Origin of the sequence: Hamadaea tsunoensis DSM 44101 (assembly GCF_000428945.1) — a bacterium.
In the GTDB taxonomy this organism is placed as follows: domain Bacteria; phylum Actinomycetota; class Actinomycetes; order Mycobacteriales; family Micromonosporaceae; genus Hamadaea; species Hamadaea tsunoensis.
Genome location: NZ_AUAX01000039.1, coordinates 1 through 57,671, shown reverse-complemented (window position 1 = coordinate 57,671; position 57,671 = coordinate 1). Strand labels below are relative to the sequence as shown.

The window sequence follows — 57,671 nt, the reverse complement described above, 5'->3', positions numbered from 1 at the left end:
GCGGCCGACGCCGCCGCCGGCGCTTTCCGGGACCCGGGCGTGTTCCCGGTCGGGCCGGACCTGGTCGAGGCGTTGGTGAGAACGGGAAGGCTGGACGACGCCCGAGAAGCCTTGCAGCGCTTGGACGAGACGGCCGACGCGCTGGAGCACCCGTGGGCGCGCGCGGGCGTGGCCCGGGCCCGGGGCATCCTTCTGTCCGCGTCCGGGATCGCCGCCGCCTCCGGCACCGCGAAGGCTCCCCCGGCCGGCGCCGACGACGCGGCAGAGAGTGCGCTGACCGATGCACTCACCCGCTACCGCGATCTGGGCCTGCCGTTCGACGAGGCCAGGACGATCGCCGCGCTCGGCACGGTACGCCGACGGCAGCGCCGCTTCCGGGAAGCGCGAACACTGCTGCAGGATGCGGCCGAACGGTTCGAGAGCCTCGGCGCGCTCGGGCTGGCCCGCACGACCCGGGCCGACGTCACCCGCGTCGGCGGACGTACCGCCGCGGACCCCGCGGGCGGCACCGGGCTCACCGCCACCGAGCAGCAGGTGGTCGACCTGGTGATGGCCGGGTGCACGAACCGGCAGGCGGCCGACCGGCTGTTCATCAGCATCAGCGCTGTCGAGGCGCACCTCACCCGCATCTATGCCAAGCTCGGCGTCACCTCGCGTACGCAGTTGGTGCGCAACCTTTCCCTGCCGAACTGATTCTCGGCGGCCGGTTGCCGGCGATCCCGAACGGCTTCCGGGGCAGCGGCTTCCCAGCGGCGTAACTTTCCCGGCTCGCGGGTCCGCGGAGTGCTCGCCGAGATCCGCCGGAGGCTTGCCGAAAGGCGAAGGACCGCCGGCGGGCAAGGGGCGACCGCAGCCCGGGCCGGTGATTCATCAATTGACATGAACATACGGCGCTGGCACTATTCCCACAGTCTGGGAGCGCTCCCAGCATTCTTGCAGGAAGGACCGCCCCATGCCTCATGCCTTCCGGCGGATCGGCGGTGCCGTAGGCGCCGCCCTCCTCGCCATGGCTTCGGCCGCGACCTCGGCGGTGCCCGCGTACGCGGCGCCGGTCGAGCACATCACGAACGGCACCTTCGACAGCGGCACCGACCCGTGGTGGGCGACCGCCAACACCGCCCTCACCGTCGACTCCGGACGATTGTGCGCGAACGTCCCGGCCGGCAGCACGAACCCGTGGGACGTGAGCATCGGCGACAACGGCATCCCGCTGATCGACGGCGCCGCCTACACGTTGCGATTCTCCGCCTCGGCCAGCGTCGCGACCACCGTGAAGGCCAACGTCCAGCTGAACGAGGCGCCCTACACCGCGGCCCTGTCCCGCGACGTCGCGCTCACGCCCGCGGCGCAGACGTTCACCTACACGTTCACCGCCGGGCTCGACTCGGCGAACGGTACGCTGACCTTCCAGCTCGGCGCCCCGACGGCGTACGCGTTCTGCCTGGACGACGTCTCGTTGTCCAGTGTGGACTCCGGTACGGGCGGCGGACCCGAGCAGGTCAAGAACGGCGGATTCACCGACGGAACCTCCGGCTGGTACACCTATGGCACCACCGGGACCGGAGTCGTCGACGGCCGCTTGTGCACGACCGTACCGGGTGGGCTGGCCAATCCGTGGGACGCCGGGGTGGGCCAGAACGACGTGACGCTGCTGGCCGGGCACGAGTACGCGTTCTCCTTCGACGCCGCCGCCGATCCCGCTGCCACCGTGCGGGTCGCCGTCCAGCTCGGCGCGGCGCCGTACACCTCCTATTTCGTCCGCGACATACCGATGACGGCCGCGGGCGGGCACTACGCGTACACGTTCACCGCCACCGAGGACACCACGGCCGCGCAGGTCGCGTTCCAGGTGGGCGGCAACGCTTCGGCGTACACGCTGTGCCTCGACAACGTCTCGCTGCTCGGCGGCGAGGAGAAGCCGCCCTACGTGCCGGACACCGGCCCCCGCGTACGGGTCAACCAGGTCGGCTACCTGCCGACCGGGCCCAAGAACGCCACGCTGGTCACCACCGCGACCACCGCGCTGCCGTGGGAACTGCGCAACGCCGCGGGCTCCGTCGTCGCCTCCGGCCAGACGGCCCCGCGCGGCCTCGACGCCGCCTCCGGGCAGAACGTCCACACGATCGATTTCAGCGCGTACGCGACCACGGGCACCGGCTACACGCTGAGGGCCGACGGCGAGACGAGCCACCCGTTCGACATCGGTGCCGTGTACCAGCAGCTGCGCTCGGATTCCCTGCAGTTCTTCTACATCCAGCGCAGCGGCATCGCCATCGACGGTTCCCTCGTCGGTGCCCAGTACGCCCGCCCGGCCGGACACCTCGGCGTGGCCCCCAACCAGGGTGACACGAGCGTGCCGTGCCAGGCCGGCGGCTGCGACTACCGCCTCGACGTCCGGGGCGGCTGGTACGACGCCGGCGACCACGGCAAGTACGTCGTCAACGGCGGCATCGCGACCGCCCAGCTCCTCAGCTCGTACGAGCGCACGAAGACCGCGCCGACCGGCCGGTTCGGTGCCGGGCTCGGCGACTCCACGCTGCGCGTACCCGAAAGGGGCAACAGCGTGCCGGACGTGCTCGACGAGGCGCGCTGGGAGCTGGAGTTCATGCTGCGCATGCAGGTCCCGGACGGCCAGGCACTGGCCGGAATGGTGCATCACAAGGTGCACGACCGCAACTGGACCGGCCTGCCGCTGCAACCGCAGGACGACCCGCAGCCGCGCGAGCTGCACCCGCCGTCCACGGCCGCCACCCTCAACCTCGCGGCCGTCGCCGCGCAGGGCGCGCGCCTGTTCGCACCGTACGACAAGGCGTTCGCCGACCGGGCGCTGGCGGCGGCGAAGAAGGCGTACGCGGCGGCGAAGGCCCACCCGGCCGTCTACGCGGACCCGAACGACGGCACCGGCGGCGGCACCTACAGCGACAACGACGTCAGCGACGAGTTCTACTGGGCGGCGGCGGAGCTGTACCTGACGACGGGCGCGGCCTCCTACCTCGCCGACGTCACCGGCTCCGCCTACAACACGGGTGACGTGTTCAGCCCGACCGGGTTCGGCTGGGGCAGCACCGCGGCCCTCGGCCGGCTCGACCTGGCCACCGTCCCGAGTGGACTGCCGGCGGCCGACAGGACCCGCATCCGCCAGTCGGTCCTCACCGCCGCGAACGCGTACCTCACGACCCAGGCCGGTCAGGCGTACGGGCTGCCGATGCCGGGCAACGCCGGATCCTACTTCTGGGGCGGCAACAGCAACATCATCAACAACGCGATCGTCCTGGCGACGGCGTACGACCTGTCCGGCGTCGGCGCGTACCGGGACGGCGCGGTGCAGTCGATGGACTACATCCTCGGCCGCAACGCCCTCAACCAGTCCTACGTGACCGGTTGGGGCGAGCACGCGTCGGAGAACCAGCACACCCGCATCTACAGCCACGAACTCGACGCCACCCTGCCGCACCCGCCGCCCGGCTCCCTCGCCGGCGGCGCGAACGCCGGGCTCGACGACCCGTTCGCCCAGCAGCTGCTGGCCGGCTGCAAGCCGATGTTCTGCTACGTCGACGACATCCAGTCGTACGCGACCAACGAGGTGGCCGTCAACTGGAACTCCTCGCTGGCGTGGCTGTCGTCCTTCCTCGCCGATCAGGGCAGCGCCCAGCCGCCCGCCGCGCCGTCCTGCCGGGTGACCTACGACGACTACGGCGCCTGGGCCGACGGCTCCGGCTTCACCGCGCAGCTGGCGGTCACCAACACCGGCGGCAGCACCGTCGACGGCTGGACCGTCCGCTTCGCGTTCACCGGCGACCAGAAGATCCGCGAGGCGTGGATGGGGCGCGTCACCCAGGCGGGCGCCGTCGTCTCGGCCGCCAACGAGTCCTACAACGCCAAGCTCCAGCCGGGCGCCACGGCGTACATCGGGTTCAACGCCACCATGAGCGGCGCGTACGCCCGGCCGAAGCCGTCCCTGGTGACCCTCAACGGAACACCCTGCACCGGTCCCTGACCGTGCGGCCCGGTCGTCGCCTGGACGGGCGGCGACCGGGCACCCGATCCACTGGCAACCGCGCGACTCCTAAGGCACAACCCTGGTGGCACGGTCCGGGTACTTCCCGATGTCGGCCCGGCCGAGGTTGGAGAATGCTGGCGGGGTGGCCTTGGACCTGAGTCGAGCAGCAGCCCCGTGGCGAGCGGCACGCGCCGGCAACGCGGCACGTTACCTGCGCGCGTTCGTGCTCGCCGGGATCGGCACCGTCCTGCTGATCCGCGCCTACCTGGGCATGACCGGCTATCCGCGGCTGGGCGTCGGCGGCCTGCACGTCGCGCACGTACTGTGGGGCGGCCTGCTGATGGGCGCGGCGATCGGGGCGGCCACCATCCTCTATGGACGACCAGCCCGATTCGCCGCGGCGGTCGTGGGCGGGGTGGGCTTCGGGCTCTTCCTCGACGAGGTCGGCAAGTTCCTCACGCAGAACAACGACTACTTCTACCGGCCGGCAGCGAGCATCATCTACCTGGTTTTCGCGCTCCTGCTCCTGCTGGGCCGCCGGTTGCGCAACCGGACCGCGCCGACCCGCAGCCAGCGACGCGCGGACGCGCTGGACATGGCGCTGGGCGGGATCGTCTTCGGGGTGACCGCACACCAGCGGGCGGACGCGATCCGGTCGATCGGCGTACCGGAGAACGAACTGGACCGTGCGGTGCTCCACCTGCTGGAAGCGCTGCCCCCAGGTGAGGAGACCGCCGGCCGACCGTGGCGCCGCGTCGCGGACTGGGCCCGCACCACGCGCGACCGGCTCGCCCGGCGGCGCTGGCCCATCCGCGCGGCGGCCGGCTGGATCATCGCCCAGCCCGTGCTGTTCCTGGTCATCGGCGCCATCGTCGATGGCGGACGCCGCCGCGAGACCGGTCCGGCCATCGTGGCGGTCCTGGTGGCGGTCGTGATGACCGCGCTGGGGATCGCGGGCAGCATCCGGCTTCGCCGCGACCGCGCGGCCGCGCTGCGGTGGTTCGGCATCGCTCTGAGCATCGACCTGATCGTGGGCCAGGTCTTCAAGTTCACGCTGAGCCAGTTCGGCGCCGTGCCGGCCCTCGCGGCCGATCTCCTGCTGCTGTCGATCGTCAACGCCGCACAGGCCGCGGCCCTCCCGACCGCATCATCCACTTCGGATCAGGCTCGGTAGGTCGGGGCGCTCGCCGGCGCGAGCATCCCGCCTTCGCCTCCTTGCGCGGAATCAGTGGTTCAGGACCGCGTACCCGCCGCTGAGCACGACGTCTCCCACCTGGCACAGCGCCTTGGACGTGTTGGCCACCGGCGACTGTGACACTCCGACGGTTGCGGCGGCGACGACGGCACCGACGGCTGCCACGCGCATGGCATTTCCGACGACGGGCACCCGCACGGGTTGACGCGCCTCACGGATCGGTTCATATTGATGGCTACTTCTCATGACAACGTTGTCTGACGCTCCCCCTCCGGAGGACACGATGCCCCTACGAAGGTCCCTCATCCCCGCGCTCGCCCTGGTCGCCGGCGGCCTGGTCGGGCTGCCCGCCCCCGCGTACGCCGCGGTCGCCAATCCGGCCGGCCTGGTCAATACGCTGGTCGGCACCTCGAACCACGGCGAGACCCTGCCCGGCGCCGTCGTCCCGTTCGGGATGGTGCAGTTCAGCCCCGAGAACACGGGCGGCAACCAGACGCGTACGCCTGAGCCGGGCGGATACTCCTACAACGTCACCCGTATCCGCGGCTTCAGCCTGACCCACCTGTCGGGCACCGGTTGCGCGGGCGCCTCGGGTGACATCCCGTTCCTGCCCTATCTCGGCACGGTGAACTCCTCGCCCAGCGCGGACACGACCGACGCCACGTACGCCAGTTCGTTCTCGCACGCCAACGAGACCGCCACGGCCGGCTACTACCGCGTACTGCTCGGATCCGGTGTGGACAGCGAGTTGACGGCGACGACGCGTACCGGGGCGGGGCGGTTCACCTATCCGGCCGGGACGGCGAGCATGCTCGTGCGTACGTCGAACTCGGAGGTCGGGTCGAGTGCGGCCAACGTGACGGTCGACGCCGCCAACCAGACCATCAGCGGCTCGGTGACCAGCGGCAACTTCTGCGGCTACATCAACACCGTCGACCGGCGCAGTTACTACACGCTCTACTTCACGGCCGTGTTCGACAAGCCGTTCGCCTCCACGGGCACCTGGCAGGACGGTACGCTGCGCGCCGGCACGACGTCGGCGAGCGGCGCGACCACCTACGGGACCGACGGCTGGCCGGTCGCCGGCAAGGGATCGGGCGCCTACGTGTCGTTCGACCTGTCCTCCGGGCGGACCGTGGGCCTGCGCGTCGGCGTCTCGTATGTCAGTGCCGCGAACGCCACCGCGAACCTCAACGGCGAGAACCCGGCCGGCACGACGTTCGACAGCGTACGGACGGCGGCGACGAACGCGTGGAACACGGAACTCGGCCGGGCGGAGATCACCGGCGGTACGGCGGCCCAGCAGAGCACGTTCTACACCGCGGTCTACCACAGCCTGCTGCACCCGAACGTCTTCAGCGACCGCAACGGCCAGTACGTCGGCATGGACCAGCAGGTGCACACCGTCGCATCCGGACAGACGGCGCAGTACGCGAACTTCTCCGGCTGGGATGTCTATCGTGGACAGTTGCAGCTGGTGACGCTGCTGCGACCCGACATCGGGGCGGACATCGCGCAGTCGCTGTACAACCAGGCCAACCAGAACGGCGGGGTGTGGGACCGCTGGACCCACAACCAGGGCGGTACGCACGTGATGACCGGCGATCCCGCGCACGCGGCCGTGCCGAGCATCTACGCTTTCGGCGGCACGGGTTTCGACGCGGCCGGGGCGCTGGCGTCCATGACGTCGGCCGCGACCACGGTGACCAGCGCCGACCTGTCGAACCAGGGCTGGAACGTGATGGTCGTCGGTGAGCGGCCGTCACTCGACAAGTGGCTGGGCGTGCACTACATCCCCGAGAGCAGCAACGCCTGGGGCGGCGCGGGCGAGTCGCTGGAGGACTCGGTGGCCGACTTCGGCATCTCGCAGCTGGCCGGGCGGCTCGGGCAGACCACGACCGCGCAGACCTTCCTGGCCCGGTCGCAGTACTGGAAGAACGTGTTCAACCCGGGCACCGGCTACATCCAGAACCGGCGCGAGGACGGTACCTGGCCGGCTCTGACCCCGGGCAACGACGACGGCTTCGCCGAGGGCAGCGCCGCGCAGTACACGTGGATGGTGCCGCACAACGTCCGCGGCCTGGCCGACAAGATGGGCGGCAACGCCACCACCAACAGCCGCCTGGACACCTTCTTCCACAACACCGACGGCAGCTGGGCGCTCAGCGGGGCCGGCGGCACCAAGTCCGACCTGTCCAACGAGCCGTCGATCGGCGCGCCGTGGCTGTACGACTTCACGGGCCAGCCGTACAAGGCCCAGCAGACCGTGCGGCAGGTCCTCAACACGTTGTGGTCCAACACCCCGGGCGGCATCCCCGGCCAGGACGACCTGGGCGCCATGTCGGCCTGGTACGCGTGGTCGGCGATGGGCCTGCAACCGCTCGCGCCCGGCCGCGCCGAACTGCTCCTCGCCGCGCCGCTCTTCCCGCAGGTCGTGATCCACCGCAGCAACGGGATCACGCTGACCGTGAACGCGCCCAACGCGTCGGCGTCCACTTTCTACATCCAGTCCGCCGCCGTCAACGGGACGACGTCCACCAAGCCGTGGCTCGCCGAGTCGATGGTCGCCGGCGGCGGCACGGTCGACCTCACGCTCGCCACCACGGCCAGCACGACCTGGGGTGCGGCCGCCGCCGACGCCCCGCCGTCGTGGGACACGACCGTGAGCGGCCCGCCGAACGTCGCCCTCAACAAGCCCGCCACCGGCTCGGCCGCCTGCAACACCAACGAGGGCCCGGCCAAGGCGGTCAACGGATCGGTGACCGGCGGCACGAGCGACAAGTTCTGCTCCGCGGCCACCGGGGCCTACCTGCAGGTCGACCTCGGGCAGTCCTACGCGATCTCGTCGTTCACCGTCCGCCACGCGGGCGCCGGCGGCGAGTCGGCCTCGTGGAACACCAAGGACTTCGACATCCAGACGTCCGCCGACGGGAGCACCTGGACGACCGTGGTCCAGGCCCGCGCCAACACGGCCAACGTCAGCACGCACGCCGTGACGGCGACCGGCCGGTACGTGCGGATGAACGTCCTGAACGGCACGCAGACCAGCGCGACACCGACCCGGATCTACGAGTTCGAGGTCTACGGCACGCCCGGTTCGGGCTCGGTGACGAACGTGGCGCTGAACAAGACAGCCACCGGCTCGGCGGCGTGCAACACCAACGAAGCCCCGGCCAAGGCCGTCAACGGCTCGGTCTCCGGGGGCAGCAGCGACAAGTTCTGCTCCACGGCGGCCACCAAGTTCCTTCAGGTCGACCTCGGGCAGGCGTACACGTTGAGCTCCTTCACCGTGCGCCACGCCGGGGCCGGCGGCGAGTCGACGTCCCTCAACACCCAGGACTTCGACATCCAGACGTCCGCCGACGGAACCACCTGGACCACCGCGGTGCAGGTCCGCGGGAACACCGCCAGCGTCACCACGCACCCGGTGTCGGTCACGGCCCGCTACATCAAGCTCGCCGTCATCAACGGCGAGCAGGGTGGCAATGCCGCCACCCGCATCTACGAATTCGAGGCGTACGCCTGACGGGTACGCCGGGACGTCGGGCGGTTCCCTACTGGGGCCGCCCGACGTGCTTTTCAGCTGTCGCGCAGCCGATGAACGTCACGTACGCGACATCCTCGTTGCCGACTCTTGCGGCCACGTGTAAGAATCTTCTTACACGTGACGAGCGGGGCTGAAATCAGTGGCGGCAATGGATGTGGACGGGCTGGTGGAACGGCTGGCGGCGATCGCGAATCCGCACCGGCTGCGCATCCTGTCGGCGCTGGCCGAGCAGCCGACGCACGTCAGCGAGCTGGCGCGCCGGCTCGGCCTGTCCCGGCCGCTGCTCTACATGCACCTGCGGCGGCTGGAGGAGGCCGGTTTCCTGACCGGGCACCTGGAACTGTCGGCCGACGGCAAGGCGCTGAAGTACTTCGACGTCGTCGACTTCAGCCTGACGATCGACGTGGCCGCCATCGTGGACGCGGTGGCGCGCAGCCCGTTGAAGGAGAGCGACCCGAGCGGCGGCGAGGCCGCCGGCAGCAGCGGGCCCGGCACCGCCGGACAGCCCCTCACCTGAAGGAAGGAATGTTCGAGAACATGGACGGTTGGGTCATCATCGGCAGCGTCGGCATCATCGCCTGGGCGGTGGTCATGGTCGGCTGGGCCGTCACGGGCCGTACCCGCAAAGAGGACGCGGGGCAGCTGCGGGCCGCCCTCGAAGCCAGCACCGCGGCCAACCAGCAGTTGGCGGACAAGCTGGCCGCCGTGGACCAGCGACTCGCGGCGGTGGAGCGGACGCTCACCGACATCGGCTGACGATCGCGGCGCCGGGCGTCCGCCCGGCCAACCGCTGTGAACTGTGGTGATGCGGAATCCCGCAGCACCACATCACAGTTCGGTCACGCCCTGGACCTTGATTGCCCTGGATGATGGTATTCCCCCGGACGACAAGGGGGGCCTTCGATGGGCAAAGGCAGATCCGACGAGCTGGTGACCGCCGTGGCCACGCCGTCACTCACCCGGTGGGGCGTCGGCGCACTGGCCGATCTGATGTTCCGGGCCCTGCGCACGACGCAGGGCCGCACGGCCGAGGCGCTCGCCGCCGACCTGGGCGTACCCATCCGGCAGGTACGCGTCGCCCTCGCCGAACTCTGCGGCCTGCACGCGTTGAGCCGGACCCCCGACGGCCTCTGGTACGCCGACGATCCCGCGCCCCTCGTACGCCGGCTGGACGAGGCGTACCGCAACCGGCGACGGGGTTCGTTCGATCCCGCGGGCGCGCCCGATCTGCGGGGACTGGCCGACATGCTGGGACCCGGCATCCGCCATCTGCGTACGCGTGAGGCCACCCGGGACCGTCTCGGCCGGCTGGTCACCGTGGCCAGTGCCGAGCATCTGGTGATCAATCCGGAGGTCTCGTTCGAGTCGTCGTCGGCCCAGGCCGCGGCGCCGATGGATCAGACGCTGCTCGACCGCGGCATCACCGTACGCGAGATCGGGGTGAGCGGCTGCGTGGATCCGGCGGAACTCGTCGGGCAGCCCCAACAGGCGCTCTACCGCGAAGCGGACCGGCTCTCGATGAAGCTGATCATCGTGGACCAGGTCGTCGCCCTCTTCCCCGTCGACCAGCACGACTACGACCGGGGATACCTCGAAGTCGCCGACATCGAGATTGTTCGCGGTCTCGTCGGGCTGTTCGAGAAGTCCTGGGACGAAGCTCACGAACTCAAGGAGACCACCATGCCGATGATCGAGCTCTCCGGTCGCGAAAGCCAGCTCATCAACCTCCTCGCCCATGGGCACTCCGACGCCGCGGCGGCCCGGGCGCTGCGTATCAGCGAGCGGACGGTCTCCACCATCCTGCGCGGCCTCATGGACAAGGCCGGCGTGGAAAACCGATTCCAGCTGGGCATCGCGCTCGGCGCCGCGCGCGCCGTCTCGCTGTCGGCCGAGCCTCACAAGGAGAACCCCTCATGAAACGGATCCTTCTCGCCGCCGCGTTCGCCGTCGTCGCCGTGCTCGGTTCCGGCGTACCCGCCCACGCCACGATCGGCGTACCGCTGCATCCGTGGGAGTGGCGGCGCGGCTTCGCGGGCACCTGCGCGATCGGGGCGGTGACATCCGCACCGCCCACCGTGGACGGCTCCACCACGATCTCCGGCTGGTTGCAGGAATGCCCCGGTGTGGACACGCCGTCCTCGAGCGTCTACTGGGCCGTCGTCAGCTACACCACGGTCGACGCCCACGCCAGCTCGCTCGCCTCGTTCCCCAACCGGTTCCAGTTCTCGATCACCAAGACCCTGACCGGTGCCGGGGGCTCCTGGGCCAACCTCACCGCGTTCTGCGTCAACGGCACCCCCGGCAACCGGGTCGCCTGTTTCGCCGTGACGCCCGTGGGCGACCACGACGCGTCGTTCGCGCCGATCGCGACCGACGACCCGCGCGTCCTCGTCCCCTACACGCCGCCCACCACCATCGGCACGGGTGGCGGCGGCATCCCGAACGACCCGCGCTGCTTCACCTGCGTCTAGGGCCGCCGCGACAGGAAACGGGTGGAGGACCGAGTCCATCGGGGGCGGTCCTCCACCCTGACATGAGCTGTTATCGTGCGGTTTCCGGCCAGGTGAACGGGAGGCACGGCGTGCGGTCCACAGACGCGATCCTCCGGACCGGCGCGTACCTGCTGATGCTGACTTCGGTGCCGCTGATCGCCGGCACTCCCGCGGCCGCCTCCTCGCCCTCGCCGAGCGCGGCGCCGCCCGCGGCCTCGCCGAGCCCTTCTCCCTTGCCGGCGCCCTGCGGTGACGATGACATCACCGGGCCGACGGCACCGGCCGGTCAGGCCGCCCGGCAACCGAATCAGGCAGTCCACAATGGAACGACCATTCTCAACACGACGGCCGTGAGCCTCACCGATCTGACCATCGAGTTTCAGATCATCCCGCCGGCGCGGGAGACCGCGTCGCCGTCCCCGCAGCCCTCGGCGACGATGTCGCCGACACCCGGGGACTCGCCGGATCCCGGGCACGCGGCGGAGGATTTCCCGCCGTCCGTCTACTGGAACCTCGACGGGTCGGCGTGGCGGCAGGCGGACCTGACGTGGGTGGCCCGGGCCGAACCCTACTGGGCCACGGCGGCCGAGTCGCTGCCCGCGCTGGCGCCGGGCTCGCACCACTCCGTCAACGTGTGGATGTCGTTCCCGCCGGGCGCCCCCGAAGGCGACTACGCGGCGTACGCGTCCTTCCGCTCGCCGAGGTGCGCGGCCGCGCTGGGGCAGGTCGGGCAGATCTCGTTCGCGTACGCGCCCGCGCCGTACGCCGGCCAGGGACACCGTTCCGGTGGGACGAGGCCGGCCGGAACGGTACCGACGGCTACCCCGTCGCCGGCGGCCGGACTGGTCACGACCGCCGCTCCGGCACCATCGCCTTCATCGTCCACTCCGGACCTCGCCGCCGGATCAGGGCGGTCCGGACTGTCCACTCTGCTCGCGGCGTGCGTGGTCGTGGGCATCGCCCTGGCCGCCGCCGGTGCCCTGGTACGCGTCGTCCGTGTGAACCGGGCCGTCCGCGATCAGCAGGACGGCTCGGCCCAGGAGACGCCGAGTACGCCGTGACCCCGGTTCGCGAAGTAGCGGTTCAGGCCGTCCTGGCTGCCGGTGCCGGCCAGCTCCGGGATCGGGTTCGGCAGTACGGCCGGAAGTGATCCCGCCCCGGAGACGGTGACCTCCAGCGCGCTGTAGCAGGTGCCGTCCGGCCGGGCGGGTGCCGGCAGCGTGGCCGTCGGATGGGCGGCCGACAGTACGCGTGTCACCGTCCGGTAGCGGCTGAGGTTCTCGGGGGCCTGGTCGGTGCCGCCGACGTAGACGGCCCTGGTCAGCTGGATCGAGATGGACGGGCAGGCACTGACGACCTTGGCCGGCAGCGCGTACGTGTCGGGGTCGGTGCTCTGCAGCAGCAGCGCTCCCGCCGTCCCCGCGTACGCGATGGAGCAGGGCGGCCGGTCGTCCTGCGGGGACCGTGACGCTGACGGCGAGGGTGCGGCCGACGGGGACGCGCTCACGACCGCGGGGCTCGGCGAGACAGCGGGCGGCGTGCTCGGCGTCGCCGGGATCGCGCCTTCCCCGCCCGGCGGCAGCCAGATCGCCAGGGCCAGGCCGATCGCGGTGAGCGCCAGGACGCCGGCCCGGGTGAGCTGGCGGCGGACGATCGTGCGGCGGGCCGCGGCGACGCCGGGCGGGCGGGTACGCGCCATCGAGGCGGTGCGGAACGACTCGAACCGCTCGTGCAGCGGGTCAGACATCGGGCACCTCCTCGTCCTCGGCCGCGAGCAGGCCGGCGAGCGTACGCCGGGCCCGGTGCAGCCACGCCTTGATCGTTCCCTCGGGTGATCCGGTGAACTCGGCGATCTCCGCGACCGACATGTCCGCCAGGTAGTGCAGGACCACGACCTGGCGGTGCTGGGCCGGCAGTTCGCCGAGCGCCCGGGTCAGGTCGACCTCGCCGGCGGTCGGCGGCTCCACGTCGGGCGGCACCAGCTCGCGGTGGCGCAGCCGGAGCCGGCGGGCCCGCCGCCAGCGCGAGATCGCCAGGTTCCAGGCGACCTTGCGGACCCACGAGAAGGGATCGTCGTACGTGGACACCGTCGGCCACTTGGTGAGCGCCCGGCAGAACGCCTCCTGCACGAGGTCCTGCGCCTCCGCGTGGTCGCCCACGAAGGCGTGCAACTGCGAGGTGAGCGGGGCGAACGCCGCGGTGTAGAACTCCGCGAAGTCGCGCCGGCCGCTCACTCGACCTCCTCGGTCGTCGGGCCGCCGAGTATGTCAGACCTCCCCGTGCGCACAGGGCGGAGGGTTTGCCGACCCCCCGCCCTCCCCCGTTGACGCATTCGGTGCTGCAGAACACGCCGTCGACGCATTCAGTGCCGACAAGACACGCACGGGCGGCCACCGAGGTTGCGGCTACGGACGTGACCCCGATCACACTGGCTGTGGCACATGATTGGGGTAGTCGACAGGGGATGGTCACCGGCCGATCATCTTCGGTTCGCCTGCCGGCGCTTGGTTGCGGACATGCGTCTCAACCCCCGTCTCAACCCCATGGCCCGCAAGCGGGCAGCAGTCATCGGCGGCACCGTGGCCGTCGTCGTGGCGGCGTCGGTCGCCACCGCGTGGGCCGACCCGTTCGGATGGTGGGCCGCGCAGTCCCACCCCTTCGCGGTGAACGCCGACTACGCCGTGGCCCGTGGCGGCACCGTCACGGGCAACGTCCTCGCGAACGACTTCGGCGCGACCGCCGTCGTGCGTACGGGCGGGCTGGACGATCCGGCCGCCGGCAGCCTGACGGTGCGCGCGGACGGCTCCTACACGTTCACCCCGGCGGTGGCGGGCAGCCACGGCACGGTGCGCTTCACCTACACCGCGACCGACGCGGTCACCGTCTACCAGGACGCCGTACAGGGCGCGGACAAGATCCCGCCGCTGGGCGAGCTCGAAGGCCCGGACGGTGCGGCCGCGCTGATCTCGGGCGGCGGCTTCGGCTCGTCGTTCGTGGCGGCGCCCGGCCGGCCGGGCTGGTTCTACGGGGTCACCGACCGGGGCCCGAACGCCGACGACCTCGGCCCGGCCAACCAGAAGGTGTTCCTGCAGCCGACGTTCAACCCGCAGATCGGGCTGTTCCAGCTCGTCGGCGGCAAGGCCGTGCTGCGCCGGACGATCGCTCTGTCCGCACCGGACGGATCGGCGTACAACGGGCTGGCGAATCCGGTCACGAAGATCGCGGCGAGCGCGGAGAAGACCGAGGACATCTACGGGACGTACATCGACCCCGCCCGGGCGTACGCGGTTCCCGGCACCTCCACCACGCTGGACCCGGACAACGGGTACGACTCGGAGGGCCTGGTCGCGCTGGCCGACGGCACATTCTGGGTCTCCGACGAGTACGGGCCGTTCATCACGCACTTCGACCGGAACGGCCAGGAGATCGAGCGGCTGTCGCCGTGGGGCGCCGACACCGGCGGCGGGCTCGGCAACGGGCACGCCGTCGACACCCGGCACCCGCTGCCGATCGAGCTGAAGCTGCGTACCAAGAACAAGGGCATGGAGGGGCTGACGGTCACGCCGGACGGCCGCACGCTCGTCGGCATCATGCAGTCCGCGCTGACCGTGCCGGACTACGGCACCGACGCCAAGGGCAAGACCATCAAGCCGGCCGCCGTGGCGCCGGTCCGCATCGTGACCGTCGACCTGCGGACGAAGGCGACCCACGAGTACCTGTACCTGCTCACCAACCCGGGTACGACGGCCGGCGCGGTCAGCGAGATCACCGCCCTGTCGAGCACGAAGTTCCTGGTCGACGAGCGGGACGGCACCCAGGGCGGGGCCGGCACGGCCACGTTCAAGAACCTGTACGAGATCGACCTGACCGGCGCGACCGACGTGCTGGGCGACGGCGTGAACCCGCTCGGCTACACGGTCGCGACCCCGGCCGGGCCGAAGTCGATCGACGCGTACGTGGGTGACGCGAACACCGCCAAGGCCGGGCTGCTGCTGTCCCAGGCCGGCATCACGCCGGTGGGCAAGACCCCGTACCTGGAGATCGGCACCGTGCTGAACCAGCTCGACCCCACCGGGCGGTTCTTCGGCCACGACAAGATCGAGGGCGTCGCCACCGCCGACGGCGGCCGGACGCTGTTCATCGCCAACGACAGCGACTTCGGCGTGGACCACCTGCTGGGCCAGAACGAGGCCGCCTGCGAGGCGTCGGGCCTGTCCGACACCACGGCCTGCGCGCCGGTGAAGTCGGCGTCGGGCGCGTACCTCGTGCACCAGAAGACCCTGGACGCGAGCGGCGCGGTGGACGACGGCGAGCTGCTCAAGGTCGACGTCACGAAGCTGCCGGCGGTGCTCGGCACGGCCACCGTCACGATCCGGTACTGATCCGCGGAACGCGGCCGGGCCCGGTGTGGGCCCGGCCGCTGTGTCGGCTCGTCACTTGGCCAGCGAGCGGCGCAGGATCAACCCGGTGACTCCCATGATCGCCAGGCCGCCCAGCGCGTGCAGGCCGAACACGAGCGCGCCGGCGGTACCGTCCAGGCCCTTCGCGATCTCCGCGATCACGACCTGCAGCGACACCAGGCCCGCGATCACCAGCGGGAGCCAGATCATCCGCCCGGCCAGCCGCCCGAGCGCCGCCACCGCGGTCAGCAGCACCGGCACGCTGAAGATCACATAGCCGAGGGCGTGGTGCGGATCGTAGGAGTGGCTGTCCTTCGCCGCGCCGAACGCCCCGCTCGCCGCGAAGAAGAACTGCGCCACCACCAGCACCGTGAGCAGAACCGCCAGTCCCGCGTACGCCTTGCGCATCATGATGTATTCCTCCTGGATGACGACGGCTCGTCGGCCGGTAATCTTGATCATGTTTGTGGCCTCACAGGTCCGACGAGACTGTGGGCGGATGTGTGAGGCGAGGCGACCCAGCTCACATTTCGGCGGCTCTGCCGGTCAGGGAGGTCAGCCGGGGCGTCGGCCGGTGCGAAGGAAGGAGACCGCCGTGGGGGATCTGGACGCGGTCATGGCCGAGCGCCGGCAGCTGCTCGGGATGGCGTACCGGCTGTTGGGGTCGGTGGCAGACGCGGAGGACGTGGTGCAGGAGACCTACGCCCGCTGGTACGCCCAGACGCCCGAGCACCGGGCCGCCATCGAATCCCCCGGCGCGTGGCTGACGAAGGTGGCCGGCCGCGTCTGCCTGGACCAGCTCGGCTCGGCCCGCGTACGCCGGGAGCGCTACGTCGGCGAATGGGTGCCCGAACCCGTGCCCGCGTCGACCGACTGGATCACCCGGCCCGGTCCCGCCGACCCGGCCGACCGCGTGACGCTCGACGAGTCGATCAACATGGCGTTCCTCGTCGTGCTCGACGCGATGACGCCCGCCGAGCGGGTCGCGTTCATCCTGCACGACGTCTTCGGCTACCCCTTCACCGACATCGCCGACATCACCGGGCGTACGCCGGCCGCGTGCCGCAAGCTCGCCTCGTCGGCCCGGCACCGGATCCGGGCCGGGCAGCCGGCCCCGACGCCGCCGGCCGAGCGGGCCGGGATCGTGCGCGGTTTCAAGGAAGCCTGGGCGGCCAAGGACATCGCCGCCCTCGTCGGCCTGCTCGACCCGGACGCGATCGCGGTCGCCGACGGCGGCGGCCTGGTCAACACGCTGCCGCGCCCGATCGTGGGCCGCGACCAGATCGCCCGGTACGCCGTCGAGATCCTGAAGTTCGCGCCGGCCATGACGATCATGGAGGCGACGGTCAACGGGCAGCCCGGACTCGTCGCGCAGGTGGACGGCGTGACCGCGACGGTCATGGCGTTCGAGGTCGCCGACGGTCTCATCAGTCGCATGTGGGCGGTCCGCAACCCGGAGAAGCTCCGCCTCTGGACGGCGGGACCGGTCAGCTGACGGGCTCGACGGCGTCGCCGGGCGGGCGCTGCCCCGGCGGCCGGCTCGGCGACACCGCGACCGGATCGCCTTCCTCGCTGACGGCCCGCAGCGCGGTACGCCACCGCAGCGCGTAGAAGTCGAGCTCCGTGAGCGCTTCCTCGGCCTTCGGCAGCTCGAACCGCGTCCGGCTGCCGTGGATGGTCGCCCAGTACGCCCGCCGCGTCCACTCGTACGCCCACCAGGCGTAGCGGTGCATGGGAGTGTCGACGCCCCAGACGTCCTGCAGCCGGGTCAGCGTCTCCTCCGCCTGGCGCAGCTCGTGGCGGGTCTCGGCCAGCCGTGTCGACTCCGGCAGGCGTACGCCGCGCCGGGCCGGTTCCGGTGTCGCCGCGACGAACTCCTGCACGGCCCGCAGCCGGCCGATCAGCAGTTCGGGCGTTGCGAGGCCCGGCGACTCCGCCACGGATCCGGCCTTCCACCGGGCCCAGCCGAAGACCGAGCGCGCGATCGGGAACACCGCGAGCAGCACGACGACCACCAGCGCCAGCAGCACGACCGTCCCCGCCACCGGCCCGGGTACGCCGGCCGGCGCCCGCCAGCCCAGCACCGCCGGAATGTCCGGGCCGGGAATGATGTCGGCGGTGTTCCACACGGCGGACTCGAAGCACCGCCACGCGTCCACGGGCGCGGCCACGGCCGCCGGGGCGTACAGGCCGGCGGGTCCGGGACCCTGGACGGCGACGAGCGCACCGGCGGCCGCGATGAGGATCTGCGTACCGGCGCAGGCGTAGTCGAGCAGGCGGCGGACCAGCCAGCCCCGCTCGTACCTGGTGCCGGGGCCGCCCGCCTGCCCGGCCAGCACCGGCATCCGCCCGACCAGCCCGGCCACGTACGCGAGCGCGTACCAGACCGCGGCCGTCGCGAAGCCCGGCCCGAGGGCGAAGCCGCCCGGCGTACCCCGGACGTGGTCGAGCAGCCAGAGCCGGCCCGGCGCGGTGCCGCCCGCGAACAGCAGCAGCAGGCCGGCGGCGATGGCCGTCGTGGCGAGGCCGGGCACTATCCACACGCGACCGAGCACGGTGTAGAGCGCCGACCAGGCCAGCCCGAACACCGCCAGCCGTACGCCGAACCCGCCGCCCGCGAGGAACGGCAGCCAACGCGTACCCAGGGAATGGGAGGGGAAGACGAAGAGCGCGGCGAGGACGGCGGCCAGGCGCGGCGGGCCGAGGAGGAAGATCGCGAAGACCTCCAGCGTGCCGAGGAACGCGCCCCAGTAGGCGCGGGTGGCCAGGGCGCCGAAGACCATGAGCACGACGAGGCTCAGCGGGCCGGCCGGGCCGATCGGCACCGCCTGGCGCCACAGCGGGGTGCCGGGGCCGAAGGCGCCCCACAGGAAGCCGGCGGCGACGGCGGAGGAGGAAAGGACCCCCGCGTCCTCGATCTGCAGCGCCCCCAGCCGCCACGTACGCGTCCGCGACCGCGGCTCGCCGCGCTGCGCCTCGGCCAGTTCGTACAGGGCGACGACCAGGCGCAGCAACGGCACGATGACGATGATTTTGAACGCCAGCAGGGTGAGCCGCCAGCCGAACCCGTTCGGCAGCGGCGGTTCGGTCCAGCCGACCCGGCCCGGAATCCCGAGCAGCGGAACGGCGTCCGCGAGCTGCCACAGGAACCCGCGCTCGGCCGGCCAGAGCGGCTGCGACCGCACGGCCGCGGTCGCTGCCGCGAACGCGCCGACGCTCGTGAGCAGGGCGGACACCGCCGCGAGCGAGGCGATGAGCAGGTAGCGCCGGCGGCTGGGCTCGGCGATCGAGATCAGCACGTTGCGGATGACGACGACCTGCAGCCCCAGCGCCACGACCGCGAACAGCCCGGCCCCGGCCGCCCGCGCCACCGGGCCGCCCGTGAACAGCGCCGCCACCATGAGATGCAGGACCACGACGAGCAGCACCGCGGCCGCGACCGTCGCGGCCATCGGGCGCACCCATTCGCGTACGGAACCGGCGGCCGTGCGGTCCAGCCGCTCCTCGGTCCGCTCCAGCCAGCGGCCGACCGGCGCGTACCGGTCCGCGACCCAGTCGCTCACGCGCATCAGGTCGGTGTCGGCCACCCGCCCATCATCCGGCATGTCGGCAAGCGCTCATCCTCGATATAGATTTCCTTCACCGTCACGGCGTACCGTCCGGGGTTTGTGAGAACCCTCGCCGCCGCGCTCGCCGCGGCCCTGCTGCTGGCCGCCCCCACCCCCGCGGCCGCCGCCCTGCCGGGCGACGACCTGCCGTTCGCCTCGGCCGTCTTCCGCGCCACCCACAACAGCTACTCCGGCAACGTCGACGGCGCCAAAGGTTCCATCACCTACCAGCTCGACAACGGCGTACGCTTCCTCGAATTCGACATACACGACAACGGGTACGCGTCCACACTGGACTACGCCGTCGGCCACGACGCGCCGGGCGACAAGGTCGACCACACCGGCAACCCGTCGACGAACAACCTCCGGGCCTGGCTGCAGACGGTGGCCGCCTGGTCGGCCGGGCACCCCGACCACGCACCCCTGCTCGTGATGCTGGACCTCAAAGACGACCTCACCGACAACACCTCGTACGCCGCCGGCAACCTGGCCGCCGTCAACCAGGAACTGTCGGACGCCTTCGGCGCGCAGCTCCTGCTGGCCAAGGACGTCCCGGGCACCCTCGGCACGATCGGGTCGCTGCGCGGCCGCGTCCTGACCCTGCTGTCCGGCGACGCGGGTACGCGATCCGCGTACAAGGCCGACACGGGAGCGAACCCCGCGGTGGCGATCAACGCCCGGGGCCAGGTCGTCGAGGTGCACGACTCCGGATCCGGAACCCTCTGGTACTGGAGCGGCGCGTACGGCGCCGACGGACGCGTCACCTGGCTGCGCCACGGCCGGTACGACTCCGGCACCACCCCGGCGATCGCCTTGAACGACAACGGATACCTCGTCGAGGTGCACAAGTCGCAGAGCGCGAGCACCCTCTGGTACCACGTCGGCCAGATCACCGCGGACGGCGACATCGCCTGGTCGGCGTCGCACCAGTACGACAGCGGCGTCCTGCCCTCCATCGCCTTCGTCGGCCCGGGGTCCACCGCCGTCCGGGAGATCCACCGCAGCCAGTCGAACTCCCAGAACTGGTTCTGGGACGGCACCCTGAACGCGTCGGCCGGGACGGTCACCTGGAACACCGGTACGCACGCCAAGACGTCCGACGCCCGATACGCCACGACTTCCTCGGCCAGCAGCGTCGGCCGGGTGACCGTCTCCGTCGGGTCGGACGGGTATCTGCGCGCGGCGACTGATCGGGTCGGGGCCACGCGGATCAGCTACCAGCAGATCGCGTTCGACGAGTACCAGGCCGGGGATTCGGCGTTGCTCCAGGAAGGTGCCTTGTTCTACGCGGCGGTGGCGACGAACAAGTCGTTCATCACGTCGTCGCGGGCGGCCGGAAAGATCGTCCGCGGCTGGGACTTCGACGACGCGAGCCTGGCCACGACGCCGATCGAGAACTACCCCGCGACGAACAACCCGTGGTCCTCCTGGTACTCGACCCTCCTCGCGGCGAACTCGGCCGTCCAGTAGCGGTTCCGGTTCGGAAAGGAAGATCGTGATCGAATACCGCTATTACGGCACTGCGATGCCGATCCCCTTGATCAAATACCGCTATTCCGGCAAGAGAGCGCTTTCCTGCAGTATTGACGGTATTTGATCACGCCGGGAGCGCCGGAAGTGCCGTGATAGCGGTAAACGATCACCGGCCGCAGGGCCGTCGGCTTGATCAAGGCGCGAAAGCTTGATCAAGTACCCGGATGCTGTCAAAAGCGGCCCGTTTTTGCAGATCCCCGGCTCTTGATCAAGCAATGGAGATCCACTTCTACAGATTCCGGGTACTCGATCACCGCCGGCCACTCCGCCGACAACACGGATCCGAAGCAGGCCTCGGAAATCGTCGTCGCCCACCTGCTCCCGTTACTATTCGCGGCGCAAGTATTCCCTGCTCAGGAGGTGCTCTTGTGACGTATGTACTGTTTCCCGGCCGCCACCACCTGCTGACCAGGTTCCAGGAAACGTATCTGCGCGGCCTCGCCGAAGCCGACGGCACCACGATCGTCTGGGCCGTCACCTCCGCGAACCACGAGAACACCAGGCGCAACCCCGTCCCGTTCCACCGGCGCGAGGCCGCGATCGAGCGGTTCTCCCTGCTCGCCGGCTTGCGCTCGCTGGTCGTGCCGATCTTCGACGCCGCGCCCACCGAACGGTTCGCCGAGGTCACCCTCAAGAACATCGACGTGTACGCGGGCCTGCACCTTTCCCCCGACGACACGATCGTCGCGTGCTCGACCCCGGCCGTGTCGGCGCTCTATGAACGGCTGGGTTTCGACATCGCCTGGGTCGAGGCGGATCCCGCCCACCGGCCGGAGCCCGAGCGCCCCTGGGACGTCCTGCTGAGGCTGGCGTCCGGCGATCCGACGTGGCAGGAGCTGGCTCACCCCGCCACCATCGACGTGTACGCGCGCTACCAGCTCGCCGATCTCGTCCGGACGGTCGTCAACGATCCGGTCGTCGGCGACGAGGGCGGTCTGACGGCGACCCGGGACTACCGGACGTACATCGACGCGTTCGCCGACGGGGCGGCCCGCAAGTGGCAGCTCGTACGCCCGCACGTCCGCCCCGGCCGCATCGTCGACATCGGTTGCGGTGCGGGTGCCGTACTGGAGCAGGCCGACCGGGACGACACGTTGCACGAGAGCGACCTGATCGGCGTCGAGGTCGCCCGCCACCTGTACGAGGAGTGCCGGCACAAGAAGGCGCAGGGCGCGTACCGGAATCCGAACGTGTTCTTCTACCACCGCAACGTGCTCGGCGGCGCCGTCCTGCAGCCGCGGTCGATCGACACGACGATGACGTTCTCGCTGACCCACGAGATCTGGTCGTACGGCAACCGGCGGGAGTCCCTGCTCGCGTTCGCCCGGGCGATCTACGAGCACACCGTGCCCGGGGGTGTCTGGATCAACAGCGACGTCTGCGGGCCGACGGGCAAGGATCGGCCGGTCGTGCTGCGTCTGTCCACTGACGACGGAGACAATCCGGCGAAGCCCCGGCCCGATCTCGCTTCGCTGTCGTCGGCGGAGGTCGCGGCGTACGTGCGGGGGTTGTCGACGCGCGCCCGGTTCGACCAGTACGCCGTCGACTTCGCGTTCGAGGTCGCGTACGAGGCGGCGGCGGATCCCCGGGACGTGCAGCTGTCGCTGGGGGCGGCGATGGACTTCCTGACCCGCAAGGATTACACCGACAACTGGCTGTCGGAGACCCGGGAGCAGTTCTGCGGCCTGGAATTCGCGGACTGGATCGCGCTGCTGGCCGAGGCGGGCTTCGAGATCGACGCCGCCTCCGCGCCCAGCCGCAACGACTGGATCGTCGCCAACCGCATCGCGCCCGTCGCCTCCCTGCGTACGCCGGACGGCGAAGCGGTCGACTGGCCGGAGACGCACCTGCTGTTCATCGCCCGCAGGCCCAGGAACAGCTGAGCGACCCGAGCACGGCGGAGAAAGGGGCTGGGCTGGCCAGGGCCGGCCCAGCCCCCGTCGCTCAGGAGAGGGCGAACTTCTGCGCCCCGCTCCCGTTGCAGTCCCAGATCTGCAGCCGCGTCCCGTTCGCCGTGCTGCCGCTCGGGGAATCCAGGCAGCGGCCCGACTGCGGGTTCAGAAGCGAACCGTTCGCCTGCTGCTGCCAGGTCTGTGCACCGGTGCCGTTGCAGTCGTACAGCTGCACCTGCGTGCCGTTGGCCGTTCCGCCCGCCACGATGTCGAGGCAGCGGCCCAGCGTACGCAGGGAGTTGTTGGACTGGTGGAACCAGTGCTGGTCGACGGCGCCCGCCTGGCAGTCCCAGAGCTGGACCGCCGCGTTGTTGCCGCCGGTGTCGTCGGCCGCGACGTCCACGCACTTGCCGCCGGGGCCGAGGATCGGGCCGCCGCCGTTGGCCGAGAACTTCTGCGCGGCCGAGCCGTTGCAGTCCCAGATCTGCAGCCGGGCGCCGTTCGCCGTGCTGCCGCTGGGCGAGTCCAGGCACCGCCCGGACTGCGGGTTGCGCAGCGAGCCGTCGGCCTGCTGCACCCACTTCTGACCGCCGACCCCGTTGCAGTCCCACAGCTCGACCTGGGTGCCGTTCGCCGTACCGTTGCCGTTGACGTCCAGGCAGCGGCCCAGCGTCGACAGCGAGTTGTCGGCGTTGTGCGTCCAGTGCTGGTCGACCGCGGTCGCCTGGCAGTCCCAGAGCTGCGCCGCCGTGCCGTTGCCGCCGGTGTCGTCGCCGGCGATGTCGACGCACTTGCCGCCGGGACCGGTGATCGTGCCGGCTGTCGCCGGAATCGTGCCGCCACCGGTGCCACCGCCGCCGCCCCCGGTGAACGGGCTCAGGATGATGCTTGCCGAGCGCGGATCGCCGTCGTTCACGAGCGACTCGAAGTTGCCGACGTCGTCGAACGGGAACGCGTACGCCTTGCCGTCCAACATGTTCGCGTGGATGATCTTCGCGTACTGGTCGGCGGGGCTGTTGGTGTAGAACTGCGCGGCGTTGGTGCTCGGCTGGGTGTCGACCGTGCCGAGGGTGCCGCGGGTGAGCGCCGCGCACAGCGTACGCGCGATCGGCCCCACGACCTGGTCGTTGGGCGCGTTGAGGTTGCCCGCGCAGCCCCACACGTCGGCGCTGGACGGCCGGTTGAACGAGGCGACCTGGGCGCCGGACGAGTTGGTGAAGTTCATGACCGTCCCGCTCGTACGCCCGAAGTACTTGGTGTTGGGCTGGTCCGAGAACGGCACCACGGTCAGGGTCTTCGACGCGTACGCGCTCCACGCCGAGTTGATGTAGCCGTCGTAGTAGGTCGAGCTGAACAGGCCCGCCCCGGCCGCCTTGCCCGGCGCCAGGACGCGCAGGACCGTGCCGTCCGACCGGGAGTAGACCGTGTTCGCCCAGCCGGACTGGCCGCGGATCCCGTTGATCACGGCATCCCGGCCGTTCGCGACCAGTTCGCCGGAGCGCTTCGTCGCGCCCGCGCTGTTGGTCACGGTGACCACGTGGGGCACCGCGAACATGTCCACCTGGGAGCTGTTGAGCCACAGCCCCGCGTCGTTGTAGGTGAACTCGCTCCAGTCGAACAGGATGTTCTGGTTGGCGTCGCCGGCCGCCCAGGGCGCGGGCTGCACCAGCCCGTCCGGGGTCAGGAAGAACTGGAGCTTCTGGCCGAGCGAGAAGTAGACGCGGCCGGAGAAGCCGCGCGGGAAGCGGATCGTGGTGCTGCCGCCGTTGCCGGGGCCGCCGATCGACACGTCGGGCGCGGGCGACGGCGGGAGCTGGCCGCCGCTCCACGCCGTGAAGGCGCCGGCGGAGTTGACGTAGCCGAGCCGGCCGCTGGACAGCTGTACGCCGATCACGTACAGGTAGACGGCGTCGCCGCGGCCGGTGCTGTTGGTGACCGTGACGGGGAGCGGGTCGGGCCCGACGGCCAGGGCCGGCCCGGACGGCGCGAGCGCCAGCGGGACGGCCAGGACGGTCGCGGCCAGCGCGCCGGCGACCCGGATGCGGGTACGCATGAAGCCCTCTCAATCCGGAACTGAAGCGGATCAGGGCCGGCCGGGGGACGAACGGGGACGGAGCGGGGGCCGGACCCTGTGGGGGACGTCCGCTCACCAGGGGGGACTGGGGAGCGCTCTCACCTCACGGGCCACCAGGGCTGGAGCCGTGAGAGAGCGCTCTCACAGTACGATCGCGGCACGGGCGAGTCAATAGACTGTTAGCAATGCTTCCGAATTCCGGATTCGGGTAAGCTCACCCGATGAGTCGTACGGTCGCCGTGGTCAGCGGCTATTTCAATCCGCTGCACGTGGGGCACGTCCGCATGATGCGCGAGGCGAAGGCGCTGGCGGATCTGCTGATCGTCATCGTGAACAACGACGACCAGCAGGTCCTCAAGAAGGGCCGGGTGATCATCCGCGAGGCCGATCGCGCCGAGGTCGTCGAGAACCTGCGCGTGGTGGACAAGGTCCTGCTCGCGACCGATCTGGACGGATCGGTGCGGCGTACGCTCGCCGAGATCCGCAAGCTGCACCCCGACGACCGGATCGTCTTCGCCAACGGCGGCGACCGCAGCGCCCTCGCCACGATCGCCGAGGCGGACGTCTGCGCGGAGCTGGGCATCGAGATCGCCTTGGGCATCGGCGGCACCGACAAGGCCGACGCCAGCTCGCGCATCATCAGCGAACTGGGCGTGTAGCCGCGCCGACGGCCTGCCGGCCCGCCACTCGCGACACCTCGGCCGCCGGCCGCCGGCTCCCCCGCAGCACGCGCGCCACGATCCCCGGCGCGAACAGCGACGGCGGCGCCGCCATCAGGTTCGCCACCCGCAGGAACGCCCGCCCCACCACCGCGTCGCCGACCGCCGCCCGATGCACCTTGCCGATGTACGCGTTGATGAACGCCGTCTTGCGCGTACGCGGGCCGAGGACGTGCTCGAAGCGGAGGTCCCCGCCGACCGCGATCTCCCACGGGGTGTCGATGAGCTTCGCGGCCTTCCGGTAGAACCGTTGCGGCAGACCGGCGACGCCCTTCGCGAGGCAGTCCCGCAGGGTCAGCGCCTCGGCTGCCGCGACCGTCATCCCCTGTCCGTACGCGGGATTGAACGCGCACACGGCGTCCCCTGTGGACACCAACCCCTCGGGCAGCCGGCGGGCGTCCTCATACCGCCGGCGTACGCTGACCGGCAGGCGCATCCGGTGCGGTTCCCCGATCGGCTCGGCGTTCGCCAGGATCTCGTGGACCCGGGGGTCGGGCAGCCGCCCGGTGAACGCCACGAACTCATCGAGCTCGGCCGGCAGCGTGATCCCCGGACCGCAGCCGAGCAGCGTGACCTGCCAGCGGTCGCCCTCGACGGCGATGGCCACCACCCCGAACGGCTGGCCGGGCCAGGGCGCCTGCACGAGCGCCGCGTACGGGGACGCGCCCGGCGTACGGCGGAATTCACGGGTCACGTAGACCATGTGGGCGTCCACGCGCTCCTCGGCGGCGGGCTCGTAGCCCAGCTCGGCAAGCCAGGTCGGGCCGCGGTTGCCCCGGCCGGTCGCGTCGACGACCAGGTCCGCGGCCAGCTCCTCGACCGCGCCGCCGAGCGGCTGGATCCGGGCACCCGTGACCCGCGTACCGTCCGGTGTGGACAGCAGGCCGACGGCCTCGTGCCCGGCCCGGATCTCGACGCCCGGCAGCGCCGCGACGCGCTCCCGGATGTAGCCCTCGATCGCCGGGCGGCTCAGGCACAGCCCGCGCAGGCCCGACTCCGCTCCGCGCAACTGGTTCCCGTCCGAGATCCACAGCGTGTCCCGCTGGATGTCCACCGGAATGCCGCCGAGCGCGACCGTGTCGGCCGCGAAGTCCGCGAACAGCTCCTCCAGCGCCTCATAGCCGCGCGCCAGCAGGCCGTGCCCGTGCTCCCCCTGCGGAACGCAGCGCCGCGGCACCGCGGCCACCGGCAGCTCGTCCCGGTCGACGACGATCACGCTCTCGAACACATCCGCGAGTACGCGCGCCGCGAGCAGTCCCGCGACGCTGGCGCCGAGAACGACGGCCCGGCCCTGACGACGGTGTGACATGACACTCCTCCTGCCTCACAAAAGGCAGACCCGGCGCCCGCCCGTCTCCAGGAGACCGCGTACGCCGGGGGTGGGGCATGAGTAGCCGATGCTCAATTGCCGTCCGAGGAGCCCGCGCCACTACGCGGCCCGTTGGTACTCGCGTTTGCTGTCGTCGGCGGTGAGGACGAGATAGCCCGCGCTGCATTCGTACTGCAGGCTGGTGGTGGTTCCCGCGACCGTGACCGTGTTCGTGGACGAGCTGTCCTTGCCGAAGAGGAACCCCCCGTCCTTGTGCTCGTGCAGCTCGCTGGCGACCTCTCCCGCGACGCCCTTCAGCACCATGCGCCCCTTGCCGGCGGTGACGTCGAAGCCGGCGGTCCCGGTGAGGACCATGGTGAAGTCCGACCCGTTGAGGCTCTCGGCAAGCGTCGGACGGGTGTCGAGCGTCTGCGTGGCAGTTCCGCCGGCCGTGAAGGTCAGGCGAAAACCGTCGCCCGACCTGAGCTGCATGTACAACGTCAGGTCGTCGTCGACCTTGACGTACGAGGAGTAGGACAGCCCTTTCCAGATGCCGACCAGGCACGGGTCGACGGCGCCGGTCGTCGACGGGCTCGGCTTCGCGGCAACGGAGGAAGCCGCCGACGCAGCGGCCGCCGGCCGGTCGTCGGTGCTGATGAACTTGGTGAAGACCGCCACCGCCGCCGCGCCGACGGTCGTGAGAACCGCGCTGATCACCGCAATGCCGAGCGGGCTGCGCGCCCAGCCTCGTGCCGCCGGCCCGCCGTCGGGCTGCTCCGTCGCGCTACGCTCCATGGCGCGAGGGTATCCGGCACCCTCGATGCCAGCCATCGAACGAAGGGTCGCATACCCGTCGCTTCGGCAGGCTGCTCGTCCATGGTGATCCGATGCCGCGGACGGCAACGGAGATCACTTCATGTATCTCAGCATGCCCACCTCGGGATCGAGCGCGCCGTCCTGTCCCAGCGCGATGAAGTCCGCCTCCACTTCCGAGCGCCGGAGGGTTCCGCGGCGGACGGCCGCGTACCGCACGGCCGACCAGAGGAAGACGTCGAGATTGTCGAAGCGGGTCCCGCCCTCCAGGACCTCCTCCTCGTGGAACCAGATCGCCACCTGCCCGTTGGCGAGGACCGTGTAGAGATTGCCGCCGCCGTCCGCGCCGATCGTGTAGACGTCCTCCTCCGAAACCTCGGTCTCGTAGTCGGAGTCCACGATGCCGCAGTCGTTCTCGGCGAACCCGAAACCGTAGGACCAGTCGTGGACGTCCAGGAAATTCGGCATCGCCCCCGACCGGACGCGCCGGTCGAGGGCGGTGAGCGCGGCGGCGCCGTCGGGCGGCAGCCGGTCGAGGAGGCCGTCCACGGAACGGGTCTCCGCCGGGATCTCGATCCGCGGCTCGTCCGGCAACCAGCGGGCGAGGTCGGCGTCGAGGTCGCGGTCGGCGTACCCGCGAAGGTCAGTGAGAGTCAGCGCCATCGGCGGATCGTAGTCCCCGGCCCACGAGCAGCACAGCGGCCAGGGCGGCGAAGGCCGTACCGATCGCCGGCAGCGTACCGGTCCCCCACTGTCCTACGACGACACCGCCGACGACCGCCCCGGCCGCGATACCGGCGTTGAGCACGGTGACCGCGATCGCCCCCGCCGCGGTCTCCTGGCCCGGCGTGGCCACCCGCATCAGCCGGGTCTGGAACACGGGCGGGATCAGGCCGATCAGCGCACCCCAGAAGGCGAGCACCACGCCCGCGACGACGAGCCCCGAGGAGAGGAACACCAGCAGCGCCAGCGCCGCCGCGAAGACCGCGGCCGACCACCCCAGCGCCTGCCGGGGGAACCGGTCGGACAGCGGGCCCGCCGCGGCCGTCCCGGCCAGGCCGCCCAGGCCGAAGACCAGCAGCAGGGCCGCGCGTACACCTGAGGCGTAGTGAGGTTCGAGCAGGGGTGAGATGTACGTGTAGATCAGGAAGTGGCCGATGAGCAGCGTGCCCGTGCCGACGGTGACGGCCAGGACCGCCCGGTTGCCCCGCCCGGTACGCGGACCCGGCGCGGGCGCGTCGGGCAGCTTCAGCGCGCGGACCGCGACGGCCGCGGCGACCAGGACCGCGGCGAGGATCCCGAACGACGCGCGCCAGCCGACCGCGGCGCCGATCACCATGCCGATCGGGATGCCGACGATGCCCGCGAGGGTCGGGCCGGCCGAGACGATGGAGATGGCCCGACCGGTCAACCGGGGCGGCGTGAGCGCGGCCGTCGTGGGCATGAGCAGCGACCAGAACAGCCCGTGGGCGGCCGCCGCGACCATCCGCGCGCCCAGCGCCCACCCGTAGGTCGGCGCGACCGCGGTCCCGGCGACCGCGACGGCGAAGACCACCAGCACCAACGGAAGCAGCACTCCCCGCGGTACGCGCCGGGTGGCCTTCGTCAGCGGAACGCTCGCCACGGCGACGGTCAGCGCCCACGCGGCGACCAGCAGCCCGGCCGCCGACGCGCTGACGTGCAGCCCGTCGCCGATCTCGACGAGCAGGCTGGCCGGCAGCATCTCGGCGGTGACCGAGGCGAAGGCGGCGGCGGACAGCACGAGCAGCGGTCGCCAGGGCAGCCGGTCAGCGGTCACGGGGGTTTCGGTGATTACTTGCACGCTCATGTGGTCGACGATAAAGTCTCACACTAGTGAGAGGGTCAAGGTGAGTGTGCGATGAAAATCGGCGAGCTGTCGCGGCGTACCGAGGTGCCGATCCGGATGCTGCGCTACTACGAGGAACGCGGCCTGATCCAACCCACCCGGACCAGCAACGGCTACCGCGCGTACGCCGAGACGGACGTGGCCCGGGTGGGCACGATCACCAGCCTGGTCCGGTCGGGGCTGACCACCAAGCTGATCGTCTCGATGCTGCACGAGGACGGGCCCACCGCCGCCGACACGGCTTCGGAGCAGGAACTCGTCGAGCTGCTGCGGGTCGAGAAGGAGAAGCTGGAAGCCAAGATCGCCTGCATGACGCTCAGCCGCGACACCATCGAACGCCACCTCGAACGCCTCGGCACCACCGCCGGCCGGGTGTGACCGACGCCATCGGAAACAACCGGCACGCGGTGCGATACTGCGCTTCGACGTGCTCCGGGGTCGGTGAAAGTCCGAACCGGCGGTGACAGTCCGCGACCCGGCCGCAGCCAGCGGCCGGTTGACCCGGTGAAACTCCGGGACCGACGGTGAGAGTCCGGATGGGAGGAAGCACGCGACGACGGTGTCGGCCATGGGCCGGGGCCGGCGTCCCGCGTTCCCTGCGAAGGGTGCCCCGGGCCTGATCGCTCCTCGATCGAAAGGGCCCACCATGAGTGTTCTGCACCAGCTGTTCGACGCGCAGCTGACCGTGTTCGGTCAGCACATCCTGTGGCGCGAGGTCGTCGGCAACGTCTTCGGTTTCGCCTCCGCGATCGGCGGCCTGCGCCGCCGCGTGTGGGCGTGGCCGGCCGGGATCGTCGGCAATCTCCTGCTGTTCACGGTGTTCTTCGGGGTGGCCTTCGGCAACCCGCAGGCCATGACCCTGTTCGGCCAGGCCGGCCGGCAGATCTTCTTCATCCTCACCTCGGTCTACGGCTGGTGGCGCTGGTCGGCGAGCCGCGGCCAGGACCGGAGCGCCCCGGCGATCGTGCCCCGCTGGGCGACCGGCCGGGAACGGCTGGCGCTGCTCGGCTTCTGGATCGCCGCCGTGATCGTGGTGCAGCAGGTGTTCTTCTGGTTCGGGGCGGGCTGGCCGGCACCCCGCTGGTACTTCTGGTCCGACGCCTGGATCTTCGTCGGCTCGATGGTCGCCGCGTACGCGATGGCCCGCGGCTGGAACGAGTTCTGGGCGGCCTGGCTGGCGGTCGACGCGGTCGGCGTACCACTGCTGATCAAGTCGCACTTCTACCCGTCGGCGGTCCTGTACGCGATCTACGCCGGGCTCGTCGCGTACGGCTTCAGCGTCTGGCTGCGCACCACCCGCGCCGCCGCTCCCCAACCGTCCACCTTGGACAGCGTCCCCGCCTAGGCCCTCCTTGGCGCCCTCATGATCCCGTTTGGATCAGGGAAATCACCCGAATCATGGCCCATGATTACGTGCGAAAACCTGATCCAAGCGGGATCTTGCCGCGGGCCGCGGGGGCGGGTCAGTTGCGCTGGGCGAGGACGAGGTCGAGGATGCGGCGGGCTTCCGCGTCGCCGGCCTGGGCCGCTTCGGTGAGGAACCCGACCGCCTGCTCCTGCCCGTCCTCCGCGAACAGAGCGAGGATCGCCCCCAGCATCGTCCCGGCCCGGGCGTCGCCGCCGTCGAACGCCCGGCGCAGCGGTTCGGCCAGGCGCAGCAGGTGGCTCGTCGCCTCCTCCTGCCCGCCGCCGTAGGCCCGCAGGTACCAGTCCGCGGCCGCCACCGGCTCGTGCAGGTAGTAGGCGTGCAGCTGGCCGAGGTCCGCCATCGCCTGCGCGTCGCCCGCCGCGGCGGCCTTGCGCCAGAAGCGCTCCGCCGTGGTCAGGTCGGTCGCGCGCCCGTCCCCGGCGGCGTACATCATGCCGGCCATCCGCCAGCCGGGCGCGTAGCCGAGGTCACCTGCCCGCTCGTACCACTCCAGCGCGCGGTCCGCGTCATGGCGCACGCCGCGTCCCTGCCCGTACAGGGCACCCAGGTTGTACGCGGCCTCGCCGCTGCCCAGCCCGGCCGCGCGCTCGTACAGGCGGGCCGCCTCGGCGGGATCCTCGGGGCGGCCCTGCCCGTTGCTCGCCATCCGGCCCAGCGCCAGCAACGCCCGGTGATCGTCGCCGGCCCCGGCCAGCACGCGCAGCGCTTTCGCGTAGTCTCCCTGATCAGCCAGGAAGACCCCCATCTCGTACGCCATCTCGTCGGCAGCCATGCCGGCCACCTTATGCCGACGGGCCGGAAATCGCGGGGCACCCGTGCCATGATCGCCGGCATGACCGAAGCCTGGCCCGAGATCCTCGCGGTCGTCGCCGCCGCCCCGTACCCCGTCGAGGTGGTCCCGGCCAACCCCGGGACCGGCCGCCGTTGCCGGGAACGCCTGGAAATCACGACACGCTCGTGGCTCGGTTCCGTGGCCGCGTACGCCGGGGGCATCCTGGTCGACCACGGCTGGCTGCGGGTGCTCGGCAGCGGCGCGCCGGGGTGGGTCGCGCTCGCGACGCGGCCGGACCCGGAGATCGGCGGCATCACCGTCGGCTACGACGTGCTCGGCGGCCGATTCCACTGGGGACAGAGCACTCCGGACGCCCGGCCGACCGTCCACTACTACGGCCCGGATACGTTGAGCTGGCAGGATTTGGAGCTCGGCTACGCGGACTGGCTGCGGGCGGTGCTGTCCGGCGCGCTGACCGAGTTCGCCGCCCCGCTGCGCTGGCCCGGCTGGGAGGAGGAGGTGGGCGTCCTCGCTCCGGATCAGGGAGTGATCTCCTATCCGCCGCCCTCGACCCGCGAGGGGAAGAACCTCGCCGACGCGACCAGATCTCCGGCACCGCTGCTCCAGATCGTCGCCTTCCACAGCGCTTGACGGGTTGTGCCCGGAGTGCGTCGTAAGGTGTGGGAATGGCCTCCATCCTGGTCACCGGCGGCACCGGAACCCTGGGCCGCCCGCTCGTCGAGATCCTGCGTCTCGCCGGCCACGACGTACGCGTCTTCAGCCGCGCCGCCGGCGGCGATCTGAGCACCGGCGCCGGACTGGACGCGGCCCTGGCCGGCGGCCCCGTCGTGGTCCACTGCGCCTCCGACACGAAGCACGCCGGCAAGTCCGATGTGTACGCCGCCCGCAACCTCGTACGCGCGTCCGGCCTGGCCGGCGTACCGCATCTGGTGTACATCTCGATCGTCGGCATCGACCGCATCCCGTTCGGCTACTACACCCGGAAGCTGGCCGTCGAGCGGCTGATCGAGGGCGGCCCGGTGCCCTGGACGATCCTGCGGGCGACGCAGTTCCACGAGCTGATCGACGGGATCGCGGGCACGTTGAGCAGATCGCCCGTCATGCCCGTGGTGAAGGGCGTCGGATTCCAGCCGATCGCCGCCGCCGAGGTCGCCGCGATGCTCGCCGAACTGGCCGAGGGCGAGCCGATGGGCCGCGTACGCGACGTGGGCGGTCCCGAGGTCCGGTCGCTCGGCGACCTGGTCGACGCGTACAAGAAGGGCAGGCGGAAGCGGCGGCTGGTCGTGACGCTGCCCGCCTGGGGAAGGCTCGTGGGATCCCTGCGGGCGGGCGCGAACCTGGCGCCGCAGGACGCGGTCGGCCGGCAGACGTGGACGGAGTACCTCCACAGCGCACGGTAGACGGTCCGCACCCGTACGTGAGCCATCCTCAAGAGATGGTTAAGGCACGGTGATGGCTCGCGCCGCGGCCTTGTTCCGACCCCGCCGATCGGCCAGAATTCCCCCGAACAGCCGACCCACTGGGGTCCGATCGCAGGACTGGGGGCCATGGCGAGAGCGCAGCGGACCGTGACACGGTTCCGGACGGTGACACGTTGGCTCGGCGGGATGCTGCTCTTGGCGGCGCTCTTGTCCTTCACACCGCCGGGCGAGCGGATTCTCGCCGGTTGCCACCACTTCCTCGATTACTACGCCGGGGTCTTCTGCCTGGTCTCGCTGTCGGTCACGGTGATGGCCGGGGTCGCCGCGACCGACCGGCTGGTCCTGCTCATCCGCCATCGCGTCCTGCTGCAGGCGGCGCACCGGTCCACGGCCCTCGCCGCCGTCGTCTTCCTCGGCCTGCACATCGCGATCAAGGTCGTCGAGGGGCACATCCGGATCCTCGACGTCCTCGTCCCGTTCCTCGCGTCCTACCACGCGACCGTGCTGGGCCTCGGCACCGTCGCCGCGTACGGACTCGCGCTCGCGGCCTGGACCGGCGTCATCCGCGGCCGGTTCGCGGCCACCTCCCGGCCGTGGTTGTGGCGGGTGCTGCACAGCGTCGCGTACGCGTCGTGGCCGGCCGGGATCGTCCACGGGCTCGCGTCCGGCCGGTCGCCGAAGAGCTGGGTGACGGCCGGCTACGTGATCTGCGTGATCCTCGTGGCGGTCGCCCTCCTGGTCCGGCTGAGCGTGGCCTGGGGGCGCCGGCAGCGTACGCCGAAGGCCCAGGTCACCGCGACGCTGCCGAGGATCGGCGCGACCGGGACCGGCCCGGTTCCCGTGCAGGGCTGGGGGCACGCCGCACCCCGGCAGCGCGCCGTACCCCGCCAGCGGGCCGCGACCCGGCCCGCCCACCGACCGACGCCGGGCGGGCCGATGCCACCCCCCATGGCACCCCCCGTCTCGCCCGGCGTCCCACCTATGGGGCCGCCGCCGGAGCCCCGCCGGCCCGCCGCCGACCGCCGGCCCGGCCTTGACCGGCGATCCGGCTTCGACTCCCGCCCCGGCGACCGGCAGTCCCTCGACCGGCAGTCCCTCGACCGGCAGCCCCTCGACCGGCAGCCGGGTTTCGACCGGCAGCCCACGTTCGCCGACCGGCAGCGGCCGCCGAGCGTACGGCTGCCCCGGCCGGTGGAGGAGCGGGCGCGCAGGTACGAGAGCGTCTCCGACGACGAGTTCTGGGCGCACCTGCGCGGGGAGGAACTGCGGTGAACCCACCGGACGTGGTGAGCCTCGGCCCGGCCCGGCTCACCGCCGGGCTCGACCGCGCCGGCCGGCTCGACCTGCGCCAGCACCACGCGATCCACGGCAGCCTCGCCCCGCTCGGCGCCGACGCCCTGCTCGCCCTGGCCGAGCAGATCAAGCTGTGCGGCCGCGGCGGCGCCGGCTTCCCGTTCGCGAAGAAGCTGAAGGCGGTCCTGGAATCGGCGTACCAGCGGGGCGGCGAGACCGTCGTGGTCGTCAACGCGACCGAGGGTGAACCCGCCAGCTGGAAGGACAAGGTCCTGCTGGCGCGGGCCCCCCATCTCATCCTCGACGGCGCCGCCCTCGCCGCGTACGCGCTGCGGGCCTCGGAGATCGTCGTCGGCATCGCCGATGACGGGGTCGCCGGCCGGTCGCTGATGCGCGCCCTCGACGAACGCCGGATGCCGGCGCCGACCCGGGTCGTGACGGTGCCGCACAGGTTCATCTCCGGCGAGGGTGGCGCCCTGGTGCGCGGGATCAACGGCGAGTTCCCGATCCCGCCCGGCCGCAAGACGCGGGCCAGCGACACCGGCGTACGCGGTGCGCCGACCCTGCTGTCCAACGCGGAGACCTACGCCCACCTGGCGATCGGCGCACTGCACGGCCCGGCGGCGTACGCGTCCCTGGGCACCGAGGACGAGCCGGGAACCGTCCTGCTCACCGTCACCGGCGCCGTACGCCGTCCGCTCGTCGTCGAGACGCCGGCCGGTTCGCCCTTCGCGGACGTGCTGGACGTGTGCGGCGCGGATGCCGCTTCCGGCGTACTCGTGGGTGGGTTCCACGGAAAGTGGATCACCGGTGCGGGTGCCGCTGCCGCGGAGGTCTCGCGCAAGGGTTTCGCCGCGGTGGGCGGCGTGCTGGGCGCGGGCATCGTCGTGCCGCTGGGCGCCGGGACGTGCGCGATCGGCGAGACGGCGCGGGTGCTGCAGTATCTGGCGGGCCAGTCCGCCGGCCAATGTGGACCGTGCCGGCTCGGCCTGCCGGACGTGGCGCGGGCGATGACCTCCCTCTCCTCCGGCGGTGGCGGCTCGGCCCTCGACACCGTGCGCATGGCCGCCGGCGCGGTACGCGGCCGCGGCGCCTGCAGCCACCCGGACGGCACCTCGCGATTCGCGATCTCCGCGTTGGAGACGTTCACCGAGGACCTGTCCGCCCACGTGCTGCACGAGGGCTGCGGCAAGCCGGTGAAGGGCGTGCTGCCGATCCCCGGTTCGGAGGCCCAGAGCGGCCGGCTGACCGTGGACTGGACGCGGTGCGACGGGCACGGCCTCTGCGCGCACGTCGTACCCGAGCTGATTCGCTTGGACCCCAACGGTTTCCCGGCCTTCCCGGACGCACCCGTGCCACCCTGGCTGCAGCCCGGCGCCCGCAAGGCGATCGCCATGTGCCCGGCCCTCGCCCTGCGCCTGCGCTAGCCGTAACTTTCACACGCATCGACGGTCTGACCAGGCCGGAAGTTGTCGAAACTATCGATGATGACTAGTCGCGTACGCGCCGGGAATACGGTCACCCCTGCCCACACAACTCGTCCTGCGAGGAGTGACATGTCCCGAATGCGTACCCTGGTGATCACGGGTGTGCTCGGCGTAGCGTCCGCCCTGACCGCCGTGGTGATGGCACCGTCAGCGCACGCCGACACGCAGATCTGTGATCAGTACGGCTCCACGACCATCGGCGGCAAGTACGTCGTCCAGAACAACCGGTGGGGCACCAGCGCCACCCAGTGCATCAACGTCACCAGCACGGGCTTCTCGATCGTCCAGCAGGCCGGTACCGGCAACACGAGCGGTGCGCCCGTCTCCTACCCCTCGGTCTTCCTCGGCTGCCACTACAGCAACTGCAGCCCCGGATCGCCGCTGCCCGCCCAGATCAGCAAGATCAGTGCGGCGAACACCAGCATCTCCAACAGCTACCCGGGCTCCGGAACGTACGACGCGTCGTACGACATCTGGCTGAACGCCGACACGAACGTCAGCGGCGTACAGGACACGGAGATCATGGTGTGGCTCCACCACACCGGCTCCATCCAGCCGATCGGCTCGCAGACCGCCACCGTCAGCATCGCGGGCCGCTCCTGGGCCGTCTGGACCGGCAACAACGGGTCCAACAACGTCGTCTCCTACGTCCAGTCGGGCATCTCCAGCCTGAGCTTCGACGTGATGGACTTCGTCCGCGACACCCTCAACCGCGGCAGCCAGTACGGCAACAGCTCGTGGTACCTGACCAGCATCCAGGCGGGCTTCGAGCCCTGGGTCGGCGGCGTCGGCCTCGCCGTGAACAACTTCTCGGCGAGCATCACCACCGGCGGCGGTGGCGGCACCAGCCCCAGCCCGCAGCCCAGCACCAGCCCCACGGGCGGCGGCGGCACAGGTTCCGGCTGCGCGGCGACCTTCAAGGTCACCAACTCGTGGCAGGGCGGCTTCAACGCCGACGTCACCGTCAAGAACAACGGCAGCGCCACCCTCAACGGCTGGACCGTCAAGGGCACGCTGCCGAGCGGCGTCAGCATCGCGAACCTGTGGAGCGGCGTACTGACGACCAGCGGCCAGAGCATCACCGTCAAGAACGTGAACTACAACGGCACGCTCGGCGGCGGGGCCTCCACCTCGTTCGGCTTCACGGCCAACGGGACGGCACCGGGATCGCTCGCGCTGACCTGCACCAGCCCATAGGCAGATGGGCAAGCCCAGCCCGGAAGCCCCGCGCTTCCGGGCCGCAAGATCCCGTTTGGATCAGGTTTTCGCACGTAATCATGGTCCATGATTACGGTGATTTCCCTGATCCAAACGGGATCTTGGCGGGTCAGGCGGACTTGCGGATGATGAGTTCGGTCTTGAGGACGTCGACACCGCCGGTCGCGGCCAGCACCCGCCGGGCCGCCAGGGCGGCCAACTCCTCGATCGGCTGGCGTACCGTCGTGAGGTCCATCTGGCGGGCCAGCGGATGGTCGTCGAAGCCGACCACCGCGATGTCGTCCGGCACCCGCCGTCCCGCGCGGCGCAGGGCGCGGATCGCCCCGGTCGCCATCAGGTCGGACGCGACGAACACCGCGTCGAGGTTGGGCCGCTGGTCGAGCAGCCGCTGCATCGCGTGCGCCGCCGACGCCTGGCCCCAGTCCCCGTACGCGACGGGAAGATCCACGACACCGGCAGCCCGCATGGTTTCGCGGTAGCCGGCGAGGCGGTCGGCGCCGGCCCCGGTGTCCGGCGGCGCGGCGATGTGCGCGATCCGTTCGCGGCCGGCGGCCAGCAGGTGTTCGACGGCGGCTCGGGCACCGCCCCGGTTGTCGGCGTCGACATAGGGCACGGTGGACGGTTGCAGCGGCCTGCCGATGACGGTCAGCGGCAGGCCGAGGGTGGCCAGCGGTCCGGACAGCGGCAGCGGGCCGTGGTCGGCGACGAGGATCGCGCCGTCGACGTGGCGGCCCGAAAGGTATCGGGCCACCGTCTCGATGGACGGTCCGGTCGCGTTCATGACCAGCATCGGTACGCCGGACCGGGCCAGTTCCGCCTCTGCCGCGCCGAGGAAGCGTTCGAAGAACGGCTCGTTGAACACCCGGCGGTGGCCGGCGTGCAGGACGGCGGCGACGGCGCGCACCGGCTGGTGGGTGTGGCCCCACGCGGCGCGGTGCCGGCGGTAGCCGAGGCGGCTGGCGGCCGCGCACACACGCTGGTACGCGTCCGTGCTCACCCGCGTCGAACTGTTCAGTACGCGGGACGCGGTCGCGATGGACACCCCGGCCTCGGCCGCGACTTCGGCGAGGGTCGCACCCGGCGCGTCAGTGGTACGACCGGCGAGGGGTGAGTGGATGGACGGGTCGAGTGGACGGTCGGCGGGGGCCCGGTCGGCGATGGGCGGGTCGACGATGGAAGCGCTCCCAGAGGGCATGCGATCGAGGGTAGCCAACGTCGGGCCGGGACGGAAGCACTCATCGAAACACGTTCGACGCAGCTCGATCACGTTGTGTGTAACTTCCATGGTCACGGGCGTTTCCGTCCGTTCACACGGTTGACACGATCCCGGCGCGCTTCGAGTATGGCCGATGGGAGCGCTTCCATTCGGCCCCCTCCCGTCCATCGTCGACAAGGAGAACGTGTGCCCAGTTCCTCCCTCCGCCGCACACTGACGGCGGCCGCCCTCGCCGCCGCGGTGGGCCTCGCGACCACGGGCACCGCCTGGGCCGGCAGCACGCCGTCGCCCGGGCGTACGCTCGCGCCCGGCACCCGGTTCTACGTGGACCCGGACAGCAAGGCGGCCCACCAGGCGGTGACCGACCTGCGCGACCGGAACTTCGCCGGCGCGCTCGGCATGGCGAAGCTCGCCACCTGGCCGCAGGCGGCCTGGTTCACGTCGGGATCGCCGGCCGAGGTCAAGACCCAGGTCAAGGACCTCGTCCGCAAGGCCGCCCGGCAGCACGCCGTCCCCGTGCTGGTGGCGTACGACATCCCGCTGCGGGACTGCTCGCAGTACTCGTCCGGCGGCGCACAGTCCGACGCGGAGTACCAGGCCTGGATCGCCGCGCTCGCGAGTGCGCTCGGCACCGGGCAGGCCGTCGTCATCCTCGAACCGGACGCGCTGTCGAACCTGCCGTCGGACTGCGGACCCTCGTCCGACCCGACCGGCGAGATCAGCGCGAACCGGATCGCCGACATCAACTACGCGGTCAACGTCCTGGAGGCCCAGCCGGGCGTCTCCGTCTACCTGGACGCGGGCCACAGCCAGTGGCACTCGGTCGGTGACGCCGCGACCCGGCTGCTGCAGGCGGGCGTCGCCAACGCCCAGGGCTTCTTCCTCGACGTGTCCAACTTCGAGCCGACGGCCCAGCTCGACCAGTACGGCACCTGGATCTCCAAGTGCATCTGGTTCGCCACCAAGGGCCCGGACTGGGCGCGGGGACACACCGACTGGTGCGCCAGCCAGTACTACTCCGGCGCCGCCCCGAACGACGGGCAGCCCGGCAACTCGGTGAACCCCAAGGACGCGAGCACGTGGCACTGGACCGACCTGTGGTTCGACCAGAACGCCGGCAACCCGCCGGCGGCCGAACTGACCCACTTCGTCGTGGACACCAGCCGCAACGGCAAGGGCGGCTGGACCCCGGCGCCCGGCGCTTACACGGGTGACGCCCAGACGTGGTGCAACCCGCCCGGCCGCGGCATCGGCGAGCGTCCCACCGCGAACACCGGCGTCGCGCTCGTCGACGCGTACCTGTTCGTGAAGACGATCGGCGAGTCCGACGGGCAGTGCAGCCGCGGCACCGGCGGGACGATCGACCCCGAATACGGGATCGTCGACCCGGCGGCCGGCGCCTGGTGGCCGGCCCAGGCACACGGGCTGGTCGCCAACGCCAGCCCGGTCCTCACGTTCAACCCGCACCTGTTCTGATCCGACTTCTGATCCGACTTCTGATCCGACATCGCACAACCCGGCCCGGCCCGCGCGTCCCTGCGGGCCGGACCGTTTGTGGTTGTAGGTTCGACGGCCTTCATGATCATGTGATGCGTATATGTCGCCAGGCAGGGGTTTTCGACATATCCGCATCACATGATCAAGGCCGAGCAGTCGTGAGCCGTCGCCGGGCGACGATGAACGATGCTTCGCCCCACTGTGCTGGCAGTGCAGGCCTCGGAGCGCAGCGGAGAGGCCGTAACGGTCTCCCGCGCGAGGAGCGGAGGTGAGATCGACGAACCCGGGACAGAATCTTCAAAAAGATCTTGACCTTCCGTCCCGCGGAGGATCAACGGACCCCGCGAGCCTACTGCGGGCTGGACTGGAAGGTTGTTGCTGGGCCCGCCCTTCGGGCGGTGCCGGGCACTCGGCCCCATAGTGCAACGTCCGTCAGCACAGAGAGCAACAATTACTTCGTATTTGTTGATCTTGCACTGCCGGACGTCGCGGGCCGAGTGCGGGGCCAAGACCACCGCCGTTTTGTTTTGACGGCGCCGACTATTAATCGTTACATCTCTATGTGAGGATGCGATAGATCTCCCTCTTACCCCTGGAGGTATCGTGTTCTCTCGTTCGTTCGTGGCCGCTACCGCGGCTGCGGTCCTTGCCGTCACCGGGCTGAGCACTCCGGCCCACGCGGCGAAGTCCCCCGACGGGCTTATGCTGGTCGCCACGCACCAGTCTCTCCTGGGTACGCATACCTGGTACCAGCAGACCTATTCCGGCATTCCGGTGCTGGGCGGGTTCTACGCGACGCACACCGACAGCCGGACCGGCACCGTGTCCACTGACGACGGACGGGTGGCCGTGAGCGGCGTACCGGCGCTGACGGCGACCTTCGGCTCGGATCGGGCCCGGGCCCGGGTGGCGGGGGCCGCGCTGCGTACCGGGCTGGTCATCGTGCCGGGCGCGCACGCCACGCTCGCCTGGGAACTGCTCTCCGACCGCTCCGGCCGCAGCGTGCGTACGCTGGTCGACGCCCGGTCGGGGGTGCTGCTCAAGGAGGAGCCGCTGGTCAAGGAGGCCACCGGGACGGGCAAGGTGTTCGAGCCCAACCCCGTCGTCACGCTGCAGAACGAGGGCCTGACCGACAACGGGAACAAGGACTCGGCGACGTTCACGCCGGCGTACAAGACCGTGACGCTGACCCAGCTGGACAGCTCCGGCAACCTCATCGGCGCGTACGCGAAGAACACCAGCAGCAGTGCCGTGAACTCCTCGACGCACACGTACAACTACAACCGCTCGCAGAAGCAGTTCGAGCAGGTCATGGGGTACTACCACATCACGCGGGCGCAGGAGTACATCCAGTCGCTGGGCTTCACGAACGTGAACAACTCGGCGCAGAAGTACCGCACCACCGGCCTGACCGACGACAACTCGTTCTACGACCCGTCGACCGACCAGATCACCTATGGCACCGGCGGCGTGGACGACGCCGAGGACGCCGAGGTCATCTGGCACGAGTACGGCCACGCGATCCAGGACGCGCAGGTTCCCGGGTTCGGCTCGACCGAGGAGGCCGGCGCGATCGGCGAGGGCTTCGGCGACTACTGGGCCTTCACCATGTCGGCCGCCGTCAGCACCAGCACCTCGACGACCCCGCTGGCCTGCATCGCCGACTGGGACTCGGTCTCCTACACCTCGGGTACGCCGCACTGCCTGCGCCGGGTCGACGGCACGAAGGTCTACCCGGGCGGCAAGGACGGCGAGGTGCACGACGACGGGGAGATCTGGTCGCGGGCGCTGTTCGACATCTACAACGCGCTCGGGCGTACGCAGACCGACAAGATCATCCTGGAGGGGCAGTTCTCGTTCTCGCCCTCGACGACCATGCCGGCCGCCGCCTCGAAGATCGTGGCCGCCGCGCAGTCGCTGTACGGCACGACGGCCGCGAACGCCGCCACCACGGCCTTCCACAACCGCGGCATCCTGTAGCGGATTCGGGCGGCAGGCACTCAGGCCAGCAGGAGGGCCTGCCGCTCGGCCTTGATCGCCGCGAGCCGCGCACGGGCGGTCGTCTCCCGCCGCTCCAGTCCGTTGACGACGGTCGCCAGAGCCGATTCGTCACCGAGGCCAGCTCCTCCCGCACGGCGGCCAGCCGGTCCTCGGCGGCGAGCGCGCGGAACCGGGCCGCGTCGAGCTCCGCCTGCTCGCGGGCGAGCGCGTCGGCGTGCCGGCCCCGCAGCGCCACGAGGACACGGGTCAACGAGAGACCTTCGAGCCGCGCGACGTCCCGGGCCTCGGCCGCAGCGTCGGACCACAGCCGCTCGATGTATGGGATCAGCCCGCCGATGGCGCGCTGCAGTTCGGCTTCGCGCGCGGTGGCCAGCTCGTGTTCGCGTACGGCGGCGGCCGCGGCGGCCAGCCGGTCTTCCAAGGACTCCCCCGTCATGCCCGGTATTGGAGCACACACGGACAAGATCACCGGCTATTCATCCGACCGGTTACGCTCCCGGTACGCGCGCACCTTGGCGATGGTGCCGCAGGCCCGGCCGTTGGGGCCGCCCGCGTTCATCAGGCACCACCGCTTCTGCCCGTTGCGGCTGTTGTCATAGAAGATCCAGCGGCAGTCGGGGCACGCCTTCAGCCGGTGCCAACTTCCGTCCATCATGGACTGGAGCACGTCGCGGAGGGTCTCCCAGGCCTCGCCCTGTTTGCGGGCCTGCAAGGCGATCCGGCCTTCCCGCACGACGGGGAGCACGCCGAGCCGGTCGATCCACGCGGTCACGAGCAGATCGGCGTCCGCGTCCCGCTCGACCGCCCGGCGCAGGTCGTCGCGCAGGTCGCGCAGGGTCGGCGAACCGTGGAAGCGGTCGGTCGGCGTACGCGTGTCGTTCGGGATCAGCCACGTGTTGAGCAGGGTCCGCACCTGCTCCAGCCCGCCGGGGGCCACCTGGTCGGTCACCATCCGACAACCATACAGATTGACCGCGGTCCGGCCAGGTCGTAACCTGCTAAAAAGAAAGGCGGTTACATGATGCGTACGCAGGTGGTCTGGCAGGCCCTCCGCGAACCCGGGCTGGAACACGTGATCGTGGACGGCACGGACGGCTGGCGGGCGGACGGCAGCGGCATCGCCGTGCACGACGGCCTGCCGGTGCGCTTCGCGTACAAGCTCGTCACGGGGGTTGGCGGTGGGGTCGAGCACTGCGACCTCACCGTCAACGACACCCCGCTGGCGGTCCCGCTGCACGGAACCGAGGATCTCGACATCTCCTTCACCCCGCTGACGAACACCCTGCCGATCCGCCGGTACCGGCTGGCCGTGGGCGAGCGGAAGGAACTCGACGTCGTCTATGTCGACGTGGCGACCACCACGATCCAGCGCAGGTGGCAGTGCTACACCCGCCTGGATACGCGTACATATAGGTATGAATCTCAAGGATTCAGCGCGGTGCTGGCGGTGGACGACGAGGACCTGGTGGAGGACTATCCCGGGCTCTGGCGGCGCAACCCTATCCGCCACCCTTGACCTGCGGGGGAAGCCTTGGGGCCGAAGGCCGTCGATACGACGATGAAAGCGGCATTCCCGCGACGGTGACGGTCGCGGGAAAGAGTCAGCCGGGGCCGGCCCGCTCTCAGCGGGCGGCCGGCTCCGGGCCGAGCACGCCGATCAGCTGCGCCCGGCCGCGGACGCTGTAGCGGCGGTAGAGCCTGGTCAGATTGGCCTCGACCGCCTTGAGCGACAGGTAGAGCGCCGCCGCGATCTCGCGGTTGGTCGCGCCGGCCAGCAGCAGGTCCACGATGCGCTGCTCGGTCGGCGACAGGCCGGCGGCGGGCGCGCCGTCGAGGCGCGCGAGGTCGGCGCGGGCGGACTCCAGCCAGGGAGCGGCGCCGATCGCCGCGTACCGGTCGACCGCCTCGGTGAGCGCGGCCCGGGCGGCCGCCCGGCGGTGGGCCCGGCGTTCCAGACCGGCCAGCGCGTGCCAGGCCCGCGCGATCTCCATCGGGTACGGGTGCCCGGCGTCCTGCGCCAGGGCGGCGGCCAGTTCCGTCGCCGCCGTACGCGCGTCCCCGTCGACCGCCGTGAGGACCGCCCGCGCCCGGGCGAAGCCGAGGCGGACGACGTCGCGGCCGTAGTCCTCGGCGATCGCGGTGATGTCGTCGAGGATCGCCTGCGCCTCGTCGCGGGCCCCGGTCGCGGCCAGCGCCTCGACGAAGTCGGCGTGCCACAGGAACACCACCGGGTCCACGCGGGCGAACCGCTGCTCCAACGCGTACGCCATCCGCATCGAGGCCGCCGCCGCCTCGGGTTCGCCGAGGTAGAGGTGCACCTGCCCGCGGGTCGCGTACGCGGGGCGCAGCCAGTCCTCGTCGCCGGCCGCCCGGCACGCCTCGATGGTCTCGTCGGCCAGCCGCGCCGCCCGGGACCAGGTGCCGGCCATCAGCTCGACGAGCGCGCCGACCATGAGACCGGGGCCGGGAGTGGCCTCCATGTCGACGAACAGCCGCATGCATTCGCGGCCCGCGCGCAGGGCCGGACCGCCCTTGCCGGCCCGGCTGTAGATGGACGCGACCGTGGTGAGCACACTGGACAGATCTCGCACGGTTCCGGTGCGCTGCACGGCCAGGCGCAGCGCCTCGACGTCCCGGACGGCCCGGTCGACCTCGCCGCTGAAGACGCAGGCCATCGCGTACAGCTGGCGGGCGCGGACCACCTCCGGCGTCGGCGTCCGGCCCCGGGCCAGGTACGCCGCCCGTTCCAGCAGGTCGTCAGGGTCCTTGACGCCCAGCGGGCCGTGCAGGTGGGCCCGGCCGGCGAGGGCCTCGATGAGCAGGTCGACGTCTCCGGCCGCCCCGGCGTCGGCCTCCGCCAGCTTGAGATGCTGTTCGGCCTCGCCGAGATCCCCGTCGTAGTACGCCTTCAGGGACTGGTAGAGGCGTACCTTCGCGAGCAGCCCGGGATCGTCCCCGGCGGCCGTGAACGCCGCGTCGAGCAGCCGCCCGGTGCCCGACTGGTCCTGCCCTGCCAGGTCGACCAGGAGCAGCCGCGCGCCCACGTTGACCTTCGCGTCCCCGGCACCGGCCAGGGCCGCCTCGGCCAGCCGCAGGGTGTCCGCGTTCAACCCGGCCGCGTACGCGTGCTGGGCGGCGGCGTACCGGCGGGCGGCGGCCTCGGGGGCTTCGTCGGCGGGGGTCCGGTCGGCGGCGCGCTCGGCCAGCTCGGCCGCCACGGCGGGAGCGCCCCGGCGCAGGGCGACCTCGGCGGCCTCGGCCAGCCGGCAGGCGAGCCCGCTGTCGGGGCCCTGCGTCGCCAGGGCCATGTGCCGGGCCCGCTCGACCGGATCGTCCAGCAGCCGGGCCAGCTCCTCGTGGGCGGCCGCGCGTTCACCGGCGGCGGCGTCGGCGTACACCTGCTCGCGCAGCAGCGGATGGGCGAAGCGCACGAATCCGTCGGGCTCGACCACCACCAGCCCCGCCTCGTACGCGGGCCGCAGGTCGCCGACGAGCGCGGTGGTCGGCCGGGCCGCGGCGGCGGCGCGCAGCAGGCCGGGCCGGGACTCGGCGGGCAGGCTGGCCAGGCGCTGGGCGATGAGCGGCCGCAACCGGTCGGGCACCGGCAGCGGTTCGGTATGCGTGATCGGACCGCCCCGCGCGATGAGGGCCCGGCCGAGTTCGACGGCGAGCAGCGGGTTGCCCTGGCTGGCCTCGTGCACCCGGGCGATCGTGTTCAGCGCCAGCACCGGCCCGAAGCGTTCGCGCAGCACGTCCGCGACGTCGTACTCGGTCAGCGGGGCCAGCGCCAGCTCGACCGCGGGCGCGGGGACGAGATCGAGGTGCATCGCCGTCCGGCCCGGCTCCACCCGCTCGGCGGCGAGCATCCGGATCGGCGCGTCGTTGACCCGGCGGGCCACGAACCGCAGCACGTCCGCGCTCGGCGCGTCCACCCACTGCAGATCGTCGACGACCAGCAGGATCGGCTGCGTGCCGGCCAGCCGGCGCAGCACGGTCAGCACCGCGAGGCGTACCGCCAGCTGGTCCTGGGCCGCGGCCGGCAGCTCGCCGCGCAGCAGCGCGCCCTCGAACGCCGCCCGCAGATGGCCGGGCAGCCCGGCCAGATCCCGCCCGACGACGCCGTCGAACAGGTCCACCAACGTCAGATAGGGCAGCCCCGGCTCGTTCTCGGCGGTCGCCCGCAGCACCCGCGCCCCGGCCGTCGCGGCGTACGCGTCGAGCACCGTGGACTTGCCGATGCCGGCCGGCCCCACGACGACCACACCGCCGGCGTCGGTCAGGCGCGCGCGTACCTCATCGACGACGCTCGCCCGGCCGACCGGGGGACTCTCCAGACGCCCGTGCACACTCCGAGTCTGCCTCCCGCGATCGGTTACCGGGATCACCGGAGGTCCGGTTGTAGCGAAACCGTCACTCGGCGGCCCCGCCGTGTTCCCGTCGGGATCATGGTTCGGTGCGCCAGTGGCGGCGGGTGGCGAGCCAGCTGACGACCTGCTCGGCCTGGGCCCGCTGGAACTGCCGGATCGTGGGCAGCAGGGGCACCGGCGGCTGCAGCGACCGGCTCCAGAACAACGCCCCGAGCCCCGCGAGCGCCGCGTCCACAGCCTGCGGATCGGCGTCCCGCGCCAGCGGGTGATCCCGCCAGACCTCCTCGGGTACGCCGCCCCCGTGCATCCCGATGCTCGGCAGGGCCGACAGCAGATCGAACCAGCCGGCGCCGACCACCACCGAGGGCCAGTCCACGAACACGAGCCCGTCAGCGGTCAGCACGACGTTGTCCGCCCGCAGGTCGCCGTGCAGCAGAGTGTTCCCCCCGGTCGCGGCGGCGAAGCCGTCTCCCAGGGCGCGCAGTTCGTCCAGGTGCGGCCGCATCCAGGGGTCCACCTGCGCCGGCGTGACGTCGTGCCAGGCGCCGACCTCCCCGGCGTACTCGTCCGCCAGAACGGGAGCCGCGATCGGGGTCGGCGTCAGCAGTCCCGGCAGCACCGCTGCCGCGTCCAGGAACCGGCGCAGCTGCTCGGGCCGCCACGGCTGATCCGGCGTACGCCCGTCGACGGCGTCGGTCGCGAGGATCACCCAGTCCCCGTCGTCGTGCAGCCACCGCAGCCGGGGCGCGGGAACGGATTCCGGCAAGCCGGGCAGCACCGCCGCCTCCCGCCGCAGGGCGACCGGCGCGAAGTCGTTGCGGGCGAAGTCGCACGCCTTCACGAACACCTGCCGCCCGTCCGCGAGGGTGAGCACGGAGGCGAGACTCGGCGAGAACCCGCCCGCCCGCGACTCGGCCGCCGCGACCGGCGCGCCCACTCCGCACTCGATCACAGCCTGAACCTTCTGGGGCAGATCGTCCCAGCGGAGCCGGTTGCCGCCCTCTGCGCGTACTGACATGCGCCCCATCACAGCCGAGCGGAACCCGGTTGTCAGGTGATTTACGCTGGGTTGGTGATCATCGAGACCGAGCGCCTTGTACTGCGTGACTGGCTGCCCACCGATCACGAGCCGTGGGCCGCGATGAATGCCGACCCGGCCGTACGCGAGTTCCTCGGCCCGCCGATCACCCGCGAACAGGCCGACGCCTCGATCGCGTACTTCCAGGAGGCGCTGGACCGCAACGGCTACGGCTTCTGGGCCGTCGAGGTACGTGGCACCGGCGAGTTCATCGGCTTCACCGGTCTCGACGACGTGGACGACTTCATGCCGTTCACCGGAGTGGAGATCGGCTGGCGGCTGGCCCGCTCCGCCTGGGGCCGCGGGTACGCGACGGAGGCGGCCCGGGCCGTGCTCGCGTACGGGTTCGAGACGTTGCGACTGCCGGAGATCTTCGCGATCACGACGACGACCAATGTGCGGTCGCAGGCGGTGATGCGGCGGCTCGGGATGACCACGGACCCGGCCGAGGACTTCGACCACCCGGAGATCGAGGAGGGCGACCCCCTGCGCCGCCACGTCCTCTACCGCATCAAGCCGTAGCTCCTCACAGGGTGAGGGCGAAGACGCTGGCCGCCAGCACCGCCGCTGCCGTGATCGCACCGGTGAGCAGGAACCTCCCCCACTTGATCTCGACACCGGCGGCCCGGCACCGTTCCAGCCAGAGCAGGGTGGCCAGCGACGCCCACGGCGTGATCAGCGGCCCGACGTTGGTCCCGATCAGCAGGGCCAGCACCTGATCGTGGTTGGCCAGCGGGATCACCGACTCCCCCGCCTTGTACGCCGGCAGGTTGTTCACGATGTTGGCCAGCACCCCGCCGGTGGTGGCCGCCCGCCACATGCCTTCCGCGCCGGGATCGGTGCCGATGAAGTACGCCATGACCTTGTCGAGCCCGTGCCGGCTGATGGTGTCGACGACGAAGAACAGGCCGGTGACGAAGACGATGAGCCGCCACGGCAGCAGCGACCAGCGCAGATGCTGCCGGTCCCAGACCGCGTACGCGATCACGAGGCCGAGCGCGCACACGACGGAGACCGCCCAGAGCGGTACGCCGACGAGGATCCCGGCGATGAAGACGAGACAGGCCGCGGCGGCCACCCGGAACAGCCGCCGGTCGGCAGGCACGTGCGGACGCGGCGGCACGTACGCGGGCGGGTTGGCGCGCCAGTAGAAGACCCAGAGGCACACGGCGACCACGATCAGCGCGGCGGCCTGCGGCAGCGCCATCCGGGCGGCGAACTCCAGCGGCGAGAGGGCGACCCGGTCGGCGGCGAGCAGGTTGGTCAGGTTGGACACGGGCAGCAGCAGGCTCGCGGTGTTGGCCAGCCAGACCGTCGTCATCGCCAGCGGCAGCCGGCCGACGCCGGCCCGGCCGGCGGTGGCCAGCATGACCGGCGTGAGCAGCACGGCCGTCGTGTCGAGGTTGAGGAAGACCGTGTTCAGCGTCGCGAACGCCACGCACAGGAAGAACAGCCGGCCGTTGCGGCCGCCGCCCGCGATCGTGACCCGGGTCGCGATGACGTCGAAGACCTCGGCCTTGGCCGTCAGCTCGGCCAGGATGATCACGGCACCGAGGAAGACCAGCAGCGGGGCGATACGGCGTACGGTGTCGGCGGCGTCGGCCCGCGGGAGCAGCCCGGTCGCCACGAAGACCAGACCGGCCGCCAGCAGCACGATCGCCAGCCAGTCGAGGCCGGATAGCCAGCGTGCACCCCGGGTCGCCCCCTCGTCCTCGGCCACCCCGCCGGCGGGATCGTCCACTGGTGCCACCTCACGTCGCCGCCGAACCCGGGTCTTCACCGCTGACAACACCTCATCCGGTCGATGGATACGGTCCGGTATCCATCGGGTCCCTTCTTTCCACCAACGCGACGTGCTATTCACGTATCAGCCGTGCCCCGCGAAAGCCGTGCGGCACACGCGAAAACGGGCACACGCGCGAACGGGCACACGCGAAAAGACGGTATCGCAGGACGGCAACCGGGGGTAGCAGCGCATGTCGGCACCGTACGAGGAACTGCTCAGCGGCCCGGCCGCGCACATGACGTTCGTCGACAGTGGAGAAGAGCTGCTCGTCGCGGTCGCCCGCGCCCAGGGCATCGAGATCCGCCGGGTCGCGGACAACCAGATCGTCGACGTGATCGACCCCGACCGCACCGTGTACGCGGTCCTCGCCGTCCCGGCCGGCAACGGCGAGGAGCAGTACCTGATCGCCGGCGGGCCGGACGGCACGCTGCGCGCGTACGACGTCGGGCGGCGGCATTCGCTGGTCGCCGAGCGGCACATCGGGCCCGGGATCCAGGATCTCGCGTACGCGCGGGACGACGCGGGCGAGGAACTCATCGCGATCATGCACCGGGACGGCATCACGCTGTGGCACCGGCAACGGCAGGAGCTGACCGTTCTGGCGCATCCCGCCGAGGCCGGCCGGGCGACCGGGTTCAAGCTGTGCCTCTACCGGGCGTTCGACACGCTGTGGCTGGCCGGCGCGTACTCGGATGATTCGCTTCTGGTGTGGCGGCTGGACGGCGACGGGCCGCGCCTGGTCGCCCGGCTGCCGCAGATCCACCGGGGCCAGGTCTGGACCCTGGTCAACGTCGACGGCCCCACCTCCGGGTACGCGGTGGCCAGCGGCTCGGCCGACGGCACCGCGCGCCTGTGGCGGGCGGACCTGACCAGCGGCCTCGTGCAGGGCCGGATCCTGCAGGCCGGTTCGACCGTACGCCGGCTCGGCGCGGTCACGGACTCGGAGCTGCCGCTGCTGGTGACCGCGACGGCGGCCGGCGGCGTGGCGCTGTGGCGCTTCGACGGCGAGACCGACCGCCCGATGCGCGAGATCACCCGGCATCTCGGCGAGGCCTGGTCGCTGGCCTGCGCCGCGACGGTCGACGGCGGCATCGTGATCGCGTCCGGCGACATGCACGGCGTCGTGCAGGTGTCGAAGCTGCGGACCGACGTGATCAGCGACCGGACGGCGATCGACGTCTACCAGGCGCAGGGCACGACCTGGGCGGCGACGTCGGGCGGCCTCGCCGACGGCACCTACGTGGCGGTCGCCGGCGTCGACCAGATGGTGCACGCGCTCGACCCGGCCGCCGAGGCGCCGGTCCCGGTGGACATGCACGGCCACGTCAGCACCGTGCGCAGCCTCGCCTCGGCCGGCAACGCGCTCGACCCGCACGTCATCAGCGGCGGCGCCGACCGGCGGGTCCTGGACTGGGATCCGGTCACCGGCGAGCTGCGCCGCGAGATCCCGATGGCGCACCAGGGCGAGGTGTGGGCGCTGGCCACGTTCGTCCTGCGCGGCGCGCAGTACGTCGCCAGCGGCTCCGCCGACGGCACGGTCCGGGTCAGCCGGCTGGCCCCCGACGCCACGCCCCGCACCCTCGCCGGCGACCTCGGCGCCGTCAACGCGCTGGTCGCCTCGCCGGACGGCGAGGACACGCTGCTCACCATCGCCTCCACGCGCGGCGTCCGCATCCTGTCGGCCCGGCAGGAGCAGGTGCTCGAGCAGATCTCCAACGCGCCGGTCGCCGCCGCCTGCGGCGTCTTCGACGGCAGCCGTCACCTGGTCGTCACCGCCCGCCCCGACGGCGACACCTGCATCCTCGACGTCATCGACGTCCACGCGCGCTCCGTCACCACGACCTTCCGTTACACCCATTCGAGTACGCAGGTCAGCGCGCTCGCGGCCGCCCGGCTGGGCGAGGACGTGCTGATCTTCGGCGGCTGCGAGGACGGCCGGATCCTGGTCTGGCAGATCGACGGCACGCTCGTCGGCCACCCGGCCCACTGCGGCACGTCGACCGTACGCTCGATGGGCATCGTCGACGTCGGATTCGCGGCCCTGACCAGCGGCCCGACCGTGACGGTCCCCTCCCTGTACGCGGCCGACGACGACGGCCGGGTGCGGCTGTTCCCGATCGCGGCCGGCAGTCTGCTGCGCTCCGGCGGCTCGATCGGCACCGGGGTGGCCCCGGCGGCGATCCTGCTGCAGGACCAGCCGACCGGCCTGGACACGTTGTCCCGCAACGAGCTCGTCGAGACGATCAACGACGTCCTGATGTCGCCCGCCACAGAGCCGCCGGTGGTGATCGGCGTACACGCGCCGTGGGGGCAGGGCAAGTCCAGCGTGCTGCGCCAGCTCCGCAAGCGCCTCGACCCGAGCCGGGCCGACGTCAGCACCTCGGAGCTGCGCGCGGAGGCGGCCCCGGCCACCCATCACCTCGTCCCGCTCGGGCCGCCGCCGAGTGCGCTGCGCCGGTGGCGGCAGGGCGGCGAGGTGCGTACGCGGCTGACCCGGGCCTGGGCCTGGCGGCAGGTGCAGAAGCCCCGCGCCGGCGGCGGGACCGCGCAGTCCCTCGGCTACGAGATGCGGCCGAAGCCCGGCCAGGAGCGCAACGCCATCACGGTCTGGTTCAACCCGTGGATGTACGAGACTCCCGAACAGGTCTGGGCCGGCCTGACCCGGGAGATCCTGAGCAGCATCACCGAACGCCTGCCGCTGGCCGAACGCGAGCGCCTGTGGTTCGACCTGAACCTGCGGCGTACCGACCCGTCGGCGATGCGCAAGCGGATCCTGCTCAGCTACATCCCGCGGTCCCTGCTCGGCATGGTCATCGCCCTGCTGGCCGGCGTGGTCGCGGTCGTCGCCGTCTCCGCCATGGCCGTCACCGCCGTGCAGACGCTCAACCTGGCCGCCCTGATCGGCTCGTCGGCCGTGATCATCCTGACCGTGCTCGGCTTCATCGGCAACCTCACCCTGAGCAGCTTCCAGCAGGTACGCGGCTGGCTGGCGCCCGGCGTCCTGAACCGGCCGACCGGGCAGGGCGTGACCTCGTCCAGCCGCGACGACGGCACCGAATGGAAGTCCGTACGCGATCCGATGGAGTCGGGCCAGCGCGGCTACCTGTACATGCTGCAACACGACGTCGGCGAGGTACTCGAACTGGCCAGCACGTCGTCGCAGATCGTCATCCTCGTCGACGACCTCGACCGCTGCGGCCCGCACATCGTCTCGGACACCATCGAGGCGGTGAATCTGTTCCTCAACAAGGCGTTCGGCCCCTGCCACTTCGTCATCGCGCTGGACCCGTCGACCGTCGCCGCGCAGCTGGAAACCGTCTACGACTCGATCCGCGCCCGCGCCTCGGACGACCCGTCGAGCTTCGGCCACCTCCAGCACACCGGCTGGCGGTTCATGGAGAAGATCCTCGACCTGCCGATCCGCCTGCCCCGCGTACGCGACGCCGCCATCGCCACCTACCTCGACGAACTCCTCGACGCGACCGGTCCCGCCGCGCCCACCCCCGCCGTCGTGCGTACGCGTGTCTCCGTCCCGCCGGCGGCCTCCGTCAGCGGCGGCGGCGTCAACATCGACACGTCCACCGAGGAGGTGACCGTCGCCGGGCCCGAGGATCAGGGCGTACAACTCGCCGAATACCTCGAAAGCCTCGCCCCCGTACGCCGCGCGCTGCGTACCGCCGTGCTCGCCCTGCCCGCCCGCAACCCGCGGCAGACCAAGGCGTTCGTCAACCTGTGGCGGTTCTACATGGTGCTGGACTACCGCACGGGCTTCCTGTCCAGCAGCCTGACCGCGATCGAACGGCACAGCATCGAGATGGCCCGCTTCGTCGAGGTCATGGTCCGCTGGCCGTGGCTGCTCGACGCGCTCGGCGCGCACCGCGGCGAAGAGGCGTCGACCCGGCGGATCATCCTCGCCGAACTGCTCGACGCCTGTTCCGACACGGACCGCTGGCGATCGTCCGTCCTCTCGGCGGGACTGGATCCCGACGACCCGGCGACCATCGGCCTGCGCAACCTCTTCTGCCGCCCGGACACCGACGCCGACGTCTTCGCCTCCATAGCAGTCCGCTACCTGTAACCCCCTCCCACCCACACTCCACGATCAACCTCGACGATCTTGCGCGAATGCCCCGAATTTCGTCCGGAGTGCCTGTATTGCCCGAACATTCGCGCAAGATCGTCGCCGGTTTCAGGGGGCGGGGGCGCTGGTTCGGCTGGGCCCGGTCGGACTTTGTCGCGACTGTCCAGTATGGGCGGAGGTGCACGCCGCGACTCTTTGATCATGTAACGCTATTCCGGCGACGGGGACCCGTCGACCTTGATCGTGTAGCGCCATTTCGGCAGGGGAGCGCTCTTTTGCCGGAATGGCGCTACATGATCAAGGAGATTGCCGCGATCATGCCGGGCCCGCGGTCGGCTCCCCCGGACTTTGTCCCGACTGTCCGATACGGGGTTCGGGCGGGTGGGCTTATCGGTGATCGCTCGCGGCTGGGATGTAGTTTTCGGACCCGCTCCCTCGATCCACTACGGCTGGGATGTAGCTATGGGGCGATTTCCTACACCGAACCGCTTTCGATCTTGGGCGAGGGTGCGGTTTGTACATCCCGGGCGCTGTGGATCACGGCCCAGCAGTTCCGGCGCCGGCCGTCGCCTGCGATGCGGGAACAATCTTCCGCCAGGTGGGCAGATGCCGCCGATCTCTTGATCGTTTACGGGTGAGGTGTAAATCCGGCCCGGTCCGCATGATCGTTTACGCATCAGGTGTAGCCGGAGGCGGTCAGCATGCTCCAGAACCGCAAACGATCATGCACTCGGCGGCCGTTTTACACCTGAGCCGTAAACGATCACCGCCCCGGCCGCCACCGAGCGCCCATATCGGACAGTCGCGACAAAAGCCGACCAGGCTGGGGCAGACGGACCGGGGCAGACGAGCCGGAGTTGGACAGTCGCGGCAAAGGACGGGCGAAGGGGGCGAGTCAGCGCCGGCCCTTGCCGGAGGAGACCTTCTTCCCGGACGGAGCCTTAGGCCCAGGATTGCCGGATTTGCGGCGATTAGCCGCGGTCGGCGCGACGATCGGATGGCCCTTGGTGCCCGCGGTGAGGTGGGCCGCGACCGTGGAGTTGCCGGCGGGCCGGACGTCCTGGTGCGGGAAGACCCACTTCTTGAACGCCCACAGCCGGAACACCATCGCCAGCAGCGTGCCGAGGATGATGCCGGAGACGAAGTCGCTGACCTCCTGGGTGAACCGGGTCACGTCCGGTACGCGGATGTCGAGCATGTAGCGGGCGATCCACATGGGTACGTCGTTGAGGACGACGCCGATGCCGCTGATCGCGAAGAAGAGCGCGGCTTCGTGGTGGCGTTCGCGGCCGCCGCGGGTCCGGAAGGACCACTCGCGGTTGAGGACGTAGGAGGCCACGGTCGCGAGGATCGTGGCGATGGTGAGCGCCGTGACCGGTTTGTCGCCCAGGATCGTGAGCTTGAGCGCGTAGTTGATCACTACGGTGATCATGAAGCAGGTTCCGCCGACGATGAGGAACTTCAACGCTTCACGGTGGTGCAGGATCTTCGCGCGGAGCGGCTCCGGCAGCTTGGCCAGCACGCGGCCGATCATGCTGGAGGCCCGGCTGCGCAATCCCTTGGGTTCGTCGGTCACCGGGGCAGCCTATCTCCGCAGTGATCGGCGTGCGCGCCGAGAGCCCCGCCGAACGGGGCGGAGCTCGTGGCGCGCGTCACAATCAACCCGGTAGACCGCCGATGATCACCAGGTCGCCGGGTCCGGTCGCGCTGATCATGGTGCCCCGGTGGGTCACCGCCGCGACCTCGGCACTGTCCAGGAACGAATTGGTGCCCTTGACTATGACGTCGTCCAGCGCGCCGTCGACCAGCCGCACGATCGCCGCGCCGCCGCGGGCCAGGGTGAAGGCCAGCTCCTCGCCCTCGACCGCGATCCGCACCGGGCCGTCGTTGTCACTCTGGGCAAGAACCGTGAGGTACGCGACGCCGCCCTCGCCCGTACGCCGGTAGACGTCCGCGTGTCCGGCGACGACCCGGGCGCCCGGCTCGGCTGTCGGGCCGGCGACCAGCGGAATCCCGGCCAGCAGGGCGCACGGCCGCAGCTGTTCGTCGGTCTCCGGCAGCGGCCCCTCGATCGTGAGCAGCCCGCCGGCGGTGGCGTACGCGGCCAGTTTCCGTTGCACGTCCTCGGCCATGAAATTTCCACCGGGGACGGTCAGGTGCTCGACGGCCGCCAGTTCGTCCGCCGTGGCGGCTTCGAGATCGACGAGCGTGTAGTCGAGTCCGGCCGACCGCATCCGCTCGTGGTACGCGCGCAGCACCCGGCCGCACTGCGGCACGTCCGGGTCGGCCGACCAGGCGGCGATCCCCGCGTACGGGCGGTAGAGGCCGAAGGCGCCACCGGTCTCGGGGACGCAGGCGAGGAACTCGTCGCCGTGCCGGGCGAAGAAGTCCGCGAGCGCCTTCACGACCGGCGCCTTCACCGTGGCCGAGCCGTCCTCGGCGATCGGCGAGCAGTCCGGGTACGGCTCGGTGTGCTGGTCGTCCAGCTCCCGCAGCCAGCCGGAGGTGCCGACGCCGGTGTAGACGTTGAATCCGGTCGCCCCGGCGGCCAGCGCCAGCAGCGTCTGGTGGTGACTCGTGGCCGCGTCGGCGTACGCGCGGTCGTAGAGCTCGGAGAAGCCCCAGTTCTCCTCCATGTTCGGGCCGGGGGCGAGCTTGGCCGCGATCACGTAGCGGGCGTGCGCGTCCAGGTCGGTCGAGACCACGCCCATCCAGTTGGTGAAGCCGTAGTCGATGCGGTCCCAGCCGGCCGGGCGTACGCGGGCCAGCCAGTCGTCGAGTTCCTTGATCGTCGGCGGGTTGAGGTTCACCACCGTCGGGACGTCGACGCCGACCCAGTCCGTCCACATGCGATAGACCCGGCCGAGGTACGCGTCGTGGAACCGGCCCCAGTCGGCGTAAACGAGAGGGTGCTTGGCATCCCAGGCCCGGGGCCCGTCGACGTCGGACCAGGACCCGAAACCCGTCCCGTGCCGCAGGTTGTACGCGTCCACCGACCCGTACCACTCGGCGAGGCACTCGCGGTAGAAGGCGAGCCCCGACGGGCTGTAGTCGAAGGCGGTGACCTCACGGGCGCCGTTGGTGTAGATGCCCTCGTTGGCGATCTGGATCATCGCGACCGGCCCCTCGGGGAACAGCCGCCCGTCGAGCACCTGCCGCCCGACCGCATCCAGCCATTCCCGCGTGTACGCCGAGAACACTGCTCCGAACGGCGCCGGCAGCGGCCGCCCGGACGGGTGCTCGGGCAGGTCCCAGCCCCACCGCGAGGGCTGCCCGGCCGAGTCCAGCAGCGGTTCGATGCGCTCGTCCGCGATCGGGCCGACCCAGTCCGGCAGGCCGCCGTAGGTCGTCTCGGCGTGGATGAACGGGCCCGGCTTCGCGATCACCGTGAGCCCCGCCGCCTGGCACAGCTCCAGGAAGCCGACCACGTTGCGGCTCGGATGCGTCTGGCCCGTGAAGTCGGGCGCCTCGCCGGCCACGGGCTGGTGGTGCCGCCACGGGATGTAGCAGGTGACCACGGTGATGCCGAGGTCGTCGCGCAGGGCGCGCAGCCGGTCGGCCCAGACCTCGGCATCATCGCGATAGTAGGGGTAGTCGGCGGTGTTCAAGACACGCCCGTTTTCGCTGCTCACGCCCGTACTCCCGGCTATCGCGGTACTTATTTCGGAAGTAAAACTAACTTGCGTACAACGAGCGCGTCAACCACTTCAGTAGGTCTGAATCTCCACGAGGTTGCCTTCCGGATCGCGCACGTACGCCGACCTGAGGTTCCATCCTGGACGGTCGGCCGGCGGGGCGACGACCACCTCGGCGGGCAACCGCGCGACCAGTCCGTCGACGTCCGGCACGACCAGGACGAGCATCATCCCCGCACCCCGGCCGGGCTCGGTCGCGACCGCCGCACCGAGCGCCGCGCGCCCGAGGATCGCCAGACCCGTCTCACCGTCGAAGTCGAAGCTCGCGTACTCGAACTGGGGCACGACCTTCTCGGCGGCGAGGCCGAGCGTCTCGGTGTAGAAGCGGACGGTGGCGGCGAAGTCGTCGGCGATGACGCGCGGGTAGATTCGTGGGTAGTTAGCCATAGTGGTAACTTACCAACTATCCTGAACCCATGGTCGACCGCCTCCACTCCCTCCCCGTCTACCAGCTCTCCCAGCTCGGCAAGCGAGGCCGCCGGCGCCTCATGGACCAGTTGGCCGGACGCGGCCGGACGCTCCGCGAGATGGCGGTCCTCGCCGCCCTCACCGAACGCGGCCCCAGCTCTCAACGCGACCTCTGCGATCTTCTCGGCCAGGACCCCAGCGACCTGGTCCGCACGATCGACGCCCTGGAGCAGGCCGGCCTGGCCCGGCGGGAGCGCGATCCCGCCGACCGCCGCCGGCACCTCGTGACCCTCACGGAGGGCGGCGTCCGCGAGCTCGAAGCCTGTGAGCAGACGGCCGAGGCGGTCACCGCCGAGGTGCTCGCGCCGCTCTCCGCCGAGGAACGCGCGACGCTCACCGCGCTCCTGCGCCGCTGCCTCTGACCCACTCCCGACGATCTCGCCTCCACTCCC

The 57,671-nt window shown here is 71.2% G+C and carries 46 protein-coding genes and 1 riboswitch (1 of these 47 running past the window's edge); of the genes, 27 read left to right on the top strand and 19 right to left on the bottom strand.

The genetic code is table 11. The annotated features are described in order from the left end of the window. The 3 genes from G401_RS0135825 to G401_RS50810 all read left to right on the top strand — a co-directional run. On the top strand, positions 1–693 hold the end of the coding sequence (locus G401_RS0135825; RefSeq protein WP_084558006.1) for a helix-turn-helix transcriptional regulator. The gene continues 2,130 nt to the left of window position 1, outside the view; only the last 693 of its 2,823 coding nucleotides appear in the window; its start codon lies off the left edge, out of view; it ends in the stop codon at positions 691–693. A 259-nt stretch (positions 694–952) separates the two neighbouring features. Next, the gene (locus G401_RS50815) at positions 953–3,997 is read left to right on the top strand and encodes a glycoside hydrolase family 9 protein (protein WP_034594119.1); all 3,045 of its coding nucleotides are present in this window, start codon (positions 953–955) and stop codon (positions 3,995–3,997) included. 145 nt (positions 3,998–4,142) lie between these two features. Next, positions 4,143–5,174 carry a hypothetical protein gene (locus G401_RS50810; RefSeq protein ID WP_157546712.1) on the top strand — a complete coding sequence of 344 codons (1,032 nt, stop codon included), beginning with the start codon at positions 4,143–4,145 and terminating at the stop codon, positions 5,172–5,174. A gap of 51 nt (positions 5,175–5,225) precedes the next feature. Here the strand turns inward: G401_RS50810 and G401_RS56405 are convergent, their stop codons facing one another. Next, positions 5,226–5,366 carry a hypothetical protein gene (locus G401_RS56405; protein ID WP_157546711.1) on the bottom strand — a complete coding sequence of 47 codons (141 nt, stop codon included), beginning with the start codon at positions 5,364–5,366 and terminating at the stop codon, positions 5,226–5,228. Between the two features lie 112 nt (positions 5,367–5,478). Between G401_RS56405 and G401_RS50805 the strand changes: the two genes are divergently transcribed. The 6 genes from G401_RS50805 (at position 5,479) to G401_RS0135780 (ending at position 12,295) form a co-directional block, all read left to right on the top strand. Then, complete coding sequence (locus tag G401_RS50805) at positions 5,479–8,721, top strand: GH92 family glycosyl hydrolase (RefSeq protein ID WP_051367693.1); 3,243 nt, start codon at positions 5,479–5,481, stop codon at positions 8,719–8,721. A gap of 169 nt (positions 8,722–8,890) precedes the next feature. Next, positions 8,891–9,259, top strand: coding sequence for an ArsR/SmtB family transcription factor (locus G401_RS50800; protein WP_034594118.1), 369 nt, complete (start codon positions 8,891–8,893; stop codon positions 9,257–9,259). Positions 9,260–9,279: 20 nt separating this feature from the next. Continuing rightward, positions 9,280–9,498 carry a hypothetical protein gene (locus tag G401_RS0135795; protein ID WP_157546710.1) on the top strand — a complete coding sequence of 73 codons (219 nt, stop codon included), beginning with the start codon at positions 9,280–9,282 and terminating at the stop codon, positions 9,496–9,498. A gap of 147 nt (positions 9,499–9,645) precedes the next feature. After that, positions 9,646–10,659: a helix-turn-helix transcriptional regulator gene (locus G401_RS0135790; RefSeq protein WP_027346264.1), complete on the top strand. Its 1,014-nt coding sequence runs from the start codon at positions 9,646–9,648 to the stop codon at positions 10,657–10,659. Beyond that, positions 10,656–11,213, top strand: a complete 558-nt coding sequence (locus G401_RS0135785; RefSeq protein WP_027346263.1) for a hypothetical protein — start codon at positions 10,656–10,658, stop codon at positions 11,211–11,213. Before G401_RS0135790 ends, G401_RS0135785 begins: the two co-directional genes overlap by 4 nt. Positions 11,214–11,323: 110 nt before the next feature. Further along, positions 11,324–12,295, top strand: a complete 972-nt coding sequence (locus G401_RS0135780; RefSeq protein ID WP_027346262.1) for a hypothetical protein — start codon at positions 11,324–11,326, stop codon at positions 12,293–12,295. Here the strand turns inward: G401_RS0135780 and G401_RS0135775 are convergent. Together G401_RS0135775 and G401_RS50795 are read right to left on the bottom strand one after the other, a co-directional pair. Beyond that, positions 12,253–12,981 carry a hypothetical protein gene (locus tag G401_RS0135775; protein WP_027346261.1) on the bottom strand — a complete coding sequence of 243 codons (729 nt, stop codon included), beginning with the start codon at positions 12,979–12,981 and terminating at the stop codon, positions 12,253–12,255. The two genes, G401_RS0135780 and G401_RS0135775, sit on opposite strands and share 43 nt — an antisense overlap. Next, a complete protein-coding gene (locus tag G401_RS50795; protein WP_034594117.1) occupies positions 12,974–13,468 on the bottom strand; it encodes a SigE family RNA polymerase sigma factor in 495 nt (164 codons plus the stop codon). Before G401_RS50795 ends, G401_RS0135775 begins: the two co-directional genes overlap by 8 nt. Before the next feature lie 282 nt (positions 13,469–13,750). Here G401_RS50795 and G401_RS0135765 point away from each other — a divergent pair, with 282 nt between their 5' ends. Further along, positions 13,751–15,616, top strand: coding sequence for an esterase-like activity of phytase family protein (locus tag G401_RS0135765; RefSeq protein ID WP_211240942.1), 1,866 nt, complete (start codon positions 13,751–13,753; stop codon positions 15,614–15,616). Between the two features lie 51 nt (positions 15,617–15,667). Here the strand turns inward: G401_RS0135765 and G401_RS50790 are convergent, their stop codons facing one another. Next, positions 15,668–16,096, bottom strand: coding sequence for a DUF6220 domain-containing protein (locus G401_RS50790; protein WP_245602002.1), 429 nt, complete (start codon positions 16,094–16,096; stop codon positions 15,668–15,670). 133 nt (positions 16,097–16,229) lie between these two features. Between G401_RS50790 and sigJ the strand changes: the two genes are divergently transcribed. After that, complete coding sequence (sigJ, locus tag G401_RS0135755) at positions 16,230–17,129, top strand: RNA polymerase sigma factor SigJ (RefSeq protein ID WP_245602000.1); 900 nt, start codon at positions 16,230–16,232, stop codon at positions 17,127–17,129. Here sigJ and G401_RS0135750 read toward each other — a convergent pair. Further along, on the bottom strand, positions 17,122–19,221 hold the full coding sequence (locus tag G401_RS0135750; protein ID WP_027346258.1) for a hypothetical protein: 2,100 nt from the start codon (positions 19,219–19,221) through the stop codon (positions 17,122–17,124). The genes sigJ and G401_RS0135750 overlap by 8 nt on opposite strands. 81 nt (positions 19,222–19,302) lie before the next feature. On the opposite strand from G401_RS0135750, the gene G401_RS0135745 reads away from it, so the two are divergent. Both G401_RS0135745 and G401_RS0135740 read left to right on the top strand, forming a co-directional pair. Beyond that, positions 19,303–20,712 (top strand): PI-PLC domain-containing protein, encoded by a 1,410-nt coding sequence (locus tag G401_RS0135745; RefSeq protein WP_027346257.1) that lies wholly within the window; start codon positions 19,303–19,305, stop codon positions 20,710–20,712. Between the two features lie 431 nt (positions 20,713–21,143). Beyond that, positions 21,144–22,658 (top strand): class I SAM-dependent methyltransferase, encoded by a 1,515-nt coding sequence (locus tag G401_RS0135740; RefSeq protein ID WP_027346256.1) that lies wholly within the window; start codon positions 21,144–21,146, stop codon positions 22,656–22,658. 61 nt (positions 22,659–22,719) lie between these two features. Here G401_RS0135740 and G401_RS0135735 read toward each other — a convergent pair whose 3' ends face one another. After that, the gene (locus tag G401_RS0135735) at positions 22,720–24,720 is read right to left on the bottom strand and encodes a beta-1,3-glucanase family protein (RefSeq protein WP_027346255.1); all 2,001 of its coding nucleotides are present in this window, start codon (positions 24,718–24,720) and stop codon (positions 22,720–22,722) included. Between the two features lie 242 nt (positions 24,721–24,962). Between G401_RS0135735 and G401_RS0135730 the strand changes: the two genes are divergently transcribed. Then, a complete protein-coding gene (locus G401_RS0135730; RefSeq protein WP_034594115.1) occupies positions 24,963–25,400 on the top strand; it encodes an adenylyltransferase/cytidyltransferase family protein in 438 nt (145 codons plus the stop codon). Here the strand turns inward: G401_RS0135730 and G401_RS50785 are convergent. From G401_RS50785 to G401_RS55275, 4 genes are all read right to left on the bottom strand, one after another. Continuing rightward, positions 25,381–26,769, bottom strand: a complete 1,389-nt coding sequence (locus G401_RS50785; RefSeq protein ID WP_051367691.1) for an FAD-dependent oxidoreductase — start codon at positions 26,767–26,769, stop codon at positions 25,381–25,383. The genes G401_RS0135730 and G401_RS50785 overlap by 20 nt on opposite strands. 120 nt (positions 26,770–26,889) lie before the next feature. Next, complete coding sequence (locus G401_RS0135720) at positions 26,890–27,564, bottom strand: hypothetical protein (protein WP_027346253.1); 675 nt, start codon at positions 27,562–27,564, stop codon at positions 26,890–26,892. A gap of 114 nt (positions 27,565–27,678) precedes the next feature. Beyond that, on the bottom strand, positions 27,679–28,245 hold the full coding sequence (locus G401_RS0135715; protein ID WP_027346276.1) for a hypothetical protein: 567 nt from the start codon (positions 28,243–28,245) through the stop codon (positions 27,679–27,681). Continuing rightward, a complete protein-coding gene (locus tag G401_RS55275) occupies positions 28,226–29,410 on the bottom strand; it encodes an MFS transporter (protein ID WP_084558001.1) in 1,185 nt (394 codons plus the stop codon). Before G401_RS55275 ends, G401_RS0135715 begins: the two co-directional genes overlap by 20 nt. Before the next feature lie 51 nt (positions 29,411–29,461). Between G401_RS55275 and G401_RS0135705 the strand changes: the two genes are divergently transcribed. Continuing rightward, positions 29,462–29,827, top strand: a complete 366-nt coding sequence (locus tag G401_RS0135705; RefSeq protein WP_027346252.1) for a MerR family transcriptional regulator — start codon at positions 29,462–29,464, stop codon at positions 29,825–29,827. Between the two features lie 47 nt (positions 29,828–29,874). Next, a riboswitch (FMN riboswitch) is annotated at positions 29,875–30,001 on the top strand. A gap of 94 nt (positions 30,002–30,095) precedes the next feature. Beyond that, positions 30,096–30,794 carry a nicotinamide mononucleotide transporter family protein gene (locus G401_RS0135700; RefSeq protein ID WP_027346251.1) on the top strand — a complete coding sequence of 233 codons (699 nt, stop codon included), beginning with the start codon at positions 30,096–30,098 and terminating at the stop codon, positions 30,792–30,794. A 118-nt stretch (positions 30,795–30,912) separates the two neighbouring features. Here G401_RS0135700 and G401_RS53755 read toward each other — a convergent pair whose 3' ends face one another. Then, positions 30,913–31,650: a tetratricopeptide repeat protein gene (locus G401_RS53755; protein ID WP_051367682.1), complete on the bottom strand. Its 738-nt coding sequence runs from the start codon at positions 31,648–31,650 to the stop codon at positions 30,913–30,915. A 60-nt stretch (positions 31,651–31,710) separates the two neighbouring features. Between G401_RS53755 and G401_RS0135690 the strand changes: the two genes are divergently transcribed. From G401_RS0135690 to G401_RS0135670, 5 genes are all read left to right on the top strand, one after another. Further along, positions 31,711–32,301: a DUF2625 family protein gene (locus G401_RS0135690; protein WP_027346250.1), complete on the top strand. Its 591-nt coding sequence runs from the start codon at positions 31,711–31,713 to the stop codon at positions 32,299–32,301. A gap of 35 nt (positions 32,302–32,336) precedes the next feature. Further along, positions 32,337–33,071 (top strand): SDR family oxidoreductase, encoded by a 735-nt coding sequence (locus G401_RS0135685; protein ID WP_027346249.1) that lies wholly within the window; start codon positions 32,337–32,339, stop codon positions 33,069–33,071. Between the two features lie 186 nt (positions 33,072–33,257). After that, positions 33,258–34,364: a hypothetical protein gene (locus G401_RS53750; protein WP_157546709.1), complete on the top strand. Its 1,107-nt coding sequence runs from the start codon at positions 33,258–33,260 to the stop codon at positions 34,362–34,364. After that, positions 34,361–35,812 carry an NADH-quinone oxidoreductase subunit NuoF family protein gene (locus G401_RS0135675; RefSeq protein ID WP_034594113.1) on the top strand — a complete coding sequence of 484 codons (1,452 nt, stop codon included), beginning with the start codon at positions 34,361–34,363 and terminating at the stop codon, positions 35,810–35,812. The genes G401_RS53750 and G401_RS0135675 overlap by 4 nt, the downstream gene beginning before the upstream one ends. Positions 35,813–35,941: 129 nt before the next feature. Next, positions 35,942–37,069 (top strand): GH12 family glycosyl hydrolase domain-containing protein, encoded by a 1,128-nt coding sequence (locus G401_RS0135670; RefSeq protein WP_027346247.1) that lies wholly within the window; start codon positions 35,942–35,944, stop codon positions 37,067–37,069. Positions 37,070–37,199: 130 nt separating this feature from the next. Here the strand turns inward: G401_RS0135670 and G401_RS0135665 are convergent, their stop codons facing one another. Next, positions 37,200–38,285, bottom strand: a complete 1,086-nt coding sequence (locus G401_RS0135665) for a LacI family DNA-binding transcriptional regulator (RefSeq protein WP_084558000.1) — start codon at positions 38,283–38,285, stop codon at positions 37,200–37,202. A gap of 207 nt (positions 38,286–38,492) precedes the next feature. Between G401_RS0135665 and G401_RS0135660 the strand changes: the two genes are divergently transcribed. Both G401_RS0135660 and G401_RS0135655 read left to right on the top strand, forming a co-directional pair. Next, complete coding sequence (locus G401_RS0135660) at positions 38,493–39,782, top strand: glycoside hydrolase family 6 protein (RefSeq protein WP_211240941.1); 1,290 nt, start codon at positions 38,493–38,495, stop codon at positions 39,780–39,782. Between the two features lie 624 nt (positions 39,783–40,406). Beyond that, the gene (locus tag G401_RS0135655; protein WP_034594112.1) at positions 40,407–41,783 is read left to right on the top strand and encodes a M36 family metallopeptidase; all 1,377 of its coding nucleotides are present in this window, start codon (positions 40,407–40,409) and stop codon (positions 41,781–41,783) included. Between the two features lie 493 nt (positions 41,784–42,276). Here G401_RS0135655 and G401_RS0135650 read toward each other — a convergent pair whose 3' ends face one another. Then, complete coding sequence (locus G401_RS0135650) at positions 42,277–42,756, bottom strand: CGNR zinc finger domain-containing protein (RefSeq protein WP_027346243.1); 480 nt, start codon at positions 42,754–42,756, stop codon at positions 42,277–42,279. 66 nt (positions 42,757–42,822) lie between these two features. Between G401_RS0135650 and G401_RS53745 the strand changes: the two genes are divergently transcribed. After that, positions 42,823–43,320, top strand: a complete 498-nt coding sequence (locus tag G401_RS53745; protein ID WP_051367675.1) for a putative glycolipid-binding domain-containing protein — start codon at positions 42,823–42,825, stop codon at positions 43,318–43,320. Between the two features lie 106 nt (positions 43,321–43,426). On the opposite strand, the gene G401_RS0135640 is transcribed toward G401_RS53745, so the two are convergent. Both G401_RS0135640 and G401_RS0135635 read right to left on the bottom strand, forming a co-directional pair. Then, complete coding sequence (locus G401_RS0135640; protein WP_027346242.1) at positions 43,427–46,150, bottom strand: AAA family ATPase; 2,724 nt, start codon at positions 46,148–46,150, stop codon at positions 43,427–43,429. A 97-nt stretch (positions 46,151–46,247) separates the two neighbouring features. Further along, positions 46,248–47,189, bottom strand: a complete 942-nt coding sequence (locus tag G401_RS0135635; protein WP_027346241.1) for a phosphotransferase family protein — start codon at positions 47,187–47,189, stop codon at positions 46,248–46,250. A 54-nt stretch (positions 47,190–47,243) separates the two neighbouring features. Here G401_RS0135635 and G401_RS0135630 point away from each other — a divergent pair, with 54 nt between their 5' ends. Then, on the top strand, positions 47,244–47,771 hold the full coding sequence (locus tag G401_RS0135630) for a GNAT family N-acetyltransferase (RefSeq protein WP_322787772.1): 528 nt from the start codon (positions 47,244–47,246) through the stop codon (positions 47,769–47,771). 4 nt (positions 47,772–47,775) lie between these two features. Here G401_RS0135630 and G401_RS0135625 read toward each other — a convergent pair whose 3' ends face one another. Continuing rightward, complete coding sequence (locus tag G401_RS0135625) at positions 47,776–48,990, bottom strand: SLC13 family permease (RefSeq protein WP_245601998.1); 1,215 nt, start codon at positions 48,988–48,990, stop codon at positions 47,776–47,778. Positions 48,991–49,225: 235 nt separating this feature from the next. Here G401_RS0135625 and G401_RS0135620 point away from each other — a divergent pair, with 235 nt between their 5' ends. After that, on the top strand, positions 49,226–53,113 hold the full coding sequence (locus tag G401_RS0135620; RefSeq protein ID WP_027346238.1) for a P-loop NTPase fold protein: 3,888 nt from the start codon (positions 49,226–49,228) through the stop codon (positions 53,111–53,113). An 898-nt stretch (positions 53,114–54,011) separates the two neighbouring features. Here G401_RS0135620 and G401_RS50760 read toward each other — a convergent pair. The 3 genes from G401_RS50760 to G401_RS0135605 form a co-directional block, all read right to left on the bottom strand. Next, positions 54,012–54,692: a GtrA family protein gene (locus G401_RS50760; protein WP_245601996.1), complete on the bottom strand. Its 681-nt coding sequence runs from the start codon at positions 54,690–54,692 to the stop codon at positions 54,012–54,014. Positions 54,693–54,774: 82 nt separating this feature from the next. Continuing rightward, on the bottom strand, positions 54,775–56,724 hold the full coding sequence (locus G401_RS0135610) for a beta-galactosidase (protein ID WP_027346237.1): 1,950 nt from the start codon (positions 56,722–56,724) through the stop codon (positions 54,775–54,777). Positions 56,725–56,823: 99 nt separating this feature from the next. Then, positions 56,824–57,198, bottom strand: a complete 375-nt coding sequence (locus G401_RS0135605) for a VOC family protein (RefSeq protein WP_027346236.1) — start codon at positions 57,196–57,198, stop codon at positions 56,824–56,826. Positions 57,199–57,227: 29 nt separating this feature from the next. Here G401_RS0135605 and G401_RS0135600 point away from each other — a divergent pair, with 29 nt between their 5' ends. Beyond that, positions 57,228–57,641, top strand: a complete 414-nt coding sequence (locus G401_RS0135600) for a MarR family winged helix-turn-helix transcriptional regulator (RefSeq protein ID WP_027346235.1) — start codon at positions 57,228–57,230, stop codon at positions 57,639–57,641. The last annotated feature ends 30 nt before the right edge of the window (positions 57,642–57,671 follow it).

What these genes read in the sequence shown, in the direction of transcription:
- G401_RS50815 (WP_034594119.1), top strand. Translation starts at nt 953, where the DNA reads ATGCCTCATGCCTTCCGGCGGATCGGCGGTGCCGTAGGCGCCGCCCTC.
- G401_RS56405 (WP_157546711.1), bottom strand. Translation starts at nt 5,366, where the DNA reads ATGCGCGTGGCAGCCGTCGGTGCCGTCGTCGCCGCCGCAACCGTCGGA.
- G401_RS50805 (WP_051367693.1), top strand. Translation starts at nt 5,479, where the DNA reads ATGCCCCTACGAAGGTCCCTCATCCCCGCGCTCGCCCTGGTCGCCGGC.
- G401_RS50800 (WP_034594118.1), top strand. Translation starts at nt 8,891, where the DNA reads ATGGATGTGGACGGGCTGGTGGAACGGCTGGCGGCGATCGCGAATCCG.
- G401_RS0135795 (WP_157546710.1), top strand. Translation starts at nt 9,280, where the DNA reads ATGGACGGTTGGGTCATCATCGGCAGCGTCGGCATCATCGCCTGGGCG.
- G401_RS0135790 (WP_027346264.1), top strand. Translation starts at nt 9,646, where the DNA reads ATGGGCAAAGGCAGATCCGACGAGCTGGTGACCGCCGTGGCCACGCCG.
- G401_RS0135785 (WP_027346263.1), top strand. Translation starts at nt 10,656, where the DNA reads ATGAAACGGATCCTTCTCGCCGCCGCGTTCGCCGTCGTCGCCGTGCTC.
- G401_RS0135775 (WP_027346261.1), bottom strand. Translation starts at nt 12,981, where the DNA reads ATGTCTGACCCGCTGCACGAGCGGTTCGAGTCGTTCCGCACCGCCTCG.
- G401_RS0135765 (WP_211240942.1), top strand. Translation starts at nt 13,751, where the DNA reads ATGCGTCTCAACCCCCGTCTCAACCCCATGGCCCGCAAGCGGGCAGCA.
- G401_RS50790 (WP_245602002.1), bottom strand. Translation starts at nt 16,096, where the DNA reads ATGATCAAGATTACCGGCCGACGAGCCGTCGTCATCCAGGAGGAATAC.
- G401_RS0135735 (WP_027346255.1), bottom strand. Translation starts at nt 24,720, where the DNA reads ATGCGTACCCGCATCCGGGTCGCCGGCGCGCTGGCCGCGACCGTCCTG.
- G401_RS0135730 (WP_034594115.1), top strand. Translation starts at nt 24,963, where the DNA reads ATGAGTCGTACGGTCGCCGTGGTCAGCGGCTATTTCAATCCGCTGCAC.
- G401_RS50785 (WP_051367691.1), bottom strand. Translation starts at nt 26,769, where the DNA reads ATGTCACACCGTCGTCAGGGCCGGGCCGTCGTTCTCGGCGCCAGCGTC.
- G401_RS0135720 (WP_027346253.1), bottom strand. Translation starts at nt 27,564, where the DNA reads ATGGAGCGTAGCGCGACGGAGCAGCCCGACGGCGGGCCGGCGGCACGA.
- G401_RS0135715 (WP_027346276.1), bottom strand. Translation starts at nt 28,245, where the DNA reads ATGGCGCTGACTCTCACTGACCTTCGCGGGTACGCCGACCGCGACCTC.
- G401_RS55275 (WP_084558001.1), bottom strand. Translation starts at nt 29,410, where the DNA reads ATGAGCGTGCAAGTAATCACCGAAACCCCCGTGACCGCTGACCGGCTG.
- G401_RS0135705 (WP_027346252.1), top strand. Translation starts at nt 29,462, where the DNA reads ATGAAAATCGGCGAGCTGTCGCGGCGTACCGAGGTGCCGATCCGGATG.
- G401_RS0135700 (WP_027346251.1), top strand. Translation starts at nt 30,096, where the DNA reads ATGAGTGTTCTGCACCAGCTGTTCGACGCGCAGCTGACCGTGTTCGGT.
- G401_RS53755 (WP_051367682.1), bottom strand. Translation starts at nt 31,650, where the DNA reads ATGGCTGCCGACGAGATGGCGTACGAGATGGGGGTCTTCCTGGCTGAT.
- G401_RS0135690 (WP_027346250.1), top strand. Translation starts at nt 31,711, where the DNA reads ATGACCGAAGCCTGGCCCGAGATCCTCGCGGTCGTCGCCGCCGCCCCG.
- G401_RS0135685 (WP_027346249.1), top strand. Translation starts at nt 32,337, where the DNA reads ATGGCCTCCATCCTGGTCACCGGCGGCACCGGAACCCTGGGCCGCCCG.
- G401_RS0135670 (WP_027346247.1), top strand. Translation starts at nt 35,942, where the DNA reads ATGTCCCGAATGCGTACCCTGGTGATCACGGGTGTGCTCGGCGTAGCG.
- G401_RS0135665 (WP_084558000.1), bottom strand. Translation starts at nt 38,285, where the DNA reads ATGCCCTCTGGGAGCGCTTCCATCGTCGACCCGCCCATCGCCGACCGG.
- G401_RS0135650 (WP_027346243.1), bottom strand. Translation starts at nt 42,756, where the DNA reads ATGGTGACCGACCAGGTGGCCCCCGGCGGGCTGGAGCAGGTGCGGACC.
- G401_RS53745 (WP_051367675.1), top strand. Translation starts at nt 42,823, where the DNA reads ATGATGCGTACGCAGGTGGTCTGGCAGGCCCTCCGCGAACCCGGGCTG.
- G401_RS0135635 (WP_027346241.1), bottom strand. Translation starts at nt 47,189, where the DNA reads ATGTCAGTACGCGCAGAGGGCGGCAACCGGCTCCGCTGGGACGATCTG.
- G401_RS0135620 (WP_027346238.1), top strand. Translation starts at nt 49,226, where the DNA reads ATGTCGGCACCGTACGAGGAACTGCTCAGCGGCCCGGCCGCGCACATG.
- G401_RS0135605 (WP_027346236.1), bottom strand. Translation starts at nt 57,198, where the DNA reads ATGGCTAACTACCCACGAATCTACCCGCGCGTCATCGCCGACGACTTC.
- G401_RS0135600 (WP_027346235.1), top strand. Translation starts at nt 57,228, where the DNA reads ATGGTCGACCGCCTCCACTCCCTCCCCGTCTACCAGCTCTCCCAGCTC.